General features: G+C 73.0%; 51 protein-coding genes, 3 tRNA genes and 4 pseudogenes (2 of these 58 only partly in view). 28 read left to right on the top strand and 30 right to left on the bottom strand.

Annotation, left to right across the window (positions count from 1 at the left end; all coding sequences use genetic code 11):
• Positions 1 to 293: the 3' portion of a pantetheine-phosphate adenylyltransferase gene (gene coaD / locus GA0070560_RS10755; RefSeq protein WP_091294397.1), read on the top strand. Its footprint begins 181 nt before the window's first position; 293 of the gene's 474 nt are visible here — the last part of the coding sequence; the start codon falls outside the window, past its left edge; it ends in the stop codon at positions 291 to 293.
• A 325-nt stretch (positions 294 to 618) separates the two neighbouring features.
• Here coaD and GA0070560_RS10750 read toward each other — a convergent pair whose 3' ends face one another.
• From GA0070560_RS10750 to GA0070560_RS10725, 6 genes and pseudogenes are all read right to left on the bottom strand, one after another.
• Complete coding sequence (locus GA0070560_RS10750; RefSeq protein WP_139131474.1) at positions 619 to 1218, bottom strand: hypothetical protein; 600 nt, start codon at positions 1216 to 1218, stop codon at positions 619 to 621.
• A gap of 105 nt (positions 1219 to 1323) precedes the next feature.
• Positions 1324 to 1704 carry a YccF domain-containing protein gene (locus tag GA0070560_RS10745; protein ID WP_091294392.1) on the bottom strand — a complete coding sequence of 127 codons (381 nt, stop codon included), beginning with the start codon at positions 1702 to 1704 and terminating at the stop codon, positions 1324 to 1326.
• Positions 1705 to 1840: 136 nt separating this feature from the next.
• Positions 1841 to 2191 carry a hypothetical protein gene (locus tag GA0070560_RS10740; protein ID WP_091294389.1) on the bottom strand — a complete coding sequence of 117 codons (351 nt, stop codon included), beginning with the start codon at positions 2189 to 2191 and terminating at the stop codon, positions 1841 to 1843.
• Between the two features lie 133 nt (positions 2192 to 2324).
• Positions 2325 to 2570: pseudogene (locus GA0070560_RS10735) on the bottom strand (transposase); the annotation flags it as partial.
• A gap of 219 nt (positions 2571 to 2789) precedes the next feature.
• Positions 2790 to 2862: transfer RNA gene (locus GA0070560_RS10730), tRNA-Arg, on the bottom strand.
• Positions 2863 to 2897: 35 nt separating this feature from the next.
• Positions 2898 to 2988, bottom strand: a tRNA-Ser gene (locus GA0070560_RS10725).
• Positions 2989 to 3882: 894 nt separating this feature from the next.
• Here GA0070560_RS10725 and GA0070560_RS10720 point away from each other — a divergent pair.
• Positions 3883 to 4551, top strand: a complete 669-nt coding sequence (locus tag GA0070560_RS10720; RefSeq protein WP_211565800.1) for a hypothetical protein — start codon at positions 3883 to 3885, stop codon at positions 4549 to 4551.
• A gap of 34 nt (positions 4552 to 4585) precedes the next feature.
• Here GA0070560_RS10720 and GA0070560_RS10715 read toward each other — a convergent pair whose 3' ends face one another.
• Positions 4586 to 5356: a CPBP family intramembrane glutamic endopeptidase gene (locus GA0070560_RS10715; protein ID WP_091294387.1), complete on the bottom strand. Its 771-nt coding sequence runs from the start codon at positions 5354 to 5356 to the stop codon at positions 4586 to 4588.
• A gap of 122 nt (positions 5357 to 5478) precedes the next feature.
• Between GA0070560_RS10715 and GA0070560_RS10710 the strand changes: the two genes are divergently transcribed.
• Positions 5479 to 6597 carry a globin domain-containing protein gene (locus tag GA0070560_RS10710; protein ID WP_091294384.1) on the top strand — a complete coding sequence of 373 codons (1119 nt, stop codon included), beginning with the start codon at positions 5479 to 5481 and terminating at the stop codon, positions 6595 to 6597.
• A 101-nt stretch (positions 6598 to 6698) separates the two neighbouring features.
• Here GA0070560_RS10710 and GA0070560_RS10705 read toward each other — a convergent pair whose 3' ends face one another.
• The gene (locus GA0070560_RS10705; protein ID WP_091294382.1) at positions 6699 to 8204 is read right to left on the bottom strand and encodes a peptide deformylase; all 1506 of its coding nucleotides are present in this window, start codon (positions 8202 to 8204) and stop codon (positions 6699 to 6701) included.
• Positions 8205 to 8491: 287 nt separating this feature from the next.
• Between GA0070560_RS10705 and GA0070560_RS10700 the strand changes: the two genes are divergently transcribed.
• Positions 8492 to 9271 carry an IucA/IucC family C-terminal-domain containing protein gene (locus tag GA0070560_RS10700; RefSeq protein WP_091294485.1) on the top strand — a complete coding sequence of 260 codons (780 nt, stop codon included), beginning with the start codon at positions 8492 to 8494 and terminating at the stop codon, positions 9269 to 9271.
• Positions 9272 to 9283: 12 nt separating this feature from the next.
• Here the strand turns inward: GA0070560_RS10700 and GA0070560_RS10695 are convergent, their stop codons facing one another.
• A complete protein-coding gene (locus GA0070560_RS10695) occupies positions 9284 to 11110 on the bottom strand; it encodes a DUF6311 domain-containing protein (RefSeq protein ID WP_245675455.1) in 1827 nt (608 codons plus the stop codon).
• Positions 11111 to 11321: 211 nt separating this feature from the next.
• Here GA0070560_RS10695 and GA0070560_RS10690 point away from each other — a divergent pair, with 211 nt between their 5' ends.
• The gene (locus GA0070560_RS10690; protein WP_091294379.1) at positions 11322 to 12032 is read left to right on the top strand and encodes a class I SAM-dependent methyltransferase; all 711 of its coding nucleotides are present in this window, start codon (positions 11322 to 11324) and stop codon (positions 12030 to 12032) included.
• Between the two features lie 67 nt (positions 12033 to 12099).
• Here the strand turns inward: GA0070560_RS10690 and GA0070560_RS10685 are convergent, their stop codons facing one another.
• Entirely contained in the window at positions 12100 to 12633 is a 534-nt protein-coding gene (locus GA0070560_RS10685; RefSeq protein WP_091294376.1) for a YbhB/YbcL family Raf kinase inhibitor-like protein, read from the bottom strand.
• Positions 12634 to 12823: 190 nt separating this feature from the next.
• Here GA0070560_RS10685 and GA0070560_RS10680 point away from each other — a divergent pair, with 190 nt between their 5' ends.
• Positions 12824 to 13063 carry a hypothetical protein gene (locus GA0070560_RS10680; RefSeq protein ID WP_091294373.1) on the top strand — a complete coding sequence of 80 codons (240 nt, stop codon included), beginning with the start codon at positions 12824 to 12826 and terminating at the stop codon, positions 13061 to 13063.
• A gap of 6 nt (positions 13064 to 13069) precedes the next feature.
• On the opposite strand, the gene GA0070560_RS10675 is transcribed toward GA0070560_RS10680, so the two are convergent.
• Positions 13070 to 13156: transfer RNA gene (locus tag GA0070560_RS10675), tRNA-Ser, on the bottom strand.
• A 304-nt stretch (positions 13157 to 13460) separates the two neighbouring features.
• Between GA0070560_RS10675 and GA0070560_RS10670 the strand changes: the two genes are divergently transcribed.
• Positions 13461 to 14438 carry an NAD(P)H-quinone oxidoreductase gene (locus GA0070560_RS10670; RefSeq protein ID WP_091294369.1) on the top strand — a complete coding sequence of 326 codons (978 nt, stop codon included), beginning with the start codon at positions 13461 to 13463 and terminating at the stop codon, positions 14436 to 14438.
• On the opposite strand, the gene soxR is transcribed toward GA0070560_RS10670, so the two are convergent.
• Positions 14425 to 14880: a redox-sensitive transcriptional activator SoxR gene (soxR, locus tag GA0070560_RS10665; RefSeq protein ID WP_091294367.1), complete on the bottom strand. Its 456-nt coding sequence runs from the start codon at positions 14878 to 14880 to the stop codon at positions 14425 to 14427. The two genes, GA0070560_RS10670 and soxR, sit on opposite strands and share 14 nt — an antisense overlap.
• A 45-nt stretch (positions 14881 to 14925) precedes the next feature.
• Here soxR and GA0070560_RS10660 point away from each other — a divergent pair.
• Both GA0070560_RS10660 and GA0070560_RS10655 read left to right on the top strand, forming a co-directional pair.
• Positions 14926 to 15631: pseudogene (locus GA0070560_RS10660) on the top strand (transketolase).
• The gene (locus GA0070560_RS10655) at positions 15631 to 16527 is read left to right on the top strand and encodes a transketolase family protein (RefSeq protein WP_091294365.1); all 897 of its coding nucleotides are present in this window, start codon (positions 15631 to 15633) and stop codon (positions 16525 to 16527) included. Before GA0070560_RS10660 ends, GA0070560_RS10655 begins: the two are co-directional and overlap by 1 nt.
• Before the next feature lie 12 nt (positions 16528 to 16539).
• Here the strand turns inward: GA0070560_RS10655 and GA0070560_RS10650 are convergent, their stop codons facing one another.
• On the bottom strand, positions 16540 to 17247 hold the full coding sequence (locus tag GA0070560_RS10650; protein ID WP_091294364.1) for a glycosyltransferase family 2 protein: 708 nt from the start codon (positions 17245 to 17247) through the stop codon (positions 16540 to 16542).
• Between the two features lie 127 nt (positions 17248 to 17374).
• On the opposite strand from GA0070560_RS10650, the gene GA0070560_RS10645 reads away from it, so the two are divergent.
• Both GA0070560_RS10645 and GA0070560_RS10640 read left to right on the top strand, forming a co-directional pair.
• Positions 17375 to 19585, top strand: a complete 2211-nt coding sequence (locus GA0070560_RS10645) for a phospholipid carrier-dependent glycosyltransferase (RefSeq protein ID WP_091294361.1) — start codon at positions 17375 to 17377, stop codon at positions 19583 to 19585.
• Positions 19586 to 19726: 141 nt separating this feature from the next.
• Entirely contained in the window at positions 19727 to 21325 is a 1599-nt protein-coding gene (locus GA0070560_RS10640) for a ricin-type beta-trefoil lectin domain protein (RefSeq protein ID WP_091294359.1), read from the top strand.
• Positions 21326 to 21405: 80 nt separating this feature from the next.
• Here the strand turns inward: GA0070560_RS10640 and GA0070560_RS10635 are convergent, their stop codons facing one another.
• The 7 genes from GA0070560_RS10635 to GA0070560_RS10605 all read right to left on the bottom strand — a co-directional run bounded on the left by GA0070560_RS10635 (position 21406) and on the right by GA0070560_RS10605 (position 28296).
• Positions 21406 to 21993: a hypothetical protein gene (locus tag GA0070560_RS10635; protein ID WP_091294357.1), complete on the bottom strand. Its 588-nt coding sequence runs from the start codon at positions 21991 to 21993 to the stop codon at positions 21406 to 21408.
• A 56-nt stretch (positions 21994 to 22049) separates the two neighbouring features.
• Complete coding sequence (locus GA0070560_RS10630; RefSeq protein ID WP_091294355.1) at positions 22050 to 23612, bottom strand: sensor histidine kinase; 1563 nt, start codon at positions 23610 to 23612, stop codon at positions 22050 to 22052.
• Positions 23605 to 24297, bottom strand: coding sequence for a response regulator transcription factor (locus GA0070560_RS10625; protein ID WP_091294353.1), 693 nt, complete (start codon positions 24295 to 24297; stop codon positions 23605 to 23607). Before GA0070560_RS10625 ends, GA0070560_RS10630 begins: the two co-directional genes overlap by 8 nt.
• Before the next feature lie 68 nt (positions 24298 to 24365).
• Positions 24366 to 24875: a hypothetical protein gene (locus GA0070560_RS10620; RefSeq protein WP_091294351.1), complete on the bottom strand. Its 510-nt coding sequence runs from the start codon at positions 24873 to 24875 to the stop codon at positions 24366 to 24368.
• Between the two features lie 121 nt (positions 24876 to 24996).
• Entirely contained in the window at positions 24997 to 25920 is a 924-nt protein-coding gene (locus GA0070560_RS10615) for a DUF1906 domain-containing protein (protein WP_170839353.1), read from the bottom strand.
• Between the two features lie 167 nt (positions 25921 to 26087).
• Positions 26088 to 27080, bottom strand: coding sequence for a phosphotransferase (locus GA0070560_RS10610; protein WP_245675454.1), 993 nt, complete (start codon positions 27078 to 27080; stop codon positions 26088 to 26090).
• A gap of 43 nt (positions 27081 to 27123) precedes the next feature.
• Positions 27124 to 28296, bottom strand: a complete 1173-nt coding sequence (locus GA0070560_RS10605) for a thiolase family protein (RefSeq protein WP_091294343.1) — start codon at positions 28294 to 28296, stop codon at positions 27124 to 27126.
• 85 nt (positions 28297 to 28381) lie between these two features.
• On the opposite strand from GA0070560_RS10605, the gene GA0070560_RS10600 reads away from it, so the two are divergent.
• A complete protein-coding gene (locus tag GA0070560_RS10600; RefSeq protein ID WP_091294340.1) occupies positions 28382 to 28810 on the top strand; it encodes a PH domain-containing protein in 429 nt (142 codons plus the stop codon).
• Between the two features lie 60 nt (positions 28811 to 28870).
• Here GA0070560_RS10600 and GA0070560_RS10595 read toward each other — a convergent pair whose 3' ends face one another.
• Both GA0070560_RS10595 and GA0070560_RS10590 read right to left on the bottom strand, forming a co-directional pair.
• Positions 28871 to 29809 carry a rhomboid family intramembrane serine protease gene (locus GA0070560_RS10595; RefSeq protein ID WP_091294338.1) on the bottom strand — a complete coding sequence of 313 codons (939 nt, stop codon included), beginning with the start codon at positions 29807 to 29809 and terminating at the stop codon, positions 28871 to 28873.
• A 27-nt stretch (positions 29810 to 29836) separates the two neighbouring features.
• Positions 29837 to 30233, bottom strand: a pseudogene (locus GA0070560_RS10590) (peptidylprolyl isomerase).
• Between the two features lie 108 nt (positions 30234 to 30341).
• Here GA0070560_RS10590 and GA0070560_RS10585 point away from each other — a divergent pair.
• A pseudogene (locus GA0070560_RS10585) lies at positions 30342 to 31176 on the top strand (hypothetical protein).
• A gap of 148 nt (positions 31177 to 31324) precedes the next feature.
• On the opposite strand, the gene corA reads toward GA0070560_RS10585, so the two are convergent.
• The 3 genes from corA to GA0070560_RS10570 all read right to left on the bottom strand — a co-directional run bounded on the left by corA (position 31325) and on the right by GA0070560_RS10570 (position 34697).
• The gene (gene corA, locus GA0070560_RS10580; protein WP_091294336.1) at positions 31325 to 32473 is read right to left on the bottom strand and encodes a magnesium/cobalt transporter CorA; all 1149 of its coding nucleotides are present in this window, start codon (positions 32471 to 32473) and stop codon (positions 31325 to 31327) included.
• Positions 32474 to 33065: 592 nt separating this feature from the next.
• Positions 33066 to 34160: an aminotransferase-like domain-containing protein gene (locus GA0070560_RS10575; RefSeq protein ID WP_091294333.1), complete on the bottom strand. Its 1095-nt coding sequence runs from the start codon at positions 34158 to 34160 to the stop codon at positions 33066 to 33068.
• A gap of 147 nt (positions 34161 to 34307) precedes the next feature.
• Positions 34308 to 34697, bottom strand: a complete 390-nt coding sequence (locus GA0070560_RS10570; RefSeq protein WP_091294330.1) for a CBS domain-containing protein — start codon at positions 34695 to 34697, stop codon at positions 34308 to 34310.
• A 115-nt stretch (positions 34698 to 34812) separates the two neighbouring features.
• Between GA0070560_RS10570 and GA0070560_RS29775 the strand changes: the two genes are divergently transcribed.
• The 5 genes from GA0070560_RS29775 to GA0070560_RS10550 all read left to right on the top strand — a co-directional run bounded on the left by GA0070560_RS29775 (position 34813) and on the right by GA0070560_RS10550 (position 38273).
• Positions 34813 to 34941, top strand: a complete 129-nt coding sequence (locus tag GA0070560_RS29775) for a hypothetical protein (protein WP_281183895.1) — start codon at positions 34813 to 34815, stop codon at positions 34939 to 34941.
• Entirely contained in the window at positions 34938 to 35708 is a 771-nt protein-coding gene (locus GA0070560_RS10565; protein ID WP_091294328.1) for a hypothetical protein, read from the top strand. Before GA0070560_RS29775 ends, GA0070560_RS10565 begins: the two co-directional genes overlap by 4 nt.
• An 81-nt stretch (positions 35709 to 35789) precedes the next feature.
• Entirely contained in the window at positions 35790 to 36521 is a 732-nt protein-coding gene (locus GA0070560_RS10560; RefSeq protein ID WP_091294326.1) for a phosphocholine cytidylyltransferase family protein, read from the top strand.
• Positions 36509 to 37576 (top strand): iron-containing alcohol dehydrogenase family protein, encoded by a 1068-nt coding sequence (locus GA0070560_RS10555; protein WP_091294324.1) that lies wholly within the window; start codon positions 36509 to 36511, stop codon positions 37574 to 37576. Before GA0070560_RS10560 ends, GA0070560_RS10555 begins: the two co-directional genes overlap by 13 nt.
• Positions 37551 to 38273: a CDP-alcohol phosphatidyltransferase family protein gene (locus tag GA0070560_RS10550; protein ID WP_091294321.1), complete on the top strand. Its 723-nt coding sequence runs from the start codon at positions 37551 to 37553 to the stop codon at positions 38271 to 38273. Before GA0070560_RS10555 ends, GA0070560_RS10550 begins: the two co-directional genes overlap by 26 nt.
• A gap of 446 nt (positions 38274 to 38719) precedes the next feature.
• On the opposite strand, the gene GA0070560_RS10545 is transcribed toward GA0070560_RS10550, so the two are convergent.
• Positions 38720 to 40000, bottom strand: a complete 1281-nt coding sequence (locus GA0070560_RS10545; protein ID WP_091294319.1) for a glycosyltransferase — start codon at positions 39998 to 40000, stop codon at positions 38720 to 38722.
• Between the two features lie 128 nt (positions 40001 to 40128).
• Here GA0070560_RS10545 and GA0070560_RS10540 point away from each other — a divergent pair, with 128 nt between their 5' ends.
• The 5 genes from GA0070560_RS10540 to GA0070560_RS10520 all read left to right on the top strand — a co-directional run bounded on the left by GA0070560_RS10540 (position 40129) and on the right by GA0070560_RS10520 (position 45629).
• A complete protein-coding gene (locus GA0070560_RS10540) occupies positions 40129 to 40989 on the top strand; it encodes an Fpg/Nei family DNA glycosylase (RefSeq protein ID WP_091294317.1) in 861 nt (286 codons plus the stop codon).
• 328 nt (positions 40990 to 41317) lie between these two features.
• Positions 41318 to 42829: a sugar transferase gene (locus GA0070560_RS10535; protein WP_091294314.1), complete on the top strand. Its 1512-nt coding sequence runs from the start codon at positions 41318 to 41320 to the stop codon at positions 42827 to 42829.
• 43 nt (positions 42830 to 42872) lie between these two features.
• Complete coding sequence (locus tag GA0070560_RS10530) at positions 42873 to 44096, top strand: sensor histidine kinase (RefSeq protein ID WP_091294312.1); 1224 nt, start codon at positions 42873 to 42875, stop codon at positions 44094 to 44096.
• Between the two features lie 31 nt (positions 44097 to 44127).
• Positions 44128 to 44889, top strand: a complete 762-nt coding sequence (locus GA0070560_RS10525) for a LytR/AlgR family response regulator transcription factor (RefSeq protein WP_091294310.1) — start codon at positions 44128 to 44130, stop codon at positions 44887 to 44889.
• 77 nt (positions 44890 to 44966) lie between these two features.
• Positions 44967 to 45629, top strand: a complete 663-nt coding sequence (locus GA0070560_RS10520) for a DUF5701 family protein (RefSeq protein WP_091294307.1) — start codon at positions 44967 to 44969, stop codon at positions 45627 to 45629.
• A gap of 125 nt (positions 45630 to 45754) precedes the next feature.
• On the opposite strand, the gene GA0070560_RS10515 is transcribed toward GA0070560_RS10520, so the two are convergent.
• From GA0070560_RS10515 to GA0070560_RS10505, 3 genes are all read right to left on the bottom strand, one after another.
• Positions 45755 to 47866: a choice-of-anchor D domain-containing protein gene (locus GA0070560_RS10515; RefSeq protein ID WP_139131473.1), complete on the bottom strand. Its 2112-nt coding sequence runs from the start codon at positions 47864 to 47866 to the stop codon at positions 45755 to 45757.
• 126 nt (positions 47867 to 47992) lie between these two features.
• Positions 47993 to 49276, bottom strand: a complete 1284-nt coding sequence (locus tag GA0070560_RS10510; protein ID WP_139131472.1) for a hypothetical protein — start codon at positions 49274 to 49276, stop codon at positions 47993 to 47995.
• A gap of 194 nt (positions 49277 to 49470) precedes the next feature.
• Positions 49471 to 50835, bottom strand: a complete 1365-nt coding sequence (locus GA0070560_RS10505) for a hypothetical protein (protein ID WP_139131471.1) — start codon at positions 50833 to 50835, stop codon at positions 49471 to 49473.
• A 233-nt stretch (positions 50836 to 51068) separates the two neighbouring features.
• Between GA0070560_RS10505 and GA0070560_RS10500 the strand changes: the two genes are divergently transcribed.
• From GA0070560_RS10500 to GA0070560_RS10480, 5 genes are all read left to right on the top strand, one after another.
• Entirely contained in the window at positions 51069 to 51479 is a 411-nt protein-coding gene (locus GA0070560_RS10500; protein WP_091294299.1) for a hypothetical protein, read from the top strand.
• 1 nt (position 51480) lies between these two features.
• Positions 51481 to 53121 (top strand): sodium/solute symporter, encoded by a 1641-nt coding sequence (locus GA0070560_RS10495; RefSeq protein WP_091294297.1) that lies wholly within the window; start codon positions 51481 to 51483, stop codon positions 53119 to 53121.
• A 79-nt stretch (positions 53122 to 53200) separates the two neighbouring features.
• Positions 53201 to 53965, top strand: coding sequence for an ABC transporter ATP-binding protein (locus GA0070560_RS10490; RefSeq protein ID WP_091294294.1), 765 nt, complete (start codon positions 53201 to 53203; stop codon positions 53963 to 53965).
• Entirely contained in the window at positions 53950 to 55638 is a 1689-nt protein-coding gene (locus tag GA0070560_RS10485) for an ABC transporter permease (protein ID WP_091294292.1), read from the top strand. Before GA0070560_RS10490 ends, GA0070560_RS10485 begins: the two co-directional genes overlap by 16 nt.
• Complete coding sequence (locus GA0070560_RS10480; protein WP_091294290.1) at positions 55638 to 56153, top strand: SRPBCC family protein; 516 nt, start codon at positions 55638 to 55640, stop codon at positions 56151 to 56153. Before GA0070560_RS10485 ends, GA0070560_RS10480 begins: the two co-directional genes overlap by 1 nt.
• Positions 56154 to 56222: 69 nt before the next feature.
• Here GA0070560_RS10480 and GA0070560_RS10475 read toward each other — a convergent pair whose 3' ends face one another.
• A protein-coding gene (locus GA0070560_RS10475) for a hypothetical protein (RefSeq protein ID WP_091294288.1) crosses the window boundary here: on the bottom strand, positions 56223 to 56232 show its 3' end. It continues 248 nt past the right edge of the window; only the last 10 of its 258 coding nucleotides appear in the window; its start codon lies off the right edge, out of view; the stop codon is at positions 56223 to 56225.

Raw genomic sequence — 56232 nt, 5'->3', positions numbered from 1 at the left:
CCGTACGTGTGCGCGACGCCATGCCGGCAGCTTGGGGCAATGTCGAGGTGGACACCTGGACCGGCCTGACCACCGCCTACTGCCTGCGCCGCGGCGCCACGGTCATCGTCCGCGGCCTACGGACGGCCGCGGATCTTCGTCACGAGCACCAGCTCGCTGCGATGAACGAGCAACTCGGCATTCAGACCGTCTGGTTGCCGTCCCGTCCGCAGCTGGCCGCCACGTCGTCCACGGTCGCACGCGCATACCGCTCGGCACAGTCGGCCCGTCCGTCCCCGAACGCTGAAGAGTGACGCTCAGGCATCCCGACCATGATCCAGACCAGCCGACACGCGGACGCACTGCTCAACACGGACCCGGCAGCGCCAGATTCCAGATCCAGGGAAGAGCTGTCCCGGAACATAGCAGCAATCAAGGCCATATCCGGCGTTTCCGCTGGCTATGGCCTTGATTGTGAAGTGCGCCCGGAGGGACTCGAACCCCTAACCTTCTGATCCGTAGTCCGAACCCATCAGATGCTCCCTACGCTGCGTAAAGGCATGTGATCCGCGCTTCCTCGGCCGCCTCACGAATGAGGTGGACCGAGGCGCCTCACGCGTGCCCACCGCGCGTCCTTCATCACGCCGGCACGCCGGAGACGGCGTCCGCGACGTTGCCCTGGTAGCAGGTCGTCGTGGAGGTTCTGGGGGCGGTCACCGCCGGGCCGTAGACGACGTACCGCTGGCCGGTCTGCGCGTTGCGGCACTGGATCTGGACCCGGTAGGTACCGGTGTCGCACTGGGCGCTGCCGCGGCCGTAGTAGTGATTGCTGCCTTCGTGGACCCACTCCGCCCAGGAGACGCAACCGGTGACACCGGTCGTCGGCAGCGGATCGTCGACGGGGTACACGCCCTCGGCGACGTTGCCGCTGTAGCAGGTCGCGGTGGCGGTGCCGGGAGCGTTCACCGCGTACCCGCCGTAGACGACGTATCCCACGCCGGTCTGGAGGTTGCGGCACTGGAGCTTGACCTTGTAGCGGCCGCTGGCGCACTGCACGTTGCCCCGGCCGTAGTAGTAGCTGTTGCTGCCGCCCTGCACCCATTCCACCCAGGTCGTGCAGCCGGAAGCTGCGGCCTGGGCGCTCGGGTCGATCCGGGCGGTCGCGCTGGCGGGGGTCGGCGCGGTCACGACGGAAAGGCCGAGAACTGCCGCCACCGCCCACGCGCGCGAATGCGTCATCGCACTTGCCTCCCAACAAGAGGTAGAAGGCCGCCGATCATACCGACGCGAGGGAAGACCGTGAAGAAGGTCCACGGAACGGGGAGCTCAACGCGGCTGCCGCTTTCATGGTGCGTCGATGACCTCGCGGCCGAGGGGCCAGAACGCGGCGGGGACGAGCTTGAAGTTGGCGATCCCGAACGGGATGCCGATGATCGTGAGGCAGAGCGTGATGCCGGCGATGATGTGGGACAGGGCCAGCCACCAGCCGGCGAGTACCACCCAGAGGACGTTGGCCAGCCCGGAGGCGATCCCGGTGCCGGGCTTGGGCACGACGGTGCGGCCGAACGGCCACAGGGAGTAGACGGCCAGGCGCAGCGACGCGACGCCGAACGGGATCGTGACGACCAACAGGAAGCAGATCAGCGCGGCGATGCCGTAGCCGGCGGCGAGGACGATGCCGCCGCCGAAGATGAGCCACAGCACGTTGAGCACGAACCGGATCATGTCTCTGAGCATGACCGCCCGGCGCAACCCGGAGGGCACTGCCGACAGCGAGCGCCGGACCGGTCGCGACGAGTCACATGAACCTCGACCTCGACCAAGCCCGCGGCACTCCCGCAATCATCGTCCCACCGGGGAATCAACCCTTCTTGGTCTTCGGGTAGATGTTGGAGTCGCGGACCTCGTCGTGGGAGAAGACGTGGACGATCCCGCCGAACTGAGTGTCGGTGAAGTACTGGCCTGCCCGATCGTTGGCCTCGAACTCGATATCCACCCGCTGGCCGGTCTGCGGGTCGACGCAGGACAGGTCGATGTCACCGTCGCTGCCCCGAACAAGCTTCTCGCAACGGTGACGCTCGATGAAGGTATCGAAGTCCGTCGGCTCGCTACCGCCACAACCGGCGAGACCGACAGCCGTGGCGGCGCCCAGGGTTAGCAGGCCAACGAAACGACGCGCGGGGCGAGAACGACGGAGACGGGCGTTACTCATGGGAAGCTTGCAACTCCTCATCCGATGACGGTTACAACCCTGACGCTGCTCGCAACCCGGCAGTCCGGGCACGAGGAAGTCAACGATACCCTTGGTCCACTAGGGACCTTGCCGGGGAATCTGAGGCCCTGTCCCCGGCCGTGGTGTCGCTGCGTTTCACCTGCTCGACGTCGATGCCGTTCACCGCGCCGTGGATCTGCACGTCGTCGTTGAACCCGGCGTCGACCCACGCCTTGGTCACCGTCGGGGTGTGCGCGAGGACGTTGTCCAGCAGTTGCACGCCGATCGCGTTGTCGGTGACCGACGCGGCGGTGACCACCACCACGATGATCAACCCGAGGGCGTCCACCGCCAAGCCCCGTTCACGGCCCGGCACCTTCGTCAACGGCGGCCGACATCGGCCACGCGCCACGTACCGACATCCCGACCACGACCCAGGCCAGGCGATACACAAACGCACTGGTCACCACCGACCGGCACGGACCCCACTGAAACAGCACAGTGACCAGATCCCAAACCTTGGGGACATCCGTCCCCATGCGCAGAAGTAATCAAGGCCGCGACCCGCGTTTCCGCTGGCCACGGCCTTGATCGTTTGTGCGCCCGAAGGGACTCGAACCCCTAACCTTCTGATCCGTAGTCAGATGCTCTATCCGTTGAGCTACGGGCGCTTGTGCTCGGCCAGTCTACACGACCGGTTTTCGCGCGGAGACTCCGGGATTCGAACCCGGGAGGGGCTTTAAGACCCCAACCGCATTAGCAGTGCGGCGCCATAGACCAGACTAGGCGAAGTCTCCCAGATGGCCTCTGCAGACCACCGGGGCTGAGGATACAGGGCCCGCCCCCACCGGGGCAAAGCGACTATCGCGGGGGACGTGTTTCCACCGTGTGCCAGGTCACGTTCGCGACTACGCTCCATCGACATGCAGGAGCAGACGCCGAGCGATCCGCCCCACCGCGACGCCTCCGGGGGCGCCCGCCGCCGGCCCCCGAAGGCGGCCTTCACCCCGCCGCCGACCTCGGCGAAGGAACCGTCCGCCACGGAGGATCCGGCACCCCGGGCGGGCTCGGGGAAGGCTCGACCGGCGAAGACGGCACCGGCCGTGCTGTTCCAACCGCCGGCGGCCGAAGGGACGCCACCCCGGACGGCCGGTCGGTCGGCTGCCGCCCCCGCCGACACGTCCGACCCGCCGTCGGAGGCCGCCGCCGGGCCGGAGCCGGGAACAGCCGGGGACGGGACGCGACCCGCCGGCTCCGGCACGGGTACGGCCGAGGTGACAAGGGGCACATCCGAAGGTCGACGGGCGGCCTCGACACGGAGGCCGACCGCACCGCCGGATGGGGCGGGGCAGGTCAGCACCACGAGGTCGGGCCGGATCCGGGCCGCCGGCGAGGCGGGACAGACACGACAGGACGCCGCTGGGGCAGCACCGCGGGAGGGTGCCGCGGAGGAGCAGGGCGGCACCACGAGGACACCGGCGCAACGTGAGCCCGACCCGGCGGAGGCGGCGACGAGCCCCGCTCCCCGGAGGACCGCACCCGCGAAGAAGGCCGCCCCGGCCGCGCGAGCCACCGCTGCCAGAACCACCTCCGCGACGAAGAAGGCCACCCCGAAGAAGGCGACACCGAAGAAGGCGGCGCCGAGGAAGACCACCGCGTCGGAGCAGCCGTCCACGCCCGGGCGCACGACGGTGGTGCCGCCGGACGGGCCGTCGAGGCGTACCCGTGAGCTGGACCTGGCCGGGATCCGGAGCCGGCTGGTGGCGCACCCGGGTTTCGCCCCCGAACTGCTCGCCCTGGCGGCCGTGGAGGGCATCGGTCCGCACGCCCGCGACTGGGCGCGCGGGCTGCGTGAGGCGTACCCGGACGCGGGTCCGGACGGGCTGGCCCGGCTGGCCACCCGCCGGTTCGTCCGGGTGGCCGGGGCGGGCGGGGCCACCTCGGCGCTGGCCGGCCTGTTCGCGCCGGTGGCGGAACTGGCGGTGGTGCTGTGGAGCCAGGCCGCGCTGGTGCTGCATGTGGCGGCGGCCTACGGCCGGGATCCGCTGGACGCCGAACGGGCCGTGGAGCTGCTGGTACTGACCCAGGTGCACCCGGACGCGGACAGCGCGCGTACCGCGCTGGCGGCGGCCCGGGCGGCGGACGGGCCGGGGGGCCGACCGTGGCCGCGCGCGGCGGAGGCGGCGTGGCGGTTGGCGGCGCCGCTGGCGGCGCAGGTCGGCGGCTGGGCCGCGTTGCGGCTGGCGTCCCGGTTGTTGCCGGGGGCGGCGGTGCTGGCCGCGGCGGCGGGTGACGCGGCCGCGGCGCAGCGGCTGGCGGCCCGGGCGACGGCCGCCTACCGGCCGGTCAGGGCCAGCTGAGCAACTGCCCAGGTAGCGCGGGGAGACCGACCTGTCAGAGCCAGCTGAGCCACTCCTTCGGTGCCAGCGTGTAGCCGACGAAGGCGACCACGTCGAGCAGGGTGTGCGCCACGATCAGCGGCATCACCCGCCGGGTGCGCAGGTAGAAGAGGCTGAACACGACGCCCATCACCGCGTTGCCGACGAAGGCGCCGAAGCCCTGGTAGAGGTGGTAGGAGCCGCGTAGCAGGGCGCTCGCCGCGATGATCGCGCCGAGCCGCCACTGGAGCTGACGCAGCCGGGTGACCAGGTACCCGACCACGATCACCTCCTCCAGCACGGCGTTCTGCGCGGCGGCGAGGAGCAGCACCGGCACCGCCCACCAGAGGTCGGGCAGGCCGGCGGGGACCAGCTTCGCGTTGACGCCGAGCTGCGCGGCGGCCCAGAACAGCGCCAGGCCGGGCAGGCCGATCAGTGCCGCCAGGCCGGCGCCCCGGGCCAGGTCGGAGCCGGGCCGCCGCAGGTCCACGCCGAGGGTCCGCGCCGGGTCGCCGGGGTCCCGCGCCAGCAGGTGTACGGCGAGCAGCACCGGCAGCAGCGCGAAGGAGATCCCGAGCAGCTGGTACGTCAGGTCCAGCCAGGGCCGGGGCTCCTTGGACGTGTTCAGCGCGGCGGTCTGGGCGGAGAGCGGTCCGGCGGTCAGCGCGGCGGCGAGGGAGACCATCGCGTAGACGGCCGACTTGCCCAGCGAGACGCCGAGGACCAGCACGGTCTCGGTGCCGAGGACCCGTCGGGAGGTGGGGCGGGTGAGCTGGTCGACGGTCACCGCACCACTGTGCCCGACAGTTAGGGCCGGGCGGGAGTGGTCGCACAGTCTGTGCGACCGGCGTGCACGCTCCGTGGACATTCTGTGCTGGCCCGATCCGCCGTCAGGAGGAGGAGCGCCCCGTGCACGACTTCGCACGACTGCTGAAGGAGAGCTGGACCCTGGTCGAGGAGGACCGGGAGCGGCTGAGCGGTCACTTCTACGCCCGGCTGTTCCTCCTCGACCCCGGGTTGCGCAAGCTCTTCCCGGTGGAGATGACCGGCCAGGGCAACCGGATCCTGGACGCCATCGTCACCGCCACGCAGGTGGTGGGCGACCCGGAGAGCTTCGAGGAGTACCTGCGCTCGCTGGGCCGCGACCACCGGAAGTACCACGTGGACGCGGCGCACTACGAGACGATGGGCGTCGCCCTGCTGGACGCGCTGCGCAGCATCGCCGGCGACGGCTGGAACCTGGAGTACGACCAGGCCTGGCGGGACGCGTACGCGGCGATCACCGAGAAGATGCTGGCCGGCGCGGCGGCCGACGAGAACCCGCCGTACTGGCACGCCGAGGTGCTCACCCACGAACGGCACGGGCCGGACACGGCGGTGCTGACCGTCCGCGCCCTGCAGCATCCGCTGTCCTGGAAGGCCGGGCAGTACGTCAGCGTCGAGGTGCCCCGGCACCTGCCCCGGGTGTGGCGGACGTACTCGGTGGCGAACGCCCCGAACGACGACAACGTGCTGGAGTTCCACGTCCGTACGCCGGCCGGCGCGGGTTGGGTGTCGGGGGCGCTGGTGCGCCGGACGAGGCCCGGCGACCTGATCCGGGTGGCCGCGCCGATGGGCTCGATGACGCTGGACCGCGACTCGACCCGGGACATCCTCTGTGTCGCGGGCGGGGTCGGGCTGGCCCCGGTCAAGGCGCTGGTGGAGGAGTTGACCGTCGGGAACCGGACCCGCTGGGTGCACGTCTTCTACGGCGCACGCAACTGCGCGGAGCTGTACGGTCTGGCCGGCCTGGAGGAGCTGGTCGCCGCGCACCCCTGGCTGTCGGTGACCCCCGCGTGCAGCGACGACCCGGATTTCGACGGCGAGCAGGGCGACATCTCCGACGTGGTGACCCGGTACGGCCCGTGGACGGCGCACGACTGCTACGTCTCCGGTTCGGCCCCGATGGTCCGGGCGACCCTACGGGCGCTCGCCGAGGACGACGTCCCACCCCCGCACATCCGGTACGACACGTTCGGCAACCTGTAGCGACTTTCCTCCCCCGAAAGCCGGGTCGCGTGCCTCCGCCCCCTGGGGCACGCGACCCGGTCCCTCCTGACGGCGTCCCGCACCTGCCCCGCCGGACTCCGTCACGGGCCGGTCTCGCGGTACTCCTCGACGGGGACCAGCGGCACGCCGGGCGCCATCCGGTCGGTGTAGAGCCGCCCCTGCAGGTGGTCGACCTCGTGCGCGACCAGTCGGGCCATCCCGTACGCGAACGAGGTGATGATCCGGCTGCCGTCCCAGCGGGCGTGTTCCACGTCCACCCGCAGCGGCCGGGGGACCAGCCCCCGGTGGTCGGCGAAGGAGAGGCAGCCCTCGTACTGCTCCTCGGTGTCCGGGCTGGCGTCGACCACGCGGGGGTTGAGCAGCACCACCGGCGCGGCGGTCCGGTCTGCGGGGCGTACCACGGCAGCGGCGGCGTCGATGCCGACCTGCGGGGCGGCCAACCCCATCCCCGCGCTGAACGGGTGCAGCTCGTCGACCCGGGTCAGCAGGGCGGTGAGCCGGTCCACCACGTCCCGGGCGGCGGCGGCCTCCCGGGGCAGGTCGAAGGTACGGGCGGGGCGGCGCAGCAGGTCCGCGTCGCGGGGCAGCACGCCGAGGGCGCGCAGCCGGTCGCCGGCCCGGGCTGCGGCCAGCGCCCGATCCGCGTCGGCGGGCTCGCTGCGGAACCGCCACTGGAGGCGGTAGCGGGAGTTGAGCGGCGGGTCGTCGATGGACCAGTCGAAGACCGCCCGGTCGCCGCGGTCGTGCCGGCGTACGGGGGTGCGCAGCGGGCCCTCGTCGGCGGAGAGTGAGGTCTCCACGCCCCAGACCCGGGGGTCGAGCGCCGTCGGCAGGTCCAGCCGCACCGCCAGGTGGCGGGTGGGCAGGCGGACGGCCCGCTGGAACCAGGGGCCCCACTTCTCCCGTCCGACGTGGTACGCGTACTCGATCTCGGCGCGCTCGCCGGGGTGCAGCGGGAAGAGGCCGTCGGCGTTCTCGAAGAGCAGCCAGATCTCCTTGTACGCGTCCCGGTCGTGTTTGGCCCGCCAGTGCATCGGCTCGCGGCGGCCGCCGTCGTCCCGGTACGCCCGCAGTCGCAGCTCGGCGAAGGTGAGCGGATGCTCGCGGTGGTGCCGGTTGGAGCGCCCCGGGTCGTCGGGCCACCGGTCGACGGCCACCCGGACCAGGTGGCGGGTGACCGGTTCGGCGCCGACGTTGTGCAGTTGCCGGCGGACCAGGCAGCGGTAGCCGTCGTCGGTGTGGGTGAGGGTGGCGGTCTCGCGCTCGACGACCAGGCCGGTGCCCGGGGGGAGCCATTGCCCGGGCGGCGGCAGTTCCCGGTGCACGGGCGCGGCCCTGGCCTGGCGGAGCTGGTCGTACTCCCGGAAGCGCTGCCAGATCGCGCCGCTGGCGTCGAGGGCGGCCTCGGCGCGGCGGGCGAAGTCCTCGGTGGGTCGGTGTCGTCGTCCCTCGACGTGGCTGACGTACGACGGGTCGAAGCCCATCATGGTGGCGAGCTGCTTCTTGGAGAGTCCTCGCCCCGTCCGGTGCCGGGCCAACTCGGCGGCGAAGGACTCGGCGGCCCGCTCCAGGGGGGAGGTCGTCATCAGCTTCCTCACGGCCGGGACGACAAGTCTTCACGTTGGACCACCCACACCGCACCTCAACTGGCGCTTTGCCGACATTTGGCTTGACATCGCGCCGCGTTTCCTCCCGTACCGAGCGGGTAGTCCGCGGAGCCCGGGCCGGTCCGCCGCCAGCGACGTCGACGGAGTGACCCGGGCCTCTCCATCCGGCTTCGGTGAGCCTTCCCCCAGCCCGACAACTGTGGTTAGGCTAGCCTTAGTTCCACGGGCGGCTCTTCAGGCAGGGGGACCAGCAGGTGACAGCGGTGATGCCGAGGGGAGACCTCGCCCCGCCGCTCGCCCCGGTGACCGCCACCCTCCGGGCCATGTTCGGCACCGACGACCTGCCCGGCCTCGCGCCGGGCCTGACGGTCGCCGACGAGGCGGGCTGGAGCCCGGCGACCACCCTGGTCGACGGCACCCGGCTGCCCGAGTTCCTGCGTGCCGCGACCCGCCGCTGGGGCGGCACCCCGCACGCCTGCGCCGCGCTGGCCTGGAAGTCCTACAGCTACTGGGTCGCCCTGCCGGTGGTGCTCGGCTGGGCCTCGGCCCGCCGCGTGCCGCTGCTCGACCCGGCCGACGTGCTGATCCACTTCGAGGACCACACACAGCTGCTCACCATGGGCCTGCGCGGCTCGACCCGGGTGGCGGTGCTCCCGAACGACCCGCTGGCGCTCTCCGGGCTCCCGGAGGTCCGGGTCGTCGCCGACGAGACCGAACTGCTCCGGGTGCTGCGCACCTCACTGCTCGACGCGCATCTCTCCCCGGTGATCGCCGCGATCCAGGCGGAGGTCCGGGTCGGCGCCCGTACGCTGCTCGGCTCGGTCGCCTCCGGCATCGCGCACGGCATCCTGCGCGCGGCGGACGCCCTGCCGGGCTCCTCGACGCGGACCGTCGAGACCCTGCTGGACGCGCTCGATCTGGCTGACCTGGTCGAACTGGTGCCCGGCCCGGGGGGCGAGCCGACGGTGCAGCGGCGTACCTGCTGCCTGGCCTTCACCCTGCCGAGTCCCAAGGTCTGCCAGGGCTGCTGCGTCCGTCCCGCCTGACGGGCCACCGCCTCACCCGGTGAGCGGCCGGACGTCCCACACCCACAGCCCGCCGGTGAAGGTCGGGGTGATCCCGGTCAGCGCGGTCATCGCCGCCCGCAACTGGTCGGCGTGCTCCTGTCGGCCCAGGACGACCACTCCGGCCCGCCAGTACCGCAGGTCGGTCACGGCGGCGGCCCGGTCCCGTGCGGTGATCGGCGGAATCTCGCCGGTCTTCGCGACGTGCCCGAAGAAGTTGCTGGTCCGCCGGTACGGGGCGGTGAAGAGGGCGACGCCCGGCTCGGCCGCCCAGGGCCGGGTGTCCGGGTAGAGGAAGTAGCCGCGGGCCAGCGGCATCTCCAGCCCGGTCCGCGACGACCAGCGCAGCGGGTCGGCGTACGTGTTGTCAGGCAGCGGCAGGGTGACCACGCTGCGCCCGCCCGCCACGTACGGACGCCAGGCGCCGGAGGTGACGAAGGCGGGGGTCGGATCGAGGCGGGTGGTGGGCAGCGGGGTCGGCAGGAGCGGCAGCAGGGCCATCAGCAGCACGGTGACCGTGACGAAGTGGATCTGCCGTCGGGCGGCCGGGTGCTCGCGGGCCAGCCGGCGGGCCCGCTCCACGCCGAGCGCGAGCAGCACCCCGATGATCGGGGTGATCGCCAGCGACCAGCGGGTGGGGACCACCGAGTGCAGCAGCGGCAGGTTCTCCAGCACGGCCCAGGGGGCCGGGACCCCGGTGTCCCGGCCGTTGAGCTGGACCTCCCGCCCCAGCGAGAGCACCGCGAAGAGCAGGGCGAGCGCGGCGAGGCCGAGCACCAGCGCGTTGCGCCGCAGCCACCAGACCAGGGCCGTGACGAGCACGACCAGCGGCCAGCCGAAGAAGGCGTTCTCCTCGGTCGCGTTGCGTGCCAGCGGGGCGGCGGAGCGGGCGTCGCCGGCCAGCGACTCCCGGGACCAGGCGACGAACGCGGCGAGGTCGGTGCGGTAGCCGCGGATCAGCCGGGACAGCCCGTGGTACGAGCCGGGGCCGAAGAGCTGGACGTGGAGCGGGTACGCCAGCAGCACGGCGGAGAACGCGGCGGCCACCCCCAGCCCGGCGAGGAACGGCCGCCACCCGCGCCGCAGCTCGGGCCGGCCGACGGCGAGCGCGACGACCACCGCGCCCAGCGCGATCGCGGTCATCAGCAGGATCTCGAGGTTCAGGAACGCCTGCCAGACGATCAGCAGGCCGAGCAGGAGTCCGTTGCGCAGCCAGCGTCCGGGCTCGGCGAGGCGCAGGGTCCGCCAGGCGATCAACGGCACCACGAACTGGGCCACGATGTTCGGGTGGGCGTTGGCGTGCGACACCATCGCCGGGGCGAAGGCGCAGAACGCGGCCCCGAGCCAGGCCGGCCCCCGGGACCGGGCCACCACCCGGGAGAGGAAGAAGTACCAGCTCGCCCCGGTCGCGGCCATTCCGAGAGTGAGGAAGAGCAGGAACGACCACTGCGGTCCGAAAATGACCGTTACAGGGGTTAAGGGTATCGACACGGACAATACGGATGTATTTGCCATCAGGTTGACGCCGTCGGGCACATTCATCCGGTCCGAACCGAACGGGTAGGCGAATTCGGTCACGACGCGCGCGCCGTGCGCCATCATCCACTCGAACTGCGACTGGTCCGACCGGTTGTCCCGGAGCCCGCTGCCGGGCCGCAACCACAGACGCGCGGTCACCCAGAACGCCGCCAGCACGAAACTGAGCACCGCCGCGACGTCCCACCACCACCCCTCCCGCCGGTGTACGCCGTGGTCGTCGCCGGCCTCGGCGTTCCCGACGCCGGATCGTGTGACCCCGGGGTCCGATTCGGGAGTAGTCATGACAATTCAGAGCGTAGTTGACCTATGCCGGCGACGTGACATGTTTCGGGGTACTGCCGTACCATGTGCCGGGTTCGCCGACCGTCTATCACGCGCCCGGCCCCCGACCGCATTTCGGCCAACACGGTGCCCCGTTTCCTCCGCGCACCGTGCGGATGATTCACTCAGTCGGTTCAGGCGCAGATCGAGTCATACCGTGAGGAATCGACGCATGGCAGAAATCACTGGGGATCAGCGCGTCCAGTCGGAGGTGCTGGAGGGCCTGGCGACAGCCGTCAACCACCGCCGATGGTTCGTCGAACTGGCCGTGCCCCACCTCGGTGACAACCCCATCGAGATCGGCAGCGGCCTCGGCGACTACGCGCTGGAGTGGGCACGCCACGTACCCCGCTTCACCGCCACCGAGGCCGACCCGGACCGGCTGGTCCAACTCAAGGAACGCCTCGCCGACGAACCCACCATCGAGGTGCAGCAGATGCTGCTGCCGCACACCGGACGCGGCGACCACAGCGCGGCCGTGTCGTACAACGTGCTGGAGCACATCGAGGACCACGTCGGCGCGCTGCGCAGCATGCGCGACCTGGTCCGCCCGGGCGGCAAGGTGATCATCATCGTGCCGGCGTTCCAGTTCGCGATGAGCCCGGCCGACATCGCCACCGGCCACGTACGCCGCTACACCAAGAAGACCCTCGCCGCGGCGATGACCGAGGCGGGGCTGGCGGTCGAGACGATCCACTATGCCAACGCGCTCGGCCTGATCGGCTACTTCATGGCCACCAAGGTCTTCCGGCTGATGCCGAAGGAAGGCCCGATGGTGAAGGTCTACGACACCCTGGTCCTGCCCGCCACCAAGGCGGCCGAGCAGCGGGTACGCCCCCCGTTCGGCCAGTCGGTCTTCGCCGTCGCCCGCGTCCCGGGCTGACGCCGTACGACGAACGGGGCCCTCGCCGACGCGGAGGCCCCGTTGTCGCGTGACGGCTCGCGTCGGGTCACTCCTTGACGTGGAAGGTGGGGCGGATGACCGCCCGGGCCAGAGTGTGGAAGGCCAGGTTGAAACCGACGTAGGCGGGGCTGGCCCCCGGGCCGACGTCCAGCCGCTCGACGTCCACCGCGTGCACCGCGAAGACGTACCGGTGGGGGCGGTCACCGGGTGGCGGGGCGGCGCCGCCGTAGCCGGTGTCGCCGTAGTCGTTGCGGACGCTGAACGCCCCGCCGAGGTCGGCCTCCTTCACGCCGGTCGGCAGCTCGGTCACCGAGGAGGGCACGTCGACCAGCACCCAGTGCCAGAAGCCGCTGCCGGTCGGGGCGTCCGGGTCGAAGCAGGTCACCACGAAGCTCTGCGTCCCGGCCGGGAAGTCCGACCAGGCCAGGTGCGGGGAGACGTTCTCACCGCCGGCGCTGCCGTGCGCGTGGCGCGCGTCCATCGGCTCGCCGTTGCGCACGTCGTCGCTGGCGAGGTTGAACGACCCGACGGTCGGCAGCAGCTCGTACGGGTCCGGGGCGATCGGTCGTTCCAGGGTCATCGGGGGTCCTTCCGGTGCGCGTGACGTCCTGCGCCCTTCTTCTTACCCCGCCGACGCACCCCACCGAACCGGAAGCGCCGCGACGCCCAGATCCCCTCGCAGAATCCCTCCGCACCTACGAGCACCCTGGCGTGATCTTCAGGTCCGGACCTGCCGGCCGGCGCTCGATGGAGGTCCAGATGTCGGGGAGGTGATCGGGGCTCTGCACGCGGTACGGGCCGAGTCACCGGAGATCGAAGGCGAAGAGTTGCCCGCCGAACTGATGGAGGTCACCGGGCTCGGCCGGGAGCAGATCTCCACCGCCCTGCGCTACCACGCCAACCACTCCGCCGAGATCGACCAACTCGTCCGCGCCGACCACGAGGCCACCGAGCGGGAGGAACGCCTCTGGCAGGCCGAGCAGGGCCTACTGAAGCGCCACAGCGCATGACCGAGGCGGAGGGTGTGGGATTCGAACCCACGAAGACATCGCTGCCTTACCGGTTTTCAAGACCAGCGCCATCGGCCACTAGGCGAACCCTCCCGGACCGTCACCCCGAGGGGTCGGTCGGCGTCTAGTCTGCCACGGCCGCCGTACCGCCGAGCGGACCTCCCACCCCTAATCGACGGAACGCCGGGGTACGGACGACCGGACGATCGCCCTGATCACGGTGATCGTGGGCCGTCGGGGCGTCCACAGTGTCCGGTGGACCGGCGGTCGGTGCGCCGCCGGCACGCCCGGCGCCGTCTCGGACGACTCCGCGACCCCGCCGCCCCGCCGGATCCGCCCGAGGGCGGGAAATCCGACCCCGGCGTGGTGCGCGGGACGGATCGGGTAAGACTGGGCCATGCGCGCGATGACGATCCCGGAACCCGGCGGACCCGAGGCACTGGTCTGGGCCGAGGTGCCCGACCCGGAGCCCGGCCCCGGCGAGGTGGTCGTGGACGTGCGGGCCAGCGCGGTCAACCGGGCGGACCTGCTGCAACGGCAGGGCTTCTACCCTCCGCCGCCGGGCGCGCCGGCGTACCCCGGGCTGGAGTGCTCGGGCGTGGTCGGCGCGGTCGGCGCCGGGGTGACCGGCTGGGAGGTCGGGCAGGAGGTCTGCGCGCTGCTGGCCGGCGGTGGCTACGCACAGCGGGTGGCCGTGCCGGCCGGGCAGCTGCTGCCGGTGCCGGCCGGTGTCGACCTGGTGGACGCGGCGGCGCTGCCCGAGGTGGCCTGCACGGTCTGGTCGAACGTGGTGCGGCTGGCCCGGCTCGGCAGGGGCGAGACCCTGCTGGTGCACGGGGGCGGCAGCGGGATCGGCACGTTCGCGATCCAGTTCGGTGCCGCGCTCGGCGCGACCGTGGTGGTGACCGCCCGGGCCGCGAAGCACGAGCGGCTGCGCGAGTTGGGCGCGGCGCACACCGTCGACTACCGGGAGCAGGACTTCGTGGAGGAGGTCCGCCGGGTCACCGACGGCCGGGGCGCGGACGTCATCCTCGACATCATGGGCGCGTCGTACCTGGCGCGGAACGTGGCGGCGCTGGCCGACGGCGGCCGGCTGGTGGTGATCGGCATGCAGGGCGGCCGGAAGGCCGAGCTGGACCTGAGCGCGCTGCTGGCGAAGCGGGCCTCGGTGGCGGCCACCGCGCTGCGCTCCCGCCCGCTCGACGACAAGGCGGAGATCGTACGCGGGGTCCGCGAGCAGGTCTGGCCGCTGGTGGAGTCGGGGGTGGTCCGGCCCGTCGTGGACCGGCGGCTGCCGATGACCGACGCGGCGCAGGCACACCGGCTGGTCGAGTCGAGCGACCACCTCGGCAAGGTGCTGCTCACTCTCGGGTGACGTCGGCGCGGGGCAGCACCAGCCGGGCGCCCGGCCCTTCGCCGGCCAGCGAGTCCTCCGGGTTGTTGAGTTTGCAGCGCTGCAACGACAGGCAGCCGCAGCCGATGCAGCCGTCCAGGTCGTCGCGGAGCTTGCCGAGCAGGCGGATCTTCTCGTCCAGCCGTTCCCGCCAAGCGCTGGAGAGCGCCGCCCAGTCGTCCGGGGTGGGGGTGCGCGAGGAGGGCAGCGAGTCCAGCGCCTCGCGGATCTCCTCCAGCGAGATGCCGACCTGCTGGGAGATCCGCACGAACGCCACCCGGCGCAGCTCGGTCCGTGCGTACCGGCGCTGGTTGCCGCCGGTGCGTTCGGCGCGGATCAGGCCGAGCCGCTCGTAGTAGCGCAGCGCCGAGGGTGCCACCCCGCTGCGGGCGGAGAGCTGGCCGATGGTGAGTGATTCGTGCATCAGTCGCCTTGAGTTGAAGTGAACTTCAACTTGCAGGCTAGCCGCATGACGACCACGACCGCCACCGCACCGCCGGGCCCGGCCCTGCCCGCCCCGGTCGCCGCCCCGCTGGAACGGCTCCGTGCCGGCCGCGAGTTCGGCGCGAACGTCTACCGTGCTCTGGGTGCTCTACGACCGCGTCCTGCGGATCACCCCGGAGACCGCGGACGACCCGGACCGGGACCGCTTCCTGCTCTCCAAGGGGCACGCCGTCGCCGGCTACTACGCGGTGCTCGCCGCCAAGGGCTTCCTGCCCGACCACTGGCTCGACGACCAGGGCGGCCCGGACAGTCGCCTCGGCGACCACCCCGACCGACTGCTCGTCCCCGGCGTGGAGATCGGCTCCGGCTCGCTCGGCCACGGCCTCGGCCTCGGCGTCGGCACCGCGCTCGGGCTGCGGGCCCAGGGCCGCACCGACCCCCGGGTGTACGTACTGCTCGGCGACGCCGAACTCGACGAGGGCTCCAACCACGAGGCGATCGCGTACGCCGGCGCGACCGGGCTGGTCAACCTGACCGCGATCGTGCTGGACAACCGCTCGGCGAGCCACGGCTGGCCGGGCGGGGCGGCCAGCCGGTTCACCGTCAACGGGTGGACCGCCGCCACCGTCGACGGGCGTGACCACGACGCCCTGCACACCGCCCTGACCGGGCACGACCCACACCGGCCGCACGTCGTCGTCGCGGTCGTCACCGACGGGGAGCAGCCGTGATGCGGGAGACCTTCATCGACACCATGACCGGTCTGCTCGCCGAGGACCCGCGTACGGCGGTGGTGCTGGCGGACATCTCCGCCGCGTCGTTCGCCCCGGCCGCGCGCCGCCACCCCGACCGGGTGCTCAACGTCGGCATCCGGGAGCAGTTGCTGATCGGGGTGGCCGGCGGGCTGGCGTTGACCGGGCTACGGCCGGTGGCGCACAGCTACGCGCCGTTCCTCATCGAGCGGGCGTACGAGCAGATCAAGCTGGACCTCGACCACCAGGGGGCGGAGGCGGTGCTGGTCGGCATCGGGGCGTCGTACGACCGGGCGGAGGCGGGTCGCACCCACCTGAGCCCCGCCGACGTGGCGCTGATCGACAGCCTGCACGGCTGGACCGTGCACGTCCCGGGGCACCCGGGCGAGGTGGCGCCGCTGCTGCGTGCGGCGGTGGCCGCGGACTCGTCGGCGTACCTGCGGCTCTCCACCCAGCGCAACACGCGGGCGTACCCGGGCGGCGGCGACCTGCGGGTGGTGCGCGACGCCGGGCCCGGCGCGACGCTGCTGGTGGCGGTCGGGCCGGTGCTCGACGCCGCGCTGGCGGCGGTGGCCGACCTGCCGGTGACGGTGGCCTACACCCACCGGCCGCGCCCGTTCGACGTCGCCGGCCTGCGGGCGCTGGCCGGCACGGAGGTGGTGCTGGTGGAGCCCTACCTGGCCGGCACCTCGGCGCGGGTGGTGTCGGAGGCGCTCGCCGACCGGCCGCACCGGCTGCTCAGCCTCGGCGTGGGCCGGGCGGAGCTGCGGCGGTACGGCACGGCCGAGGACCATACCCGCTGGCACGGGCTGGACGCGGCCGGCCTGCGCCGGTCGGTCGACAGCTTCCTCGGCGAACTGTCAGCGGTCAGCTGACCCGGCGACGTGTCAGCGGTGGGCTGAGCCGGCGGGACGGCGGCGGGTGCGCTCCCGGCCGAGGATCCAGAGCGCCTCGACGCCGTCCTTCCAGGTGATCTTCTTGCCCTCCTCGCGACCGCGCGCCCGATAGCTGATCGGCACCTCGTACGGGCGGATCCGGCGGCGCAGCAGCTTGCCGGTCACCTCCGCCTCCATGCCGAAACCACGGGAGCGGACGTCGAGGGAGCGGTACAGCTCGACCGGCATCAGCTTGAAGCAGGTCTCCAGATCCCCTATGTACGAGTTGAACAGCACGTTGGCGGCCATCGTGACGCCCTTGTTGCCCATCACGTACCAGAAGCTGTAGGCGCTGTGGCTGCCGAAGGTCCGATTGCCGTAGACGACCGTGGCGCGGCCGTCGAGGACCGGGTCGAGCAGCCGCGGGATGTCCTGCGGGTCGTACTCCAGGTCGGCGTCGAGGATGACCATGTACTCACCCTCGGCGCTGTCCACCGCCGTCTTGATGGCCGCGCCCTTGCCCGCGTTGCGCTGGTGGGTGATCACCCGCAGCCGCGCGTCGTCGGCCCGACCGAGGATCTCACCGGTGCCGTCCCGGCTGCCGTCGTCGACCACGACCAGCTCGATCTCACACGGGTAATCGACCGCCAACGCCTGCTTGAGGGCGTCCGCGATGCGTTCTTCCTCGTTGTAGACCGGCATGAGGATCGAGAGCTTCACGGGGATCGTCTCCACGGTGGGCACAGTAAGTCGGACATAGCCTAGCCTGGCTGGCCAGCCAGGTGGACCCCGCCACCATCGGCGTCCGGCACCCGCCCATTCAGGCGGATGGTGTTTACTTCCGCCCATGTCGGCAGCCGGCTCCCTGCTCGTGGTGGCACCCGTCGCCGCGTTCGTCCTGCTCGTCTCGGTGCTCCGGCCCCGCGACAGCGACGTGGTCGCGCCCCTGCGGCTGGCCGTCGTCCGCGCGGCGCTGTCGACCGGTTGCTACGCCGTGGCCGTCGTGGAGCTGCTCGGCGCGGCGGGCGCGCTCACCGCGCCGGCCTTCGCGCTGGCGTGGCTGCTCTTCCTCGCCGCCACCGTGACCGCCGCCCGGGTGCGGGCCCGGCGCGTCGCGGCCGGTGGCCCGGTCGCCGCCGCCCGCGTGCCGACCCTGGTCGGCGCGGCCACCGGGGCGGCAGCCCCGCCCGCCGGTCCGCCGGACCCCGGCCCGACGTCCGCGCCCGGCGGGCTCGCGGCGGCACCGGCCGGCCCGCGCGCCCGGCTGGCCGACTTCCGGCGTACGGCGGGGCGGGCCGAGCGGCTGCTGGCCGGCACGGTCGTCGGGGTGGTGCTGGTGGAGCTGCTCGTCGCGCTCCTCGCCGAGCCCAACAACTACGACTCGCAGACCTACCACCTGCCCAAGGTGGAGCACTGGGTGGCGCAGGGCAGCCTCGACTTCTGGCCGACCGCGATCCACCGGCAGGTGACCATCCCGCCCGGCGCGGAGTACCTGCTGCTGCACCTGCGACTGCTCACCGGCGCCGACGCGCTGCACAACCTGGTCCAGTGGGCGGCCGGGATCGGCTGCCTGGTGGCGGCCACCCGAGTCGTCGCCCAGCTCGGCGGTGGCCGGCGGGCCCAGCTGCTCACCGCCTTCCTGCTCGCCACCACGCCGATGGTGGCGCTCCAGACGACCAGCACCCAGACCGACCTGGTCGCCGCCGCCTGGGCGGCCTGCGCCGGGACGCTGGCCCTGGACGGGCTGCGCCGCCGCGCCGGTCGGGGCGATCTGCTGGCGCTCGGCGCGGCCACCGGGCTCACCGCGCTGACCAAGACCAGCGGCCTGATCGCGGTCGGCCCGCTGCTGGTGCTCTGGGGGATCGCCCAGCTCCGGCTGGCCTTCCGCCCCGCCGACGCCGGTCCGGACGGCGGTGCCCGGCCGGTGCGCGGGCCGGGCCCGCGAGGCGAGGCGGGCACCGCGCCGAGGTCGATGGCCCGGCCGGTGGCCGGGATGACCCGCACGGTCGCCGGGTCGCTGCTGGTGCTGCTGGTCGCGGCGGCGGTGGTCGGCCCGTTCCTGGCCCGGGTGACCGCCGAGTTCGGGCACCCGCTCGGCCCGCCCCGGCTGCGCGAGTCCATCCCGATGGAACGGCACGACCCGGCCTCGGTGCTGGTCAACGCGCTGCGCATCGGGCACACCGCGTTCGACACCCCGCTCGCGCCGCTGCGCACCGGCAGCGCGGAGGCGATCATGGCGGGCTCGCGGGCGCTCGGCGTCGACCCGCAGGACCGGGACATCACCTTCGGCCGGGAGGTCTTCCCGGTGCCGGCCTGGTACCCGGACGAGGACCGGGTGGCGTTCCCGCTGGCCGGTTCGCTGGCCCTGCTCGGCGCGGTGTTCGCGCTGGCCCGGCCGGGCCGGATCAGCCCGGAGCGGGCCGGGGCGCTGCGGGCGTACGCCACTGCGGTCGTGATCGCCGTCGTCCTGCACACCGCAATGATCAAGTGGCAGACCTGGGGCAACCGGCTGCTGCTCTACGCGCTGGTGGCGGCGGTGCCGCTGGCCGGGCTCTGGCTGGACGCGCTGTTCCGGCGGCGGCTCGCCCCGGGCCGCCGTTCGGTGGCGGCGTCGCTGGCGGTGACCGTGCTGGCCACCTCCGCCCTGGCCGGGGTGCTGGCCCTGTCGTACGGCTTCCCGCGCCGGCTGGTCGGGGCCGGCTCGGTCTTCACCACCTCGGAGTGGGACACCCGGTTCCTGCGCCGGCCGCAGTGGGCCGAGGAGTTCCGCTGGGCCGCCGACGCGGTACGACGGGACGGCGCGCGCCGGATCGGGCTCGTCCAGCAGAACGACAACTGGGAGTACCCCTGGTGGTTGCTGCTGCGCGACGCTGACGGCCGCCCGCCGGAGCTGGTGGCGTTGCAGTCGGTGCTGCCCGACCGGCCGCCGGCCGATCCGTCGACGGTGGACGCGATCGTCTGCACCGGCAACCGCCCGGCCTGCCTGAAGCTGGTGCCGACAGGCTGGCGGGTCGAGTACCGCGACTACGTCGGCTACGCCCTGCCACCCGGCCGCTGACCCCCGCGTCGCCCGGCTGGTGGGCCCGGCGGCGCAGATGACGGAAACCTTTCCGAGAGACATTCACATGGCTGCGTCACCGGCGCTACCTTCCGGTAACTCGATCGACGTCCCGCGATCGAGTACGAAAGGAGTGCGTCGATGCCTGGCACCCCCACCCGGCGCGCACCGGTGGTCCGGCGGCGTCACCTCGCCGTCGTCACCGCCGCCGCCCTCGTCCTGCCCATGCTGCTCGGGCCGGTGTCCCCCGCCGCCGCCGACGACCGTCCGACCGTCCAGCCACTCCCGACGAACCTCGAAGCGGTCCGCGCCGCCGAGGCCACCGCGCTCTACGGCTCACCGGAGATCCGGCCGCTGGAGCAGCGCCGCACCGCCCTGGTGACGATGGGCGACAGCGAAATCTCCGGCGAGGGCGTGGGCAACTACGTCCCCGGCACCCACGAGCCGGGCAACTGGTGCGACCGCTCGTACGACCAGGCGGTCTTCCGCACCGGCATCCCCGCCGACGAGAAGTACAACATCGCCTGCTCCGGGGCCACCCCGTGGAACCTGATCGCCGGCGGCCCCACCCAGCACAACGAGCTGAACCAGGGCGACCACCTGGCGATCAAGGCGCGCAACACGCACGTCCGGCTGATCTGGGTGGTGGTCGGCGCCAACGGGGACGGCACCATCCAGTTCGGACCTGTCGCCACCGACTGCGCGGTACGCCGGGTCTTCTTCCAGGGCCCCTGCTACCCGACCTACACCGACCAGTGGACGATCCGCACCGACGGCAGCCGTCGCGCCGTCGAGGAGGCGCTCACCGCCATCCGCCGCACCATGACGGACGCCGGCTACCTGCGCTCCGACTACGAACTGGTGCTGATGTCGTACCCGAGCCCGGGCAGCCCGGACGTGGAGGACAACCCGAACTTCCCCGGCTGGTACGCGGGCGGCTGCCTGCTCTACCTGGCCGACACGGCGTTCGCCCGGAACAAGGCGGTGCCGATGTTCGAGACGGCGCTGCGCGCGGCGGCGGCCAACACCGGCACCCGCTACCTGGACGCCAGCCGCCTGTTCCACGGCCACGAGGTCTGCACCGACGTCACCGCGGTGCGCGGCCTCTACATCGAGGTGGGGATCTGGGACGAGAACGCGGCCCGGCAGTCGTTCCACCCGAACGCCCGCGGGCACGGCATGTTCGCCCAGTGCGTCACCCAGTTCTGGAACGCGGGCCACCAGCGGGCCACCTGCGTCGACCCGGCCAGCACCGGCAGCGGCGTGCTGTACCCCGGGCTGTTCGAGTTCAAACAGCTGCGCAACGCCGCCACCGGCACCTGCGTCGACGGCAAGGGGTACGACTCGCGCAACGGCACCGTCCAGCAGTCGTACGCCTGCCACGGCGGGCGCAACCAGGGTTTCTGGTACGATCCGACCCGCCGGTCGCTGCACACGGAACTGTCCCACGACCGCTGCCTGGACGTCGCGGGCGCCTCGTTGACCGCCGGCACCGCGGTCAACGTGTACGACTGCCACGGCGGGAGCAACCAGCAGTTCGTCCTCGCCGGTAACCAGCTCAAGCCGGCCGGCGCGACGAACCTCTGCGTGGCCTTCGACAACCCGTGGTTCGGCACCCCCCGGCTGCGGCTCGCCACCTGCTCCACCAGCACCCGCCAGCAGTGGTCCTTCGAGTCCCGGTCGTTCGCCGACCCCGTCGGGTACGGCCACGACGACTTCATCGGCTCCCGGGTCTACTGAGCGACGCGGGGGAGCCGGCGCGGGCCGCCGCGCCGGCTCCCCCGCCGCGGCCCGCCGGAAAACCCGGCGGGCCGCGGCGGTCACTTCTGCTTCAGCGGGACCACGATGAGCCGCGCGACGCTGGCGTCACCGTCCTTCGCCCCGGCGACGCCGACCGTCGTACCGACCCCGAGGTCGCCGGCCTGGATGGTGGTCCGCCGCTCGACCACCCGCAGCTTGTCGCCGAGGGTCCAGGTCAGGGTGAAGCCGTCGGCGGACTTCACGGTCACCGAGTCGCCGTCGATCGCGGTGACCTCACCGCGCTGCACCACGACGGTCTTCGTCCCGCCGTCCTTCGTCTGCACGACGGCCTCGCCGTGCAGGGTGTTCCGGCGCAGCAGCACCCGGGCCTGCCGCCGCTTTCGCCACTCCTCGGCCCGCTCACCGCGGGTCTTGTCCGCCGGGGCGGCCGACGACGGCGCGGGCGCGGCCGCCTGCACGTCCAACTCGGACGGGTCGAAGCCCAGCGCGGCGAGCGCCTGACCCTCGGCGCCCAGCGCGGCGGCCACCTCGACCGCGGCGGCGGTCGAGGCGTCCTGGGTGACCTGCGCCGGACCGCAGCCGGCGACACCCAGCGCGATCGCCGCGAGCAGCGACGTGGTGCCGACGGCGAATCTCTGACGTGCCATGACTCTCCCTCTCGTCCGTGGTGCGCCCAGCGTCGCGTACCCGGGTGGGCGCAGCGTCAGGCCGATGTTCGGGTCAGGTAAGGATCAGCGGGCAGCCGGACGGTGAACGCCGCCCCGCCCTCGGCGGCGTGCCCGGCGATGATCTGTCCGCCGAGCCGGCGGACCAGTCCGGCGGCGAGCGCCAGCCCCAGCCCGCTGCCGACCTTCCGCACCCCCCGGTAGCGCTGGTGCAACGCGCCCCGCTCGAAGGCCACCGCCAGGTCGTCGTCGGTGAAGCCGGGTCCACCGTCACGGACCTCCACGATCCCGCCGGCCGCCGGCACCGGACCGGCGGGCCGGACCGCGAGCACCACCGACGCCCCCGGCGGTACGACCCGCAGCGCGTTCTCCAGCAGCCCGTCGACCACCTGCCGGATCCGCCCCGGGTCGGTGTACGCGGGCACCGGCGCGTCCGGCACCTCCACCCGGAACGGCACGCCGACCGCCGCGCACCGGTCGGACCAGGTGCGCTCGGCGTCGGCGGCCAACCGGGCGAGGTCGACCGGTACCGGTTCCAGCGGGAAGTCCGCCGCCTCCAGCCGGGCCAACGCCAGCAGGTCGCTGACCAGCCGGTCGAGGTGTTCCGCCTCGGCGAGCATGGTGCGGCCGGTGCCGGGCGCCTCGTCCGGGCCGACCACCCCGTCGGCGAGCGCCTCGGCGTACCCGCGGATCGCGGTCAGCGGGGTGCGCAGCTCGTGCGAGACGGAGAGCAGGAACTCCCGTTGCCGGCCCTCGCTGGTGGCCAGCGCGGCGGCCAGCCCGTTCAACGCGTACGCCAGGTCGGCCACCTCGTCCGGCGGCTCCACCGGTACGCGCACCGCCCGGTCACCGGCGCGCAGCCGGGCGGCGGCGGTGGCGGCGTGCCGGATCGGCCGGGCCAGCCGGCGGGCCAGGAGGAGGGCGGCCACCACCCCGGCGGCGAGCCCGGCGAGCAGCGGCAGCCAGAGACTGCGGAGCACCTGCCGCCACGGGCCCTCGGTGGTGGCCCGGGTCAGCACCACACCGCTCCCGCCGGGCAGGGCCCGCCCCTCGACCAGGGCCCGTTCCCCGTTCACCAACCGGCGGCCGGAGACGTCCCGGCCGGCGGCGATCCGGTTCACGACCTGCCGGGGCAGGCCGGGGCGGTCCGCCGTACCGCCCTGCACCACGTACACGTCGATCTCCTGCTGGCGGAGCTGGCGGATCAGCCGCTCCCCGGCGGCGTCGCGTTGGCGGCTGGGGCGGACCCGGAGCACGTCGGCGGCGAGGCGGGCCTGGGCGGCGAGCGCCTCGGAATCCCGGCGCTCCACGCCGCGTACCGCGAGGGGGACCGCGACCAGGGCGGTGACCAGCACGGAGACCAGCGCCACCGCGCAGGTGACGAGGATGGCGCGGGTGGTCAGCGTGCCGGCGAAGCGGCGGCGCGGGGGCGGCGGCGCCGGGCGGGCGCCGATCACCGGCAACGCGACCGTGGGTCCGTGCGCCCGCTCCGGCCCGGCCACCGACGGCCGGAAACCGCCGGGCGGGTGCGGGCCGGCGGGCGGGTGCGGGCCGGCGGGCGGGTGCGGGCCGGGCCGGTGGTGCGGGTCGGGTTCAGGCATCGGCCGCGTACCCGACGCCGCGGTGGGTGCGGATCACGCTGGCGTCGCCGAGCTTCGCGCGGACCTGCGCGACGTGCACGTCGACCGTGCGGGTGCCGGCATGCGCGGCGTACCCCCAGACCCCGGCCAGCAGTTCCTCCCGGGTGAAGACCCGGCCGGGACGGGCCATCAGGTGGGCCAGCAGGTCGAACTCCGTGGAGGTGAGCTGCACGGGGCTGCCGGCGGCGGTGACCGCGCGGCGGGCCGGGTCGAGGGTGACCGGCCCGACCGTGCGGGGGCGGTCCACCCCCTCGGGCACGCCGCCGGTGCGGCGCAGCACCGCGCGGACCCGGGCGACCAGCTCCCGAGGGCTGAACGGCTTGGTGACGTAGTCGTCCGCGCCCAGTTCCAGGCCGACGATCCGGTCGACCTCGTCGTCGCGGGCGGTGAGGAAGATGACGGGCGTCCAGTCACCTGTCTCCCGTAGCCGGCGACAGATCTCGGTGCCGGCCATGCCGGGCAGCGCGATGTCCAGCACACAGGCCACCGGTCGCAGCCGGCGGGCGGCGGCCAGCCCGGCCGTGCCGTCCCGCTCCAGGTGGACGCCGAAGCCCTCCCGGGCCAGGTAGAGCCGGACCAGGTCGGCGATGGCCGGCTCGTCCTCGACGACGAGGACGAGCCCACGCTGCGGGGCGTCGGCGGTCACCGGCCCATGATGACCGACCGCCGGTCACCACCGGCGTACGGCCGTGTTCGGGTCAGGTAAGGATGCGGTCAGCGGGCCGGCACGGGGCGCAGGCCGGGGCCGGCCGTGGCGGGCGTCTCCCCGATGGTGGCGACCACCCGCTCCTTCGCCGGGCGCAGCCGGGTACGGAAGGCGTGGTGCAGCAGGGTGTCGAGCTGCCAGACCTGCTTCGGGTGCTGGGTGTGCACGACGAACCGCTCACGGACCCCGTCGATCGCGGTGGCGGCCAGTTCGACGGACTGGGAGCGGGGATCAGGGCTCCAGGTCACGTTGCTCAGCTCGCGCAGCTCGGTGTTGAGGTGCAGGCGGAGCCGGTGCAGCACCCGCGTCTGCTGGGTGACCACCATCCGGCGGTGGGTGAGCAGGAGCAGGTACCCGCCGACGACCGGCCGGTCGGGTCGGCTGCACCGGGCGACCAGGATGGTGGCGTCGCCGGAGCCGACGCACTGCCGGAACACCGGCATGTGCCGACTCACCGTCTGGACCGCCAGTCCGGTCTCGGCGGCGGCGGGGAGGAACGTTCGCGAGAAGACGTCCATGCCCTGCCCAACGAGCCGTGACCTGGGGTGACGTGGGTCACTGCCAACCTTTTGGAAGTTCCATGCCCCCTGTCGCACCGCCTGTGCGACGTCCGGGGCCGCCGCCCCGAGGAGGTTTCACCTACCGGACCGAGCGGGCCACCTTCGACCACAGGACCCGCACCCAGGGCCGGCTCCGCGTGACCGTGGTCGAGCCGTACCGGGTGGACAGCGGTTCGACGTCGAGGTAGTTGCTGTCGATGTTGATCCGGACCCCGCCCCAGGTCTCGTGGTGGTCGCCCTGGTACTGCTTCATCCGCTGCTTCGGCTGCCAGTACGACGAGGGGATGCGGGAGTCGGCGGTGGTCTGCACGCCGTCCCAGTTGGCGAAGTCCAGCAGGTCGGGGCGGGCGTGCCCGCGCTGCGCGTACGCCCCGACGTGGTCGGCGAGGCCGGCGGAGGCGACGTTGGTGTAGAGGCCGGACAGGAAGCCGTGGTCGTGCAGCCGGCCGGTCCAGGCGCTGCTGAACTGCAGCACCGCGGTGGAGCAGGCCGCGTCGCCCGCCGGGTAGCGCTCCATGTCCAGGATGATCGTGCTGCGCGGGGCGAGCCCGAGGTTGCGCGCCTTCGCCACCGCGTCGTCGGCCGCCGCCCGGCCCTGGGCCGCCGCCTGGGCCGGGTCGATCCGCCGGCTGTACGACGAGCAGGGCGCCTGGAGCCCGACGTAGAGCGGGAAGAACCGCCAGCCCTTGGCCTGCTGCCTCGACACCCAGTCCCGGGTCAGGTTCGCCTGGGCGCAGCCCCGGTTGACCCCGCCGATGTAGATGCCGACCGCACGGTACGGCGACTGCAACCACGCGGTCATCGCGGCGTCCGAGGGTGCGGCGCAGGTGTCGAAGCCGAGCCCGGTGAAAGCGCCCGGGTGCGGCCCGGTGTAGCCGGCGGCCCGCGCCGGTGCGCCCGTGGCCGGGACCGCTGCGGTCGCGAGGAGCATCCCGGCCACGGCGGCGGTGAGCATCCGGCGGGCGGCCCGACGCAGACCCGACGGAGTGGAGGTGATGGCCACGGATTCCCCGTTCTGGTGAAGGTCGTGGGACGACGGAGCGGGCGTGGACACGCGCTCAACACCGACCGAGGGGCAATCCTGCCTGGCCCACGACATGCTGTCCATCCCGCCGACGTCCTGTTCGGACCCGGCCCGGACGTCAGATCCGCGGGCCGGGCCGCGGACGGTCAGACCGGCAGCGGCTCGAAGAGTTCACCGAGCCAGCCCGGGACCGCCTCGGCGTACTCGGCGCGGGCCGGATCCGGGGTGTCCAGGGCACGCCGCCAGGAGAGCGACCGGCTGACCACGGTGACCCGCATCGCCAGCCCGGCCGCCTCGCCTAGACTCGCCCGGTCGTGCCGGTCGGTCCACGCCTCCAGGTACGCGTCGCGCAGCCGCAGCAGCGCCACATCGCCCGGGCCGAGCCCGAAGGCGTACGCCACCGAGCGGAGCGTCACCAGCAGGGTGCCGAAGGGGTGGGCGACGGAGGCGTCGCCCCAGTCGAAGAAGCGGTAGTCGTCGCCGGCGACGAAGACGTTGCCGTCGTGCAGGTCGTCGTGCTGGACGCTGGCCGGCACGCCGTACTCCGCCAGCCGCCGGCAGAGCCCGGCGAACTCGTCCCGGTACGCCCGCAGCCGCTCGTGTGACTCGGCGGTGAGCCCGTCCGGCGTGCCGAGCAGCAGCGCCGCGTCGTCGTCGAGCAGTTCGGCGTAGAGCGCCGGCAGCCGCTGCGGCCGATGGTCGGGCACCCCGGCGTCCAGCAGCGCGCGGGCGTGCGGGGCGACCGCGAGCTGGAGTGCGGCGTACCGGGGCAGCAGCCGCTCCCAGTACGACAGGTCCTTCCCCCCGGCCAGGGTGTCGCGCAGGCTCGGGCCCCCGTCGGGGAGCAGGGACCAGCCCCGGCGGGTGTCGACCGCGATCGGATCGAGCACCCGGCCCGGGGCGATCCGGGCCAACTCGGCCAGCAGCGCCGCCTCGTGCCGGGTGCCCGGGTTGTTGGCCTTGAACCAGGCGTCACCGGCGTCGGTGGGCACCCGCCAGACCAGCGACCAGGGGCGTACCCGGGGCTCGACCGGGCCGGTGACCCGGCGGCCGTGCCGGCCGAGCGCGGCGGCGATCCAGGCGAGCGCGGCGTCGCGCCACAGCGGGTCCGACCAGTCGGAAGCGGGGGCAGTTGTCACGGTCCGCAGGCTAGGCGGCGCACCCCGACGGCGGCCAGCGAATTCAGAGCAGCTCGACGATGGTGGCGTTGGCCATGCCGCCGCCCTCGCACATGGTCTGCAGGCCGTACCGGATGCCGTTGTCCCGCATGTGCGCCAGCATGGTGGTCATGATCCGGGCACCGCTGGCGCCCAGCGGGTGGCCGAGGGCGATCGCCCCGCCGCGCGGGTTGAGCCGCTCCGGGTCGGCCTCGGTCTCCGCCAGCCAGGCGAGCGGCACCGGGGCGAACGCCTCGTTCACCTCGTACACCCCGATCTCCTCGATGCCCAGCCCCGCACGGCGCAGCGCCTTCGCGGTGGCCGGGATCGGCGCGGTGAGCATGGCGACCGGGTCATCGGCGGCCACCACGGCGGTGTGCACCCGGGCCAGCGGCCGCAGGCCGTGCCGGCTGGCCCACTCGCTGGTGGTGACGGCGAGCGCGGCGGCCCCGTCGGAGATCTGCGACGCGGAGCCGGCGGTGACCACGCCGTCGGCGCGGAACGGGGTCTTCAGCTCGCCCAGCTTCTCGAGCGTGGTGTCCCGCCGGATGCCCTCGTCGGCGGCGAACCTGCCACCGTCGGCGAGCGCCACCGGGGCCAGCTCCGGGTCGAACGCCCCGGCGTCCTGCGCGGCGGCCGCCTTCTCGTGGCTGGCGAGCGCGAACTCGTCGAGCTGGGTACGGGAGAAGTGCCAGCGGGCGGCGATCAGCTCCGCCCCGACGCCCTGGTTGAACGGGAGCGGCTGGTCGTCGGCGAAGCCCTCGACGCCCCGGTACCGCTGGCGGACCTGATCGCTGAAGGGCACGCCGTCGGCGACGCTGGAGCCCATCGGCACCCGGGTCATCGACTCGACCCCGCCGGCGACCACCAGGTCGGCCTGGCCGGAGAGCACGGTGGCGGCGGCGAAGTGCAGCGCCTGCTGGCTGGAGCCGCACTGCCGGTCCAGCGTGGTGCCGGGGACCGACTCGGGCCAACCGGCGGCCAGCACGGCGTTGCGGGCGACGTTCCAGGACTGCTCGCCGACCTGGGAGACGCAGCCCCACACCACGTCGTCCACCTGGCCGGGGTCGATCCCGGTGCGTTCGGCGAGGGCGCGCAGCACGTGCGCCGAGAGGTTGACCGGGTGCACGGTGGCCAGGCTGCCCTTGCGCCGCCCGACCGGGGTGCGTACCGCGCCGACGATGACTGCGTCACTCATGACTACTCCCCGGTAACTTAGGCTGCCCTCGATCGTACGTCCTGCACCGGCGGATCGTCCTCCCCCGGGCTGGCATGCTGGTCCGGTGCAGCCCTCATCGTCCCCGCCCCACCAGTGGCGGATACCGCCGGCCCTTCCCGTGGTGAAGCTGGTCGGCGCGGCCGCGCTGGCCGGGCTCGGCCTGATCCTCCACGAGGGCGACCGGGTGCAACTGGCGCTGGCGCTGGTGACCGCCGCCGGACTGGCCGCCTGGGCGCTGCGCGACCTGCTCGCCCCGGTACGCCTCGCTGCCGACCTTGACGGCGTCACCGTGGTGCACGGCTTCGCCGGCCGGCGGCGGCTGCCGTGGGCCTCGGTCGAGGCGATCACGGTCCAGCGGCGTACCCGGTTCGGGCTGGCCGCCGAGACGCTGGAGATCGACGCCGGGGAGTCGCTGCATCTCTTCGGCCGGTACGACCTGGACGCCCCGCCCGACGAGGTGGCCGAGACGCTCCGGGCCGCCCGACCCGGCTGAACCGACCCGTCGCGGGCCGGACCGCGCCGGCGTGCAGCTCGCGGGGCGCCGGGCCGGGGCTCAGCCGGCCAGCGCGGCCGTCCGGACGATCGCCAGGCCGAGCAGCGCCACCAGGATGACCGCGGTGCCCACCGACTGGAACACCGACCGCCGCATCCGCGGCGCGTACGCCAGCACCCAGGCCATCGCCGCGCCGGTGACCAGCCCGCCGACGTGCCCGGGGATCGAGATGCCCGGCACGGTGAAGGTGAAGATCAGGTTGATCACCAGGATCGGCACGATCGCCGAGGTGTCCCGGCCCAGCCGGCGCATCAGCACGAAGACGGCGGCGAAGAGCCCGAAGATCGCCGTGGAGGCACCGGCCGACGCGGCGTTCGGGCTGCTGAACAGGTACGCCGCGACGTTGCCGCCGAGCCCCGCGACCAGGTAGAGCGCGAGGAATCGCAGCGGCCCGAGCAGGGCCTCCAGCTCCCGCCCCAGCACCCAGAGCGCCCACATGTTCAACAGCAGATGCACCAGGCCGTAGTGCAGGAACATCGCGGTGACCAGCCGGTACCACTCGCCGGTGACGATGCCCTCCACCGGGAACCGCGGCGGCCACTCGGCGAGCACCGCGCCCCACTGGGTCAGCGGGGTGCCGCCACCGAGCAGACCACCGAGCCCGCCGCCGGCCATCGAGTCGCCGCCCCCGTCGCTGGCGATGGAGAGCACCATCATCAGCAGGTTCAGCGTGATCAGCGTCCGGGTGACGAGGCCGCGACGGCCGGCGGCACCGCCACCGAAGGCGGTACGCGCCGGCCGCACGCTGCGGCGTCCCTCGTTCACGCACTCCGGGCACTGGTGGCCGACGGAGGCGTCCCGCATGCACTCCGGACAGATCGGCCGGTCGCAGCGGGTGCACCGGACGCACGTCTCCCGGTCAGGGTGGCGGTAGCAGACCGGAGTGGCCGGCACCGACCCACCGGTGGCGTCACCTGCCTGCCCGGGGCGTTCAGTCATGCGTGCAAAGGTACCTCGCCGCCCCGGTCAGGCCGGGACGCGCTCGATCTCGACCCGCTCGATCACCACGTCCTGCAGCGGCCGGTCGCTCGGACCGGTCGGCGTGTTCGCGATCGAGTCCACCACCTTCGCCGACTCCTCGTCGGCGACCTGGCCGAAGATGGTGTGCCGGTTGTTCAGGTGCGGCGTCGGCGCGACGGTGATGAAGAACTGCGAACCGTTGGTGCCCGGCCCGGCGTTCGCCATCGCCAGCAGGTACGGCCGGTCGAAGCGCAGCTCCGGGTGGAACTCGTCACCGAACTTGGCTGCCCCGTACGCGGATCGGTGTATTCCAGCCCTCGGTCAGGTCCACGAAGTTGCGGACCGCCTTCGGAGCGTGGTTGGGGAAGAGCTCCAGCCGGATCGGGCCAGCGTTGGTGTGCAAGGTGGCGTAGACAGCCTCGGCTACGGGTACTCCTCACTCGTTGGTCAGTTCCATGCGGATCCTCCCATGTGCCCGATCTGGCAGTGCGGAGGCATCCGAAGGTGGAGGATGACGGAGGAACAACTCCCAGGAGGTGGGAACCGTGTTTGGAATCGGGCGGCGAAAGACCCAGGGGCAGCTCGCCAAGGTCGAGCTGAACCAGGGCATCGGTCACCTTCGACAGGCCGCGGCGTACGCGGCGAAGGGCGCCGGCGCCACGGTCGGCCCGCGGGTCCAGGCAGCCCGGGGCGCCGTCGCGCCGACCGCGATCGTCGTGCGGGACAAGGCGTCGAGCGGTTTCGCGTCGACGGCCGCAGCCGTCGCGCCGCTGGTCCTCGCCCTGCGCAAGGCGCAGGCTGAGCAGGCGGGCAAGGTGGTCACCGGCAAGAGGGCCGCCGCTGCCAGGCAGTCCGCGATGAACAAGAAGGTGAAGGCCAAGAACATGAAGGCCGCCAAGAAGAAGCAGAAGAAGTCGCGGGGCGGCCTGATGACCGGCCTGCTGGCCGCCGGCGCGGTCGCCGGCATGGCCGGCGCGATGGCCATGCGCCGCCGCCGCGAGCAGCAGGAGTGGGCCGAGTACGACCCGACCCGCAGCATCGACACCATCAGTGACGAGGTCGACACCCTCTTGGTCGAGACCCCCTCGGCCAACGGTGGCAAGGTGACCGACTCCTCGACCCGGTCGAGCGGCGCCGGCACGGCCGGTGGCCCGACCGGCGCGGGCAGCTCGGCGGTGGCCGGCGGGGACAGCGCCTCGACCACCACCCCCGGCGCCCAGCCGGTGATCCACGCCGACGACAAGGTCCCCTCGGTCGCCGAGGGCGCCACCGACGTCTCCGGGCGTCCGGCGGACGACGTGTCGAAGGCGGTCGGCAAGGGCACGGCCAAGTCCAGCAGCCGCTGACCAGCGGTATCGCCGGCGGCGCGGGAGGCGACTCCCGTGCCGCCGGCGTTCACGCGCCCGTTCGTGCCGGATCGACGACGCAGCGCCGAGGTCGGGGCCAGGGCGGGTGTCGAAGTCCTCGGCTCGGCCACGGACTTCGACACCCGCCCTACAGCCAGCCGTTGCGGCGGAACCAGCGGTACAGGGCCAGCGAGATGGCGAGCATCAGGGCGAGTACGCCCGGATAGCCGTACGTCCACCTCAGCTCGGGCATGTTCTCGAAGTTCATGCCGTAGACCCCGGCGAACGCGGTCCAGACCGCGGCGATGGCCGCCCACGCGGCGATCTTGCGCATGTCGTTGTTCTGGTCGACGGTGACCTGCGCCAGCCGCGCCTGGAGGATCGAGTTGAGCAGGTCGTCGTACGAGTTGACCTGCTCGACGGTGCGGCTGAGGTGGTCCTGCACGTCCCGGAAGTAGCGGCGCACCTCCCGGGGCACCTCCCGGTTGACCTCGGCCACCAGGGTCAGCAGCGGTCGTTGCAGCGGCACCACCGCCCGCTTGAACTCCACCAGTTCCCGCTTCATCTGGTAGATCCGCTGGATCCGGCCACTGCCCTGGGGCGCGAAGACGTCGGCCTCCAACACGTCGAGGTCGTCCTCCAGCCGGTCGGCCACCTCCAGGTAGAGGTCCACCACCCGGTCGGTGACCGCGTACGCGACGGCCCACGGGCCGTGCAGCAGCAGTTCCCGCTTGGCTTCCAGGTCGGCCCGGACCGGCGCGAGCCGGTTGGCGTCCCCGTGCCGGACGCTGATCAGGAAATCCGGCCCGATGAAGAGCATCACCTGCCCGGTCTCCACCACCTCGGAGCTCTCGGTCAGTTCCGCGTGCTCGCAGTAGCGGGCGGTCCGCAGCACCAGGAAGCTGACCTCACCGAAGCGTTCCAGCTTGGGGCGTTGCTGCGCCTTGACCGCGTCCTCGACGGCCAACTCGTGCAGGCCGTACGTCTCGGCGATGGCGGACATCTCGGTCAGCTCCGGCTCGTGCAGCCCGAGCCAGACGAACGCGTCCCGTTCCCTGCGGGCGGCCTCCAGCGCCTCGGCGTAGTGCCACTCGCCGGGCTGCCGTTCGCCGTCGACGTAGAGGGCGCAGTCCACCACGCCGCTGCGCACCGGCCCGGCCGGGGCGGGGGTGCGGGGGGAGCCGTCGGCGTTGAGGATGCGGGACATCGCGCGCACCGGCGCGGCCCAGGCGCGCGGGCTGAGCACCCGGGCGCTGTACTGCGTCGCCGACCGCTCCCGACCACCCCGCTCCACCATGACCGGTCCCCTCCCCACCCGCTCCGCCCTGCACGCTACGCCGCCCCTCCCACCCCCACCTCACCCCCGCCCACCCCACCCCGCGCCACGCCACCCCGCGCCGTGCCGTGCCGCGCCACCCCGCGCCGTGCCGTGCCGCGCCGCGCCGCGCCGTGCCGTGCCGCGCCGCGCCGTGCCACCCCGCGCCGTGCCGCGCCGCGCCGTGCCGTGCCGCGCCGCGCCGCGCCGCGCCGATCTTGCAGTTCGGGTCGCCCGTTCGCGACTTTCCGCCCGGTATGCACCGACCACAACTGCAAGATCGCCGGGGGCGAGGGAGGAGAGGGGTGGAGGGAGGGGTGGAGGGAGGGGTGGGAGGAGGGTGGTGGGGGCCGGGTGGGGCGGGCCGCGTTCAGGGGGGTGAGGGGGCGACCCGACCCACCCGGCGCCCGGTGGGGGCGGGGGTGATGTCGAGGGCGTCGCCGGGGTGGCGGCAGGTCACCGGGGGCCGGCGGCCAAGAGGTGAGCGACGCTCGCAGCATTGTGTGACGACGGCCGGCCCGGGGGCAGACCCGGACCGGCCGTCGTTACGCGATTGTGGTGAAGTCGGTGCTGCTCAGCCTCGAACGGCGGCCACGGCATCCGCGAGCCGCCGCACGCCCTCGTCGATCCGGTCCGCGGTCACGGCGGAGAACGCTAGCCGCAGCGCGTGCCGACCGCCGTCGACCATGAAGTCGCTCCCCTTCACCACGGCGACACCGCGCTCGGCGGCGGCCGGGGCGAGCTTCGCCACGTCCACGTCCTCGCCGAACTCGACCCAGAGGAAGTAGCCGCCGTCCGGCTCCACGAAACGGGCTCCCGGGATGTGCCGGCGCAGCGACTCGGCCAGCACCCGGGCCCGCTCACCGAGAGCGGTCGAGACCGTCTCGATCGACCGCTGGATGTCGCCGGAGACGCAGAACTGGTGCACGATCGCCTCGGAGACCATGCCGGGCGAGATGTAGAGGCTGGTCGCCTTCTTGGCGATGTCGGCGATCAGGTCCGCCGGCCCGACCAGGTAGCCGACCCGGACACCCGGGCAGACCGTCTTGGTGAAGCTGGAGGCGTGCACCACGACGTTGCGGGTGTCCAGCGAGAGCATCGACGGAAGCGGCTCGCCCCGGAACCGGATGTCCGCGTACGGGTCGTCCTCGAAGATGGTGAACTCGTACTCGGCCGCCAGGTCGAGCAGTTCGCGCCGCTTCTCCAGGGAGAGGGTCACGCCCGCCGGGTTCTGGTAGTTCGGGATGACGTGCGCGAGTCGGGGCCGCACCCCGGACTCCAGCAGCTTGCGCAGCTCGGCGGTGTCCAGGCCGTCCGGCTGGATCGTGACGCCGTGCACCTCGCCACCCATCTTCTGCAGGTTGAGCAGCGTCCGGTCGTACGTCGGGCGCTCCACGACCACCGCGTCGCCACGCCGGACCAGGTGGTCAAAGAGGAACGCGTCCGCCTGGAGCGAACCGTTGGTGACCAGCACCTGCTCCGGGGTGACGCCGTGCTTCTCCGCGATCCACCTGCGCAGGGGCGGGTACCCGACGGACGTGCCGTACGCGGTCACCCCGGCGGGATCGGCGTCGAAGGCACGGACGGCGGCGGCCTTGAGGCCCTCGACATCGACGATGTCCAGCGAGGGAGCTCCACGGGCGAACGAGATCAGCTGCTCGGCGGTCATGCGCACGAGCCTAGGGCCTGCCCCGGCGACTCCGACCGGCATACACGCCAAGTTCAACATGCGGGCAGGCGAGGCGGTCGGCGGACGCGAGCCGGGCTCCCGTCCGCCCGGGCCGGGGGCCGCTCCGACAGCCCCCGACACCGACCGTCAACCGACCTCCTGGCGCTGCTGCGACCAGACCCGCATCAGATCGCGTACGGAGATCACGCCGGCCACCTCCCGGCCGTCCAGCACCACCAGGTGCCGGAAGCCGCCCCGGGCCATCGCCGCGGCCGCCTCCTCCACCGTCCAGTCGGGACCGGCGTAGACGACCTCCCAGCTCACATGCGCCGCGACCCGCTCCACGTCGCAGTCCTGCCCGGCCCCGATCGCGTTGAGCACGTCACGTTCGGTCATGATGCCGACCCCCTCGGAGTCCGGGTCGATCACCACCGCCGAGCCGACCCGGCGGGCCGACATCATCCGGGCCGCCTGACGGAGCGTGTGCTCCGGACCGACCACGAGAACCTGCTTGGACATCGCTTCCCGAACCTGCATCACGCATCACCCCTTTGGGACGGTGGCACCCGATCCCCCACATGGTGGGCCCGACGGCAGATCAGGACAAGACCGGGCATCGGCGCGGGCGGCGTCCGCTCGCTACTGTCGTGACGTGCCCACCGAGCCTCTCCGCTGCGCCGACGCGCTGATCGTGGACGACGATGGCCAGCGCCGGACTGCCGAGCGGCTGCGGCGGGTCGTCCCGCACACGTCCGCCACGCTCCGGTCGATCGGACGGTGAACTCCGGCGTCGACCTGCCGCCGCACCGGTTCGCCGGGCTGGTCGCCCCGGCGGTCGAGCGGACCTTCGTCGCGGGCATGCTCGCCGGCCGCGACGGCGGCGGCGCCGAGCTGAGCCAACGGTACGGCGGGCCGACGGCCACCGGCTTCCTGGTCGAGTTCCGCACCCGGCTCGCCGCGCCCGGCGGGGTGGTCGACGGGGCGGGCTTCGCCGCCGTCACCCGCCACCGGGATCCGGCCACCTGCCAGCGGGTGCTGGACAAGCACGTCGCGCACGGCACGATCACCCGGCGGCCGGACGGCGGCTTCGCCGCCACCGAACGTGGCACCGACTTCCTCACCGAGATGTACCAGGTGCACGGCGAGGTCACCGAGGAGCTGTGGGCCGGGCACGACGCCCGGGTGCTGCGGTTGGTCGAGGCGTTCGGCCGGCTGCTCGCGTACGCGCTGCTGCTGGCGGAGGAGCCGGACGCCGAACCCGGGCCGGCCTTCGCCGCCATGGCCCCGCCGTACGAGCCGGACGGCGCCCCGCCCGGGGTGCTGCTGCTCAACCGGCTCGGCACGCTGCGTTACCGCCGGGCCGACGCGCACGCCGCAGCGTGGACCGCCGCCGGGCACACCGCCACCAGCGTCACCGAGCTGCCGGAGGGGCCGGAGCGCCGGGCGATCGATCTGGAGACGGATCGGCGGGCCGCCGGCCCGTACGCGGTGCTCAGCGCCGAGGAGCGGCTGGCCGTGCTGGCCGACCTGGCCGCCCTGCCCGGCTGATCAACCGGTTGGCGACGGGCCGTCCGTCACCCGGGGCTATCCTCCACGGTGACCTGGGAGTCGTACGAGGGAGGACCCCGCATGATCGGGATGGTGCTGGCGGCCGGCGCGGGACGCCGACTGCGCCCGTACACCGACACGCTGCCCAAGGCGTTGGTGCCGGTGGACGGTGACACCACCATCCTGGACATCGCGCTGCGCAACCTGGCCGAGGTGGGGCTCACCGAGATCGTGATCGTGGTCGGGTACGCCGCCGATGCGGTCGTCTCCCGCCAGGCGGAGCTGGAGAAGCGCTACGGCGTCACGATCACCCTCGTGCACAACGACAAGGCCGAGGAGTGGAACAACGCCTACTCGCTGTGGCTGGCCCGGGAGCACTTCTCCCGTGGCGTGCTGCTGGTCAACGGCGACACCGTGCACCCGGTGAGCGTGGAGAAGACCCTGCTGGCCGAGCGCGGCCCGGGCATCCTGCTGGCGGTCGACACCATCAAGGCGCTGGCCGACGAGGAGATGAAGACCACCTTCGACGCCGCCGGCCAGCTCACCCGGATCACCAAGCTGATGGACCCGGGCGAGGCGTACGGCGAGTACATCGGCGCGACGCTGATCGAGCCGCAGGTGGCCGACGCCCTGGCCGACGCCCTGGAGACGACCTGGCGGCGCGACCCGAACCTCTACTACGAGGACGGCTACCAGGAGTTCGCCGACCGTGGCGGCGAGGTGCGGGCGGCCCCGATCGGCGACGTCTCCTGGGTCGAGGTCGACAACCACGACGACCTGGCCCGGGCGCGGGAGATCGCGTGCCGCTACTAGCCCGTACGGTGCTGACCCCGCTGCACATCGACGTGCGGCGCGGGGCGGTGGCCGACCTGGCCGCGATCCTCGCCGACGGCCGGATCTCCGCCGGCGGTGACGTCGCGGTGGTGGTCGGTCCGGGCCAGGGCGGGCAGATCGCCGAGCTGGTCCGGCCGTCGCTGCGCTCGGCGGACGTGTTCACCGTCGCCGGGGGCACCCTGGAGGCCGCCGACGAGCTGGGCGGCAAGCTCCGGGCCCGGTCGTACGACGCGGTGGTCGGCATCGGCGGCGGCAAGACGGTAGACGTCGCCAAGTATGCGGCGACCCGGCGTGGGCTGCCCATGGTGACCGTGGCGACCAGCCTGGCCAACGACGGCATCGCCTCCCCGGTGGCGAGCCTGGTCAGCGAGGGCATCAAGGGCTCGTACGGGGTGCACATCCCGATCGCGGTCATCGTCGACCTGGACTTCGTGGAGAGCGGGCCGGAGCGGCACAACCGGGCGGGCATCGGCGACGCGATCAGCAACATCAGCGCGCTGGCCGACTGGGAGCTGGCCCGTCAGGTACGGGGCGAGCCGGTCGACGGCCTGGCCGCGTCGCTGGCCCGGATGGGCGCGGAGGCGGTGCTCGCCCATCCCGGCGACATGACCGACGACGCGTTCGTCACCGTGCTCGCCGAGGCGCTGATCTCCAGCGGCCTGGCGATGGCGGTCTGCGGCACCAGCCGGCCGGCGAGCGGCGGCTGCCACGAGATCATGCACGCCGTCGACGCGCTCTACCCGGACACCGCCTCGCACGGGGAACTGGCCGGGCTCGGTGCGCTGTTCTGCACCTTCCTGCGCGGCGACGAGCGCCGGTTCAGGGAGATGTCCGCCTGCCTCGCCCGACACGGACTGCCCCGGCTCCCCGCCGACGTGGGCCTCAGCGACGACCAGTTCGTGGCGGCGGTGCAGTTCGCGCCGAGCACCCGGCCGGACCGGTACACCATCCTGGAGCACCTGGCGATGTCGCCTTCCGAGACGCGGGATCGGCTGGCAGACTACGCCGGTGCAATCCGCGACCACTGTGGTTGAGCCCCGTCCCACCGTCGCCGACTTCCACCGGGTCAACCGGGGCGGCGGCCTGTTCAGCGAGTCGGTCAGCCAGTGGATCGGCGCGGTGTTCGCGCTGGTCGCCCAGCGGCTCGGGCTGCGCCCCACCGCGCTGACCATCACCAACCTGGTGCTCGGGCTGGCCACCTCGGTGACCGTGGTGGCGCTGGCCGGCCGGGTCGCCGCCGGGGACGTACCGGCCTGGGTGGTCGGACTCGCCGCGCTGGTCGGCTGGCAGGTGGCGTACGCCCTGGACTGCGCCGACGGTCAGCTCGCCCGGGTGACCGGGCAGGGCAGCGCGGCCGGCGCGCGGGTCGACGTGCTCTGTGACGTGGCCGCCCAGATCGCCCTGGTGGCCGCGCTCGCGGCGACGGCCGTGGCGCAGCGGCCCGGGACGCCGAGCTGGCTGGTGGCGGTCTTCGCCGGCACCTGGATGGTCAACCTGGTGACCTCGGTGATGCAGTCCGGCCCGAACGCGGCCAGCATGGTCACCTCGACCTCGCTGCCGGTACGCCTGGCCAAGCTGGTCCGCGACTACGGCGCGGTGATCTTCGTGGCGGCGCTGGTGCTGATGTTCGCGCCCGCGCTCACCTTCTGGGTGGTCGTCGCGTTCACCGTCGTCAACGGCGGCTTCCTGCTGGCCAGCATCGCCTTCTCCGCCCGCGCCTCCCTCCGCTGACCGCGGCCCTCGCCCGGCTCGCGCGGTGCGGTCGAGGCCATCCAGTCAGGCGCTCTGCGCGCCGACCTCGTCCCGACGCCGACCACGCCGACCACGTTGATCGCGTTGATCGCGTTGGTTGGGTTGGTCGCGTTGGTTGGGTTGATCGACTCCATGTCGGCGACATGGCGGCTTCCCACCGTCTCCGACACCGCCATGTCGCCGCAATGGAGTGGATCATGCGTGTAACGGCCCCGCGTCCGGCCGGGACCGCCCGCAGGCCACGCCCGACAGGCGGGCGAGCAGGCCGGACGGGCGAGCAGGCCGGACGGGCCGACTGCGCAGCAACGCCGGCTGCGCAGGGACGGGCCGGCCCGCAGCAACGCCGGCCCGCTGGAACGGGCCGGCTGCGCAGGGACGGTCGGCCGCCTCGACCAGCGTGCCGTCCTGCGGGCCGGGCACCCCGGTCAGGGGCGGGTCGGGGCGGCGAGGGCGGCGTAGATGTCGAGGTGGCGCTTGATGACCACGTCGGGGTGGAAGGTGCGCTCGTAGCGGGCGCGGGCCGCCGCCGCGAGCGCGGGCGCGCCGGCCCGGGCGACCGGGAGCGCGGCGGCCATCGCCACCGGGTCGGGCGGCACCACCCAGCCGGCCTCGCCGGTGACCAGGCCGGCCGGCACGCCCGACGGACCGGCCGGCGGCGGCAGCTGACCGGCGACGGCGGAGGCGACCGTGGCAGGGCCGGTGCCGGCCGGCTCGTGCGGGGCGTCCGCCCCGACCAGGTACGGGATGCCGCCGAGCGCGGTGCCGAGCACCGGGCGACCGCTGGCCAGCGCCTCGATGATCACCGTCGGCAGCACGTCGTGCCACATCGAGGCGGCGATCACCACCGCACTCGCCTCGACCGCGGCGCGGACCCCGGCCCGGTCGAGCTGGCCCAGGTAGACCACGTCGGGGCGTTCGGCGGCCGCCGCCTCGACCAGCGGGCGTAGCTCGCCGTCCCCGGCGACGCGTAGCGTGCCGAGCGCTCCCACCGGGTGCCGCCGCCACGCCTCCAGCAGCAGGTCGAGGCCCTTCTCCGGGGTCAGTCGGGCCATGTAGAGGAAGCCGTCGCCGAGCAGGGCCGGGGCACCCGGGTCGGGTACCGAGTTCGGCTTGACCACGATCCGGTCGGCCGGGACGCCGTAGTCGCGCAGGTGGTCGGCGATCGCCGAGGTGAGCGCGATAAACCGGTCCACCGAGCGCCAGGTGCCCCGGTGCACGGCCAGCGTGGTGGCCATCAGGGCGCTCTGCGCCGTCGAGCCCCGGTAGCACTTGTGCACGATCGCCGGCACGCCCAACGCCCGCCCCTTGCAGTCCTGGCAGATCATCCCGTCGCGGAAGTAGATCCCGGAGGAGCAGACCTGCCGGTAGTTGTGCACCGTCTGCACCACCGGCACGCCGTGCCGGTGCGCGGTCCGCACCACCCAGGGCGAGAGCAGCGGGTACGGGTTGTGCAGGTGCAGCACGTCGGGGCGGTGCTCCCGCAGCAGGCGGCTGAGGTCATCCTGGGCGCGCGGGGCCCAGATCGGGGAGATCGGCAGCAGCGCCTTGGCCGCCCTCGACATCGACGGGATCTCGTCGGAGCTGCGGATGAACGGCAGCACCTCCACACCGGCGGCGGTGAGCTGGGCGATCTCCGAGTCGACCATGGTGTTCTCGCCGGAGGGCTGGGCCTCCCGGTACCGGTTGTGCGCCACCACGATCTTCACAGGGCTCGCCTCTCGTCGCCGACCGGGCCGGTCCGCGCCCGCGGGCTCCGGCCGGCGAGTTCGCCCCGCCCGGCAGGACTCGCAGGCGCGTTCCTCGCGCGCACGGGAAAGAAGGCTACCGTTGGGACGTGCCCGAACTACCGGAGGTGGAGGCGCTCGCGGGTTACCTGCGTGAGCGCGCGGTGGGGCGGCGCGTCGACCGGGTCGAGGTCGCCGCGATCAGCGCCCTGAAGACGTACGACCCGGCGCCCACGGCGGTGTCGGGCCGGGCGGTGGTGGACGCCCGGCGGCACGGCAAGTTCCTCGACGTGGTCTTCGACGGTGGCCTGCACCTGGTGGTCCACCTGGCCCGGGCGGGCTGGCTGCACTACCGGGAGGCGTTCGCCTCGACCGCCCCGCTGCGCCCCGGCAGGAGTCCGGTCGCCCTGCGGGTACGCCTCGACGACGGCTCCGGCTTCGACCTGACCGAGGCGGGCACCAAACGGAGCCTGGCCGCGTACCTGGTGACCGACCCGGCGCAGGTGCCCGGGGTGGCGAAGCTGGGTCCGGACGCGCTCGGTGCCGACCTGGCCACCTTCGCCGAGCGGATGTGCAGCCGCAGGGGCCAGGTCAAGGGGGTGCTGACCGACCAGGCGGTGCTGGCCGGGGTCGGCAACGCGTACTCGGACGAGATCCTGCACGCGGCGAAGCTGTCACCGTTCGCGATCACGGACCGGCTCACCGACGACCAGCTCGCCGCCCTGCACGCGGCGACCCGGGCGGTTCTCGGCGACGCGGTCCGCCGGTCGGTGGGGCAGCGCGCGGCGGAGCTGAAGGGCGAGAAACGCTCCGGGCTCAAGGTGCACGCCCGGACCGGGCTGCCCTGTCCGGTCTGCGGCGACACCGTCCGGGAGGTCTCCTTCGCGGACTCGAGCCTGCAGTACTGCCCCACCTGCCAGACCGGCGGCAAGCCGCTCGCTGACCGTCGGTTGTCCCGTCTCGTACGGTGAGTGACGACACTCTCCGACTACGGAGAGGAATCGTCCCGGTCGCGTGGAACCTACCGGTCCGCGACTCTTCCGGACCCCTGATCGATCGGTATAGTGGCTCGGTCCCCGGCTTCGAAAATGACCTGGAGTCGGCCGGATCCCCGCTGGCAACACCAGGCGCAATGTCCCTCGGGTCAGCGTCCGGCCCACCGCCCGCGTGGGAGACTGGAACGGTGGGCGACCCGCGCCCCTCACGGCGAGTGAGCGGCGCGTGGCATGCGGGAGGACATGGGTTGAGGTGACGACAAGCCTCCAGCGCCCGGTAACCAACACAGGCCGGAGCAAACTCGTGCGGCACGTCGACAGCTTCGAGATCCAGCCGCCGACACCGCCGTCGCACAACGGCGTACCCCGGTCGGCGTGGGCTCGCGCCCGCCGTCGGGTGTCCCGCTGGCACCGGCCGTACACGATCGCCCTGCTCCTGCTCGACTTCGGGGCTGCGGCGCTGGCGAGCTTCCTCGCCATCCAGATCTTCGACCAGGCGGCCTCCGGCTTCTACGGCGTGAAGGAGGACCCGACCTGGTTCCACACGGTGGCCTTCCTGCTGCTGCCGCTCGGCTGGGTGGTCATCCTCTGGGGCAACCGGGCGTACGACCGGCGCTACCTCGGGCTCGGCCCGGACGAGTTCAAGCGGGTGATCCGGGGCGGGGTCGCGGTGGCCGCGACGGTCTCCTTCATCGCTTTCGCCACCGTGACGCAACTCTCCCGCTGGACGGTCGGTTTCGCCCTGCTCGGGGCGTTGGTCCTGATCCTCGTCGAGCGGATGGTGGCCCGCGCCCTGCTGCACGCGGTACGCCGCCGGGCCGGCCACGCCGGGCACCGGATGGTGCTGGTCGGCACCCTGCCGGAGTGCCTGGAGGTCTACACCGCGGTCACCCGCAACCCGGGCGCCGGCCTGGTGCCGGTGGCCATCCACATCACCGACGGGTACGCCGCGGCCCGGGGCATCGAGACCCCGGTGCCGGTGTACGCCGGCCGGGACGTGCTCGCCCTGGTCCGTGAGGTCGGTGGCGACACCATCGCGGTCTGCGGCTCGGCCAGCGCGGAGCCGGGCGAGCTGCGCCGGCTGGCCTGGCAGTTGGAGGGTTCCGGCGTCGACCTGGTGGTCGCCCCGCAGCTCACCGACATCGCCGGCCCCCGGGTGCACATCCGCCCCATCGAGGGCCTGCCGCTGCTGCACGTCGAGGAGCCGACCCTGTCGGGTCCGGCGCTGCTGGCCAAGAACCTGATGGACCGGGTCGCCGCCGGCCTGGGCCTGCTGGCGCTGATCCCGGTCTTCGCCGCGATCGCGATCGCGATCCGCCTCTCCGACCCCGGCCCGGTCTTCTTCCGGCAGCCCCGGGTGGGCCACGAGGGGCGCACCTTCCGGGTCTGGAAGTTCCGGACCATGTACGTCGACGCCGAGGAGCGGCTGGCCGGTCTGGTCGACCAGAACGAGACCGACGGGATGCTCTTCAAGATGAAGCAGGATCCCCGGGTCTTCCCGGTGGGCCGCTTCCTGCGCGCCTCGTCGCTGGACGAACTGCCCCAGCTGATCAACGTGCTCTGGGGGGAGATGTCGCTGGTGGGGCCGCGTCCGCTCCCCGCCGACGACGGCGACTTCCTGGGCGACGTCCGGCGTCGACTGCTGGTGCGTCCGGGTATGACCGGGCTGTGGCAGGTCTCCGGCCGCTCCGACCTGTCCTGGGACGAGGCGGTCCGGCTGGACCTCTACTACGTCGACAACTGGTCGCTGGCGTACGACCTGAGCATCCTGTGGCGCACGGTGGGCGTGGTGCTGGCCCGCAAGGGCGCGTACTGACCTGCCCCTTGGCGGAACGGCCGGAACAGGCCAGGATCGCTGCGTGGGTGGCAACCTCTCCGCCGTCGTCGGCGTCGTCTCGCTGGTCACCGCGCTGGCCGCGGCGCTCTGGGCGGCGCTGCGGCTGCGTGGCCGGCGGGGCATCGCCACGGCCAGCCAGCGGGCCACCTACGAGGTGCTGCACACCGCCGGCCTGGCCGCCGAGCCGCTGCGGGCAGGGCTGAGCCCGGCGGGCGCGGCGAAGGCCGTACGCCATCTGCGGGCCCTGGTGGGCGCGGCCGGGCTGGCGCTGACGGACCGCGACCAGCTGCTCGCCCTCGACGGTCGCGGCGCGCACCACGGCGACCAACTGCTGGCGGCGGCCCGGCGCACGGTGGAGGCGGGCCGGTCGACGGTGCTCGGCGACTCGGAGCTGCGCTGCGACCGGGTGGACTGCCCGGTGCGCGGGGCGGTGCTGGCCCCGTTGAGCGCCGACGGGCGGGTGGTCGGCGCGCTGGTCGCGGTCGCCGACGCCCCACCCGCGCCGGGGCTGGTGCAGGCCACCCTGGAGACCGCGCACTGGGCCGGGGACCAGCTCGCCCTCGCCGAGCTGGAGTCGTCGCGGGAGCGGCTGGCCCGGGCCGAGGTCCGCGCACTGCGGGCCCAGATCAGCCCGCACTTCATCTACAACGCGCTGACCGCGATCGGCTCGTTCGTCCGCACCGACCCGGAACGGGCCCGCGAGCTGATCCTGGAGTTCGCCGAGTTCACCCGGTACTCGTTCCGGGCGCACGGCGAGTTCACCACGCTCGCCGAGGAGCTGCGCTCGATCGACCGCTACCTGACCATCGAGCGGGCCCGGTTCGGCGACCGGTTGCAGGTGCGGTTGCAGATCGCGCCGGAGGTGCTGCCGGTAACCCTGCCGTTCCTCTGCCTCCAACCATTGGTGGAGAACGCCGTCCGGCACGGGTTGTCCCGCAAGCCCGGCACCGGCATGGTGAGCATCGAGGCCCGGGACGCGGGCGCGGAGTGTCACATAACGGTGGAGGACGACGGAGTGGGCATGGATCCGGCCACGCTGACGGCGGGCATCGCCGAGCTGGCCCGCGCCGGCAGCGACCCGACCGACGACCCGGGCCAGCACGTCGGCCTCTCCAACGTCGACGAGCGGCTCCGGTCGGTCTTCGGGGACCGGTTCGGCCTGGTCGTCGAGACCGGCCCCGGCTCGGGTACGAAGGTGAGTCTGCGGGTGCCGAAGTTCCATCCCGGCGTACGGGCGGGTTCGTGAGCGAGCGCAGCGAGCGAACCGGGTCGACGCGGTGAACACGTCCGGATTTCTGCGGGTGCTGGCGGTGGACGACGAGCCGCCGGCGCTGGACGAGCTGGCGTACCACCTGCGGGCGGATCCCCGGGTGGCCCGGCTGCACACGGCGGGCGACGCCACCGAGGCGCTGCGGGTGCTCCGCGACGCCGACGTGGACGTGGTCTTCCTGGACATCCGGATGCCCGGGCTGGACGGCATGGAGCTGGCCCGGGTGCTGCGCCGGTTCGCCCGGCCCCCGGCGATCGTCTTCGTCACCGCATACGACGACGGCGCGGTGGACGCCTTCGACCTGGGCGCCACCGACTACGTGCGCAAGCCGGTCCGGGCGGATCGGCTGGCCGAGTCGCTGCGCCGGGTGATCGGCTCGCGGGTGGTCCCGTCGCATCCGGCGGCCCTCGCCCGGGCGGAGGAGGACCCGACCATCCCGGTCGAGCTGGCCGGCACGACCCGGATGCTGCCCCGCTCGGCGGTGCGCTGGGTGGAGGCGCAGGGCGACTACGCGCGGCTGCACACCGCCGAGGGCTCGCACCTGGTCCGGGTGTCGCTGGCGACGCTCGCCGAGCGGTGGGCGGACGCCGGGTTCGTGCGGATCCACCGGTCGTACCTGGTGCAGTTGAAGCTGATCGCCGAGCTGCGGCTGGTCAACTCGGGCTACGTGGTGGTGATCGACTCGACGGAGCTGCCGGTGAGCCGGCGGCACACCCGGGAGCTGAAGGACAAGCTGGTGCGGGCGGCGAAGCAGGACTGGAGCCGCTGAGATCTTCTCCGCGGGCCGGGAATAGGCGAGGGTGACCGTACGCTGTACGGCAGGCCGTACGACTGAGTGGAGGCCCCTTGCCCGACCGCCGATTCGACGCCGCCGCCGAGTTCGACCGTCAGGTCGACACCCTCGTCCACCTCGGCTACCCGGCCCTCGCCGGCATCACCGAGGACACCTTCCGCGACCTGGTCGCGCCACTGCGGGACGCCGCCGTCGCCGGCACGGCCGAACTGCCACCGCCCACCGAGGCCCGGGTCCCCTTCCTGCTGGTGACCACCCGGGACCTCGTGCCGGTCGAGGAGCGGGTCGCCCTGACCACCCTGGCCGGCAAACGCAAGCCGGGCATCGTCGACCGGCACTACGCCGACGGTGACCTGGCACGCTTCGACCCGATCAAGGAGTTGGAGGTGCCGGCCGGGCCGGCGTACCTGCTCTTCGACGTGGACCGGGGCGAGGAGACGCTCAACCTGGCCCCCGCCGCAGCGATGGAGGTGATCACCGGCCAGGGCCGGCTGCCGCTCACCATCGACGAGGGCCTGGCCCTGGTCACGCTGCACCCGGTGGCGCTGGCGAAGAACAAGTGCTTCTCGCTGGTCGGCTCCCGCTGCGGGGACAAGCGGGTGCCGGCACTCTGGATCAGCCAGGGCGCGCCGAAGCTCGGCTGGTGCTGGTACGGCAACCCGCACACCTGGCTCGGCTCCGCCACCGCCCGGCCGCAGCGGGTGGGCCTGGATTGACCGGCCGGGCCGGTGCGGATCGTCCCGCACCGGCCGGCCTGCGCCCCCGGGTGACGGTGCAACGACCGGTCGCCGGTACCCGAAGGGGCGCCCCGGACCTGCCGGGACGCCCCTCACCCGCGAAATCAGCCGCGTCGGGTGACGCGCTGCGTCGAGCCGACCACCTCGGGTCGCTCGCCAGCTCCCGCCCTGGTCAGCGTCGCCGCGCTGGCCGTGCCCGGGTAGAGCCAGAAGGTGCCGACCACGTCGGCCACCAGGTGGGTGCTGCCGGAGAGGTTGTGCACGTGGAACGCGTCCTGCGGGCCGATGACCCCCATCACCGCGTTGGACACGATCTGCCCGGCCGCCGGGTTGAGGTTGCTGGCCGTCGGCTTGCTCATGCCGTAGTCGGCCGGCCAGACGGTGAGCACCGTGTTGTTGGTCGGCGACACGGCGGTGACGTTCATCGCCAGCGCCTCGGTCGAGTCGGTCACCAGGTTCGCCGGGGCGGTGACCTTGGCGACCGCCCCGGGACCGATCACGCCGGGGATGCCCTGGTTGATCCGGCTGTCCACGATCCGGGTCGGGGCCAGCGGCGTGAACCGCAGGCCGTCGGGGACCGTCCCGTCGTCCATCACGCCCACCAGGTCGATGACGATGTTCGAGGTCTGCGAGGTGTAGACCGCGAACCAGGGCATGTAGTAGCCCTTGCTGCTGTTCCACTCCTGGCGAACCTTGACCACCGCGAGGTTCGGCACCACCTTGCCGGCGCCGTAGTTCACCGTCGAGGACGTGGGCACGTCACCCGCTCCGTCCCAAGCCGTCAGGAAGCCGGCCTTCTTCGGCGAGACGGCGGTGATGTTGACGACGACGGCCCGCACGCTCGGGCTGAAGCTCGCGCCGAAGTCCACCGCTCCATCGGTGTAGTACCCGGCAGGCAGGGCGCCCCCGTCGGTGCGGCTGTCCCAGAGGCGGGACGGCTTGAACCACTGGTACTGGCTGCCCCAGCCGCGGCTGGAGATCGAGTTGTTGCCGGCGTAGAAGCCGACCACGTCCACCACCACGTCCGTCGAGCCGGCGTGGTTGTAGATCGACACCTTGCCGCCCGAGCCCAGCTTCACGGTCACGTTGTTCGAACCGAGCCAGTACTTCGGGAAGTTGATCGACGAACCGGTCGGCCGGCTCTGCCCCGCCGGGTAGAGGGTGAGGAAGCTGCTGGCCGTGGGACCGGTGACGGTCACGTTCAGCACCACCGAGCTGACCCCGCTGCTCGGCACCCCGCCACGACCGGCGACCTGGAGGTCGACCTTCTTGGCAGCCCCGATCTTGGCCTTGGGCGCGCCCAGGCCGGTCCGGGTGTCCATGATCCGGGCCGGGGAGATCGGGTAGTACATCCCGGTGACGCCGCGGAACGCCTCGACGGAGAGCTGCACCCGGCGGGTGCCGGTGGAGCTGTCGTCGGCGAGCAGCAGGCTGCCCGTCTGGACGCCCTCCTTGACCGGGTGGGTCACCACGGAGACCGTGCAGGTCTCGCCGGGGGCGAGCATCCGACCGGTGCAGTCGGAGCCGGTGACGCTGAAGGAGTCGGGGGTGGGGCCGCCGATGCTGGCGGCGCCGAAGGTGATCGGCTTGCTGCCGACCGAGGTGAACGTGACCGTCTTGGCCGCGCTGCGCACCGCCAGCTCCTGGTACCCGAACGAGACCGGGTTCGGCGAGCCGTGGGCGACCACGTAGTCCACCGAGGAGTCCCAGCGCAGCTCGCCGCTGATCACGCCGCTCTTGTTACCGCCGGGGCAGCTGTAGTCGTACGAGGCGGCGAACTTCTCGACCAGGCCGGTCTCCGCGTTGCGGCCGACCTCCCGGATGGTGATCGAACCGGTGGTGTTTCCGCAGCCCCGGCCGTCCGAGGCGAGGCTGAGGCCGGCGGAGGTGGCGTCGGCCAGCTCGGCGGCCCGGTACGTCTGCCCCTCGACCCACTTCTGTCCGGTGGGCGGTTCGGTCCGGAGGTTGACGTAGGAGCCGCTCTGGTTCGCGTAGACGGAGATGCGGTCCAGCGAGTCCGGCGTGAGCGAGAGGGTGGAGTTGCCGGTGTCGTACACACCGGACTGGTAGATCGGGTAGCCGCCGGTCTGGTCGCCCACGTCGACGGTGAGGACCTTGAACGGCGCGGTGGGCGCGGCGAGCGCGACGCCCGGCAGCCCCGCCAGCACACATGCCCCGGCGACGGTGACGCCGAGGAGAGTGCGGATTTTGCGCATGGACACCCCGTGGAAGAAGAGAAGGATTGTCGGCCCAGAGTAGGGGCGGTGATCAATGTGGACAAGCGCATTCACGGTGCACGGAGAAGACGTGCCCGGACCGTGACCGGGGCCACCGGGCCAGGGTCACGGCCAGTAGAACCGGCCCACGACGTCCATGACGACGTTCGTGGTGCCCGCATTGTTGTGCACGTTGAACCGCTTGTACGGACCCAACTCGGCGAACACCGCCGCCGAGACGGTCTGACCGGCGGCCGGGTTGACGTTGCTGGCCTGCGGCCGGACGGTGCCCTCGTAGTCCGCCGGCCAGACGGTGAGCACGGTGTTGTTCGTCGGCGCCACCGCAGTCGCGTTCAGCACCAGGACGTCCTCGTCCTTGCCCACCATCGAGGCCGGTGCGGTGACCCTGCCGGTCGAGTCCGGGCCGAGCGCCGCCGGGAGGCCCTGGCCGATCCGGCTGTCGACGATCCGGGTCGGGTTCATCGGCTGGAACCGCCGGCCGAACAGCAGCGTGCCGTCGTCGAACATGCCGACGGTGTCGACGACCACGTGCGCCCGCGTCGAGGTGTAGAGCCGGAACGTCGGCGCGCCGGCCGGACCACAGAAGAAGTCGTCCTCGTCGCAGGGTCTGGTCTGCACGATGGCCAGGTTCGGCGTGATCGTGCCGGCGGTGAAGTTCACCGTCGAGACGGCCGGCTGGTCGGCGGCGCCGGACCAGACGGTGACGAAGCCGGCGGATTCCGGGTCGACCACGGTGACGTTGACGACCAACGCCCGGACGTGCGGATTGTCGCCCCCGTGCAGCATGGTCAGGTCCAGGACACTGCCGGCCGGCCGCTTGGTGTCCACCCGGCTGTCGTACAGCCGGTGCGGGGGGTGCGGGTGGTAGCGGCTGCCCATGCCGCGGGCGGCCAGGGTGTTGTCGGCGGCGTAGAAGCCGGTCACGTCGACCACCAGGTCGGTGTGACCGTTGCGGTTGTAGACCGACACCTTCCCGCCTGTGCCGAGCTTCACCGTGACGTTGTTGGACCCCAGCCAGCCTGCCGGGAAGTTCACCGAGGAGGCGTTCGGCCGGGCCTGGCCCGTCGGGTACGCGGTGACGAAGCTGGCCGCCGTGGGGCCGGTGACGGTCACGTTCAGCACGACCGCGCCGACGCCAGCGGACGGCAACCCGCCCCGGCCGGCGACCTGGAACTCGACGGTCTGCCCGGGGCCGATCTTGGCAGCCGCCGGGACACCCAGTCCGGTGCGGGTGTCCACGAGCCGGGTGGGGGTGACCGGGTAGTAGGTTCCGGTGACGTCGACCGCGGTGGACGACGGGGGCGGAGCGGCGGCGGCCACCCCGGGCAGCAACGTGACTGCACATGCCCCGGCGACCGTCGCGCCGAGCAGAGCACGAAGTTTGCGCATGGAGATCCCTCGTAGCAGAAATGGACAGGCCGGCACACCTACCGACGGCCGTCGATCAGCGGCACCGGGTTCGGAGTGCTGAACGGGGGCATCGGGTGTGTATGCGGATCAATGCCGGAATAGGGCCGGTGACCGTTGATGGGGAATGGGCGCCCGGCCGTCGGCCGGGCGCCCATTCGTGGTGCGGTGCAGGATCAGCGGTGCGAGGATCCGGTGACCTGCGGCTTGCTCTTGGTCGCGCCGCCCTTGAGGGCCGCCGCCGGAGCCGGCCAGTAGAACGTGCCGACCACGTCGGCCACCACGTGGGTGGTGCCGGTGAGGTTGTGCACGTTGAACGCGCCGTACGGGTAGATCACCGCGGGCACGGCGTTGGACACGATCTGGTTGGCGTACGGGTTGAGGTTGCTCGTCTCCGGCTTGAGGATTTCCGGGTCGTCCGGCCACACGGTGAGGACCGTGTTCTTGGTCGGCTTCACGGCGGTCAGGTTCATGACCAGCACCTCGGTCGCGTCCGTGATCATGCCGCCCGGCGGGGTGACGCTGGCGACCGAGCCGGCGCCGAGCGCGCCGCTGATGCCCAGGTTGATCCGGCTGTCCACGATCCGGGTCGGGCTCATCGGCGAGAACCGCAGGCCGAGCGGGCTGTAACCGTCGTCCACCAGACCGACGAAGTCGACCAGGACGTGCGCCGCGGCGTGGGTGTAGATCTTGAACTTCGGCGCGCCGGTGATGCACCAGCCGTCGGTGGCGAGGCACGGCGTGGTCCGCACGAAGGCCAGGTTCGGCACGTTGACGCCCGCGCCGTAGTTGACCGTCGAGGAGACCGGGCGGCTGCCCGCACCCGACCAGGCGGTCAGGTAGCCGGCACTGGCCGGGGCGACCGCGGTGAGGTTCAGGACCAGGGACTTGATGTGCGCGTGCTGGTCCTGGTCCTCGAAGCTGAGGGAGTACTCCAGAACGGTGCCGGCCGGCGGCTTGCCCTCCGGGTCGTTACGGGTGTCGAAGACCCGCGCCGGGTAGTGCCACTCGTACTGGCCACCGTTGCGGTCGACCATCGTGTCGTCCTTGGCGTAGAAGCCGACGACGTCGACCACCACGTCCGTGTACCCGTTGCGGTTGTAGACCGAGACCTTGCCGCCGGAGCCGAGCTTCACGGTGACGTTGTTCGAGCCCAGCCAGCCCTTGGCGAAGTTGACCGAGGAGGCGTCCGGCCGGGCCTCGCCCGCCGGGTACGCGGTGACGAAGCTGTCGGCCGTCGGGTTGACGATGGTCACGTTCAGCACCACCGCGCCGACGCCGCTGGCGGGGATGCCACCCCGGCCGGAGACCTGGAGGTCGAACTTGCTCAGCGGCCCGATCTTCCCGGTCTTGCCGCCCAGCCCGGAGCGGGTGTCCATGAGGCGGTACGGCGAGAGCGGGTAGTAGGCGCCGGTCGTGTCGGCGAGACCGGCCACGGCCTGCGGCGTGACAGCGGGAGCCGCGGACGCCGTACCCGGGACGACGGCCAGGGCACAGGCTCCGGCGAGGGTCGCGCCGAGCAGAGTGCGGAATTTGCGCATAGAAACCCCGTGGATGAAGAGGAAACAGGGAATTGCCGCCTCAGCGTAGGGGGCCGCCTCAAGACCGGCAAGGAGGTACTCCGACCAACACAAAGGGTGAAACTGGCGGGACTTAATGGTGTCTTAATGCGCCACCGCGCGGTTGTCCACAGGATCGAAGCTTTGTCCACAGGTTGTCCACAGCCCCGGTGGACAACCCTTGACATCCCGCGTGAGCAGGCGAGACTGCCCAGATGACCGCCGACGACCCGCTGCCCGCCCCCCGCGCGCCGCAACCGCAGCCCCGGGTGCGGATCGTGCTGGCCGAGGTCACCCGCCGGGACAGCCGGGCCGGCCGGACCCGCACCGAACTGGCCCAGCAGACCCGGGTCGGCGAGGCGCTGGTGCGCGGGCTGGTCCGCGCCCAACTGTCGCTGGCGCTGCGGCTCTCCCTGGTGGTGCTCGTCGGGCTGGGCGGCCTGCCAGGGCTCTTCGCCATCGCGCCCACCGTCGGCCGGGTCACCGTGCTCGGGGTCAACCTGCCCTGGCTGCTGCTCGGGGTGGTCTCCTTCCCCTTCCTGATCGCGGTGGGCTGGGCGTACGTGCGGCTGGCCGAACGCAACGAGCAGGACTTCACCGACCTGGTCGAGCGGCCGGAGCGCTGAGATGGGCAACGGCTTCGTCGTCCCGGCCATCGTGGCGGTCACCCTGGTCACCCTCGGCATCGGCTTCTACGGGCTGCGGCTGGCCCGGACCACGTCCGACTTCCTGGTCGCCTCCCGGGCGGTCAGCCCGACCTGGAACGCCGCCGCCATCGGCGGGGAGTACCTCTCCGCCGCGAGCTTCCTCGGAATCGCCGGGCTGATCCTCAAGTACGGCGTCGACGTGCTCTGGTACCCGGTCGGCTTCGCCGCCGGCTACCTCGCCCTGCTGATGTTCGTGGCCGCCCCGCTGCGCCGCTCCGGCGCGTTCACCCTGCCCGACTTCTGCGAACTGCGGCTCGGCTCGCGCCGGCTGCGCACCCTGGCCACCGTCTTCGTCATCTTCATCGGCTGGCTCTACCTGGTGCCGCAGTTGCAGGGCGCCGGGCTGACCCTCGCCACGGTGGCCGGCTCGCCGTACCCGGTGGGGGCGTTGCTGGTCGCGGCGGTGGTCACCGCGAACGTGGCGCTCGGCGGGATGCGCGCCATCACCTTCGTCCAGGCCTTCCAGTACTGGCTCAAGCTGACCGCGCTGGCCGTACCCGCGATCTTCCTGGCGTTGCAGTGGCAGGCCGACGCCCGCCCCGCGGTGACCCCGCCCGACGGGCCGGCGTTCCGGACCGCGACCACCGTCGTGGTCGAGCACCGCGCGGCGCTCACCTTCGCCGACGGCACCGTCCGGGAGGTACGCCCCGGCGACGAGTTGACCTTCGCCGCCGGTGACCGGGTGCCCGAGGTCTCGCAGGTGGCGACCGGCGCGGCCGACTGGCTGCTGCCCAGCACCGCCGGGGATGACGACCGTGGCCTCTTCGCCACGTACTCGCTGATCCTGGCCACCTTCCTCGGCACCATGGGATTGCCGCACGTCCTGGTGCGCTTCTACACCAACCCGGACGGGGCGGCGGCCAGGCGTACCACCCTGGTGGTGCTCGCCCTGGTCGGCGCCTTCTACCTGCTCCCCACGATCTACGGGGTGCTCGGCCGGATCTACACCCCGCAGCTGCTGGTCTCCGGGCAGACCGACGCGGTGGTGGTGCTGCTGCCCGGCGCCGCGCTCGGCGACGGGACCACCGGCCGGCTGCTCGCCGCCCTGGTCGCGGCCGGCGCGTTCGCGGCCTTCCTCTCCACCTCGTCCGGGCTGCTCACCAGCGTCGCCGGGGTGATCTCCGCGGACGTGCTGGGGCGCGGCTCGGTACGCGGCTTCCGGCTGGCGACCGTGATCGCCGGCGGGGTGCCCGCGGTGCTCGCCCTGAACGTCGCCGGGCTGGACGTCTCCCAGGTGGTGGGGCTGGCCTTCGCCGTGGCCGCGTCCAGTTTCTGCCCGCTGCTGGTGCTCGGCATCTGGTGGCGCGGTCTGACCGATCTGGGCGCGGCGGCCGGCGTGCTGGCCGGTGGCGGTGCGGCGATCGGGGCGGTCCTGGTCACCGTGCTCGGGCCGCCGCTGTCCGGTTGGCCGGCCACGCTCACCGCACAGCCGGCCGCCTGGACGGTGCCGCTCGCCTTCACCGTGATGGTGGTCGGGTCCATGGCGACCCGCCGCCGGGCGCCCGCCGACGTCGGGGCCACCATGCTGCGGCTGCACGCCCCGGAGGCGTTGCGCGGGTGAGAACGTCCGCCCTGGGTATGACGGCAGATCGTCCCTCGGCGGGAGCGTCGCCTGGCCCGGCCCGGATACGGTCGGACGCATGACTGGTGAGCACCCCGCGCTCGCGCTGCGTGGCCTGGCGAAGACGTTCGACGGCAAGGTCGCCGTGGCGGGCGTCGACCTGGACGTACCGGCCGGATCCTTCTACGGACTGCTCGGGCCGAACGGCGCCGGCAAGACCACCACGCTGTCGATGGCGGTCGGGCTGCTGCGGCCGGACCACGGGCGGGCCTGGGTGCTCGGGCACGACGTCTGGGGCGACCCGGTCGGGGCGAAGCGGCTGCTCGGGGTGATGCCGGACGGGGTCCGGCTCTTCGACCGGCTCACCGGGGCGGAGCTGCTGGCGTACCACGGTCTGCTGCGCGGCATGGACCCGGCGGTGGTCGACCAGCGGGCGGCGGAGCTGCTCGACGTGCTGGCGCTCACCGACGCCGGGCGGACCCTGGTGGTCGACTACTCGGCCGGCATGAAGAAGAAGATCGGCCTGGCCTGCGCGCTGCTGCACGGCCCACGGCTGCTGGTGCTGGACGAGCCGTTCGAGGCGGTCGACCCGGTCTCCGCCGCGCTGATCCGCGACATCCTGCACCGCTACGTCGTCGGCGGCGGCACGGTGGTCTTCTCCAGCCACGTCATGGAGGTCGTCGAGCGGCTCTGCTCGCATGTGGCGATCCTCGCCGGCGGCACCATCAAGCGGGTCGGCGGCCTCGACGAGGTGCGCGGGGCCCGCTCCCTGGAGGAGGTCTTCGTCGAGGTGGTCGGCGGGCGGACGGCGACCGGCGAGGAGCTGTCGTGGCTGTCCCGGTGACCGCGGCTGCCGAGCCGGACCGGCAGGTCTCGGCCCGGCACTTCGTCCGGCTCAAGTTGCGGGTGATGGGCAACAACTTCCGCGGCCAGGGCTGGCGGATCGCGCTCTTCGTGGCCGGTGTGCTGGTCGGCCTCTGGTTCGCCGCCGGCGGCTTCCTGCTGCTGGCCGCGCCCGGCTTCGCGGGCGAGCCCCGGTACGCGCTGATGACCGCCGCATTCGGCGGCGGGCTGCTGGTGCTCGGCTGGCTGCTGCTGCCGCTGGTGTTCTTCGGGGTGGACGAGACCCTGGACCCGGCCCGGTTCGCGCTGCTGCCACTGTCCCGCCGCACCCTGGTCGGCGGACTCTTCGCGGCGGCCCTGGCCAGCGTCCCGGTCCTGACGATGCTGCTCGCGACCGCCGGTCTGGTGGTCACCGCCGGCGCGCTCGGCGGCTGGCCGGCCGGGCTGGCCGCCACCGTCGGCGTACTCGCCGGACTGCTGCTCTGCGTCGCGGCGAGCCGCGCGGTGACCAGCGCGTTCGCCACCATGCTGCGATCCCGGCGGGTCCGGGACCTGGCCGCCGTGCTGCTGGCGGTGGTCGCCGCGCTGCTCGGCCCGCTCCAGATCGTGGTGCTGGCGGCGGTGCAGGACGCGGACTGGGACCGGCTCGCCGGGGTGGCCGGCGTGGTGGGCTGGACGCCGTTCGGGGCGCCGTGGACGGTCGGTGTGGACGTGGCCGAGGGACGGGCCTGGGCGGTGCCGGTGAAGCTGCTGATCACCGCGGTCACCATCGGCGTGCTGCTGTTCTGGTGGTCGCGGTCGCTGGAGTCGGCGATGGTCGGCGCGGCCGGCGCCGCCCCGACGAAGACCCGGCGTGCCCCGACGGGCGGCGCGGTCGGACAGCTCTTCCCGAAGGTGCTCGGCTGGGCCGGGCGGGACCGGTTCGGCGCGCTGGTCGCGCGGGAGTGCCGCTACTGGTGGCGGGACGCCCGGCGGCGGGCCAACCTGATCACCATCGCGGTGGTCGGCGTCTTCGTCCCGGTCATGGTCAACCTGGGCGGTCCCGGCTTCGCCGCCTCGGAGCAGGGCGTCGAGTTCACCGGTGACTCGTCGCCGGTGCTGGTCAGCCTCTCCATGCTCTTCGTCGGGGTGCTCGCCTCGGTGACGCTGGCCAACCAGTTCGGCTTCGACGGCAGCGCGTACGCGGCGAACGTCGTGGCCGGGGTGCCGGGCCGGCTGGAACTGCGGGCCCGGATGGTCGCCTTCTCGGTGTACGTGGTGCCGATGCTCGGTGTGGTCTCGGTGGTGATCGCGGTGGTGCTGGGCGAGCCCGGCTGGATCGGGATGGCCGCCGGCGCGCTGCTGGCCGCGTACGGGGCGGGGCTGGCGATCAACGGGTACCTGTCGGTGCTGGGCGCGTACTCGCTGCCGGAGACGAGCAACCCGTTCGCCATGAACACCGGCGCGGGGATGGCGAAGAGCCTGCTCACCCTGCTGTCGATGGTGGTGTCGACGGCTGCGGCGGTGCCGATGGTGGTGGCTGCGGCGCTGCTCGGGGACGCCTGGCTCTGGTTGGCGCTGCCGCTGGGCGCGGCGTACGGGGTGGGGGCGGCGCTGCTCGGGTCGTACCTGGCCGGTGACGTGCTGGACCGCCGGCAGCCGGAGCTGCTGGCCACCGTCACGCCGAGGCGCTGATGCCGGTCGTCGAGTCGGTGACCACCGTCCCGGTGCCGCCCGAGCTGGCCTTCGCGGTGTCGCAGACCACCGCGCCGGTCCGGTACCGGTGGGACCCGTTCGTCCGGGAGCAGCACTTCGTCGACGGGGCGACCCGGCCCGGCAAGGGTGTGCGCACCTTCACCCGTTCCCGGCACGGGCTGGTCATGGTGAGTGAGTACGTCTCGTTCGCGCCGCCGACCAACGTCGGGATGAAAATGGTGCGGGGCCCGTGGTTCTTCGAGATGTTCGCCGGCGGATGGCGGTTCGCGCCCGGCCCGGCGCCGGGGACGACCGTGGCCACCTGGCGGTACAGCTTCCGCTGCCGCCCGGCGTGGCTGCGCCCGGTCGCCGACCGGATCGGGGTGTGGCTGCTCACCCGGGACATCCGCCGACGCATCGCCGGCTACGCCGCCGGCTGCGCCGACCCGCAGGTGCTGGCCGCCGCCCGCCGCTCGCTCACCGCCGACGACGGGACCGACGAGGGTACGCCCTGAGCGTCACCGCCCGCCGGGAGCGCCGGTTCGGGGCTGCCGCGCACGGGTCGCCGGCGGTGGTCCCGGTGCTCACGTGGTG

It is taken from the genome of Micromonospora halophytica, assembly GCF_900090245.1.
In the GTDB taxonomy this organism is placed as follows: Bacteria; Actinomycetota; Actinomycetes; order Mycobacteriales; family Micromonosporaceae; genus Micromonospora; species Micromonospora halophytica.
This window is presented reverse-complemented; position numbering and strand designations above follow the sequence as displayed.

Bases quoted from the DNA above. Each gene is read 5' to 3' on its own strand.
- GA0070560_RS10750 (WP_139131474.1), bottom strand. From the start codon at position 1,218: ATGACGCATTCGCGCGCGTGGGCGGTGGCGGCAGTTCTCGGCCTTTCC.
- GA0070560_RS10745 (WP_091294392.1), bottom strand. From the start codon at position 1,704: ATGATCCGGTTCGTGCTCAACGTGCTGTGGCTCATCTTCGGCGGCGGC.
- GA0070560_RS10740 (WP_091294389.1), bottom strand. From the start codon at position 2,191: ATGAGTAACGCCCGTCTCCGTCGTTCTCGCCCCGCGCGTCGTTTCGTT.
- GA0070560_RS10705 (WP_091294382.1), bottom strand. From the start codon at position 8,204: ATGACGACCTCCCCCCTGGAGCGGGCCGCCGAGTCCTTCGCCGCCGAG.
- GA0070560_RS10700 (WP_091294485.1), top strand. From the start codon at position 8,492: ATGCCGAGGGGAGACCTCGCCCCGCCGCTCGCCCCGGTGACCGCCACC.
- GA0070560_RS10695 (WP_245675455.1), bottom strand. From the start codon at position 11,110: ATGACTACTCCCGAATCGGACCCCGGGGTCACACGATCCGGCGTCGGG.
- GA0070560_RS10690 (WP_091294379.1), top strand. From the start codon at position 11,322: ATGGCAGAAATCACTGGGGATCAGCGCGTCCAGTCGGAGGTGCTGGAG.
- GA0070560_RS10685 (WP_091294376.1), bottom strand. From the start codon at position 12,633: ATGACCCTGGAACGACCGATCGCCCCGGACCCGTACGAGCTGCTGCCG.
- GA0070560_RS10670 (WP_091294369.1), top strand. From the start codon at position 13,461: ATGCGCGCGATGACGATCCCGGAACCCGGCGGACCCGAGGCACTGGTC.
- soxR (WP_091294367.1), bottom strand. From the start codon at position 14,880: ATGCACGAATCACTCACCATCGGCCAGCTCTCCGCCCGCAGCGGGGTG.
- GA0070560_RS10655 (WP_091294365.1), top strand. From the start codon at position 15,631: ATGCGGGAGACCTTCATCGACACCATGACCGGTCTGCTCGCCGAGGAC.
- GA0070560_RS10645 (WP_091294361.1), top strand. From the start codon at position 17,375: ATGTCGGCAGCCGGCTCCCTGCTCGTGGTGGCACCCGTCGCCGCGTTC.
- GA0070560_RS10640 (WP_091294359.1), top strand. From the start codon at position 19,727: ATGCCTGGCACCCCCACCCGGCGCGCACCGGTGGTCCGGCGGCGTCAC.
- GA0070560_RS10635 (WP_091294357.1), bottom strand. From the start codon at position 21,993: ATGGCACGTCAGAGATTCGCCGTCGGCACCACGTCGCTGCTCGCGGCG.
- GA0070560_RS10630 (WP_091294355.1), bottom strand. From the start codon at position 23,612: ATGCCTGAACCCGACCCGCACCACCGGCCCGGCCCGCACCCGCCCGCC.
- GA0070560_RS10620 (WP_091294351.1), bottom strand. From the start codon at position 24,875: ATGGACGTCTTCTCGCGAACGTTCCTCCCCGCCGCCGCCGAGACCGGA.
- GA0070560_RS10605 (WP_091294343.1), bottom strand. From the start codon at position 28,296: ATGAGTGACGCAGTCATCGTCGGCGCGGTACGCACCCCGGTCGGGCGG.
- GA0070560_RS10595 (WP_091294338.1), bottom strand. From the start codon at position 29,809: ATGACTGAACGCCCCGGGCAGGCAGGTGACGCCACCGGTGGGTCGGTG.
- corA (WP_091294336.1), bottom strand. From the start codon at position 32,473: ATGGTGGAGCGGGGTGGTCGGGAGCGGTCGGCGACGCAGTACAGCGCC.
- GA0070560_RS10575 (WP_091294333.1), bottom strand. From the start codon at position 34,160: ATGACCGCCGAGCAGCTGATCTCGTTCGCCCGTGGAGCTCCCTCGCTG.
- GA0070560_RS10570 (WP_091294330.1), bottom strand. From the start codon at position 34,697: ATGCAGGTTCGGGAAGCGATGTCCAAGCAGGTTCTCGTGGTCGGTCCG.
- GA0070560_RS10560 (WP_091294326.1), top strand. From the start codon at position 35,790: ATGATCGGGATGGTGCTGGCGGCCGGCGCGGGACGCCGACTGCGCCCG.
- GA0070560_RS10515 (WP_139131473.1), bottom strand. From the start codon at position 47,866: ATGCGCAAAATCCGCACTCTCCTCGGCGTCACCGTCGCCGGGGCATGT.
- GA0070560_RS10510 (WP_139131472.1), bottom strand. From the start codon at position 49,276: ATGCGCAAACTTCGTGCTCTGCTCGGCGCGACGGTCGCCGGGGCATGT.
- GA0070560_RS10505 (WP_139131471.1), bottom strand. From the start codon at position 50,835: ATGCGCAAATTCCGCACTCTGCTCGGCGCGACCCTCGCCGGAGCCTGT.
- GA0070560_RS10500 (WP_091294299.1), top strand. From the start codon at position 51,069: ATGACCGCCGACGACCCGCTGCCCGCCCCCCGCGCGCCGCAACCGCAG.
- GA0070560_RS10495 (WP_091294297.1), top strand. From the start codon at position 51,481: ATGGGCAACGGCTTCGTCGTCCCGGCCATCGTGGCGGTCACCCTGGTC.
- GA0070560_RS10490 (WP_091294294.1), top strand. From the start codon at position 53,201: ATGACTGGTGAGCACCCCGCGCTCGCGCTGCGTGGCCTGGCGAAGACG.
- GA0070560_RS10480 (WP_091294290.1), top strand. From the start codon at position 55,638: ATGCCGGTCGTCGAGTCGGTGACCACCGTCCCGGTGCCGCCCGAGCTG.